Origin of the sequence: Mesorhizobium sp. B2-5-11 (genome assembly GCF_006440835.1) — a bacterium.
Classification (GTDB): domain Bacteria; phylum Pseudomonadota; class Alphaproteobacteria; order Rhizobiales; family Rhizobiaceae; genus Mesorhizobium.
On the sequence record NZ_VFUK01000007.1, the window covers coordinates 285,289 to 334,467 of the forward strand.

Annotated in this window: 44 protein-coding genes (1 of these 44 only partly in view); 6 read left to right on the forward strand and 38 right to left on the reverse strand. The window is 61.5% G+C overall.

Annotated elements, in window-relative coordinates; all coding sequences use genetic code 11:
- Both FJ490_RS22715 and FJ490_RS22720 read right to left on the reverse strand, forming a co-directional pair.
- Positions 1 to 867 carry the 5' portion of a hypothetical protein gene (locus FJ490_RS22715; protein WP_064993453.1) on the reverse strand. It extends 333 nt beyond the left edge of the window, so only the first 867 of its 1,200 coding nucleotides appear in the window; the start codon lies at positions 865 to 867; its stop codon lies off the left edge, out of view.
- A gap of 16 nt (positions 868 to 883) precedes the next feature.
- The gene (locus tag FJ490_RS22720) at positions 884 to 2,998 is read right to left on the reverse strand and encodes a hypothetical protein (protein ID WP_064993452.1); all 2,115 of its coding nucleotides are present in this window, start codon (positions 2,996 to 2,998) and stop codon (positions 884 to 886) included.
- A 1,513-nt stretch (positions 2,999 to 4,511) separates the two neighbouring features.
- On the opposite strand from FJ490_RS22720, the gene FJ490_RS33185 reads away from it, so the two are divergent.
- On the forward strand, positions 4,512 to 4,658 hold the full coding sequence (locus tag FJ490_RS33185; RefSeq protein WP_224655927.1) for a hypothetical protein: 147 nt from the start codon (positions 4,512 to 4,514) through the stop codon (positions 4,656 to 4,658).
- Here FJ490_RS33185 and ubiM read toward each other — a convergent pair.
- From ubiM to FJ490_RS22785, 11 genes are all read right to left on the reverse strand, one after another.
- Positions 4,648 to 5,829 (reverse strand): 5-demethoxyubiquinol-8 5-hydroxylase UbiM, encoded by a 1,182-nt coding sequence (gene ubiM, locus FJ490_RS22735; RefSeq protein WP_064993451.1) that lies wholly within the window; start codon positions 5,827 to 5,829, stop codon positions 4,648 to 4,650. The genes FJ490_RS33185 and ubiM overlap by 11 nt on opposite strands.
- Before the next feature lie 129 nt (positions 5,830 to 5,958).
- The gene (locus tag FJ490_RS22740) at positions 5,959 to 6,249 is read right to left on the reverse strand and encodes a hypothetical protein (RefSeq protein ID WP_084015713.1); all 291 of its coding nucleotides are present in this window, start codon (positions 6,247 to 6,249) and stop codon (positions 5,959 to 5,961) included.
- A 727-nt stretch (positions 6,250 to 6,976) separates the two neighbouring features.
- Positions 6,977 to 7,132, reverse strand: a complete 156-nt coding sequence (gene ccoS / locus FJ490_RS22745; protein WP_064993450.1) for a cbb3-type cytochrome oxidase assembly protein CcoS — start codon at positions 7,130 to 7,132, stop codon at positions 6,977 to 6,979.
- Positions 7,132 to 9,417: a cation-translocating P-type ATPase gene (locus FJ490_RS22750; RefSeq protein ID WP_064993449.1), complete on the reverse strand. Its 2,286-nt coding sequence runs from the start codon at positions 9,415 to 9,417 to the stop codon at positions 7,132 to 7,134. The genes ccoS and FJ490_RS22750 overlap by 1 nt, the downstream gene beginning before the upstream one ends.
- Positions 9,414 to 9,911, reverse strand: a complete 498-nt coding sequence (locus FJ490_RS22755) for a FixH family protein (protein ID WP_064993448.1) — start codon at positions 9,909 to 9,911, stop codon at positions 9,414 to 9,416. Before FJ490_RS22755 ends, FJ490_RS22750 begins: the two co-directional genes overlap by 4 nt.
- Positions 9,908 to 11,467 carry a cytochrome c oxidase accessory protein CcoG gene (gene ccoG / locus FJ490_RS22760; RefSeq protein WP_064993447.1) on the reverse strand — a complete coding sequence of 520 codons (1,560 nt, stop codon included), beginning with the start codon at positions 11,465 to 11,467 and terminating at the stop codon, positions 9,908 to 9,910. Before ccoG ends, FJ490_RS22755 begins: the two co-directional genes overlap by 4 nt.
- A gap of 139 nt (positions 11,468 to 11,606) precedes the next feature.
- Positions 11,607 to 12,470: a cytochrome-c oxidase, cbb3-type subunit III gene (gene ccoP / locus FJ490_RS22765; RefSeq protein ID WP_064993446.1), complete on the reverse strand. Its 864-nt coding sequence runs from the start codon at positions 12,468 to 12,470 to the stop codon at positions 11,607 to 11,609.
- A gap of 2 nt (positions 12,471 to 12,472) precedes the next feature.
- The gene (locus tag FJ490_RS22770; RefSeq protein ID WP_013533256.1) at positions 12,473 to 12,622 is read right to left on the reverse strand and encodes a CcoQ/FixQ family Cbb3-type cytochrome c oxidase assembly chaperone; all 150 of its coding nucleotides are present in this window, start codon (positions 12,620 to 12,622) and stop codon (positions 12,473 to 12,475) included.
- A 10-nt stretch (positions 12,623 to 12,632) separates the two neighbouring features.
- Positions 12,633 to 13,364 (reverse strand): cytochrome-c oxidase, cbb3-type subunit II, encoded by a 732-nt coding sequence (gene ccoO / locus FJ490_RS22775; protein WP_064993445.1) that lies wholly within the window; start codon positions 13,362 to 13,364, stop codon positions 12,633 to 12,635.
- A complete protein-coding gene (ccoN, locus tag FJ490_RS22780) occupies positions 13,355 to 14,983 on the reverse strand; it encodes a cytochrome-c oxidase, cbb3-type subunit I (RefSeq protein ID WP_064993444.1) in 1,629 nt (542 codons plus the stop codon). The genes ccoO and ccoN overlap by 10 nt, the downstream gene beginning before the upstream one ends.
- A gap of 336 nt (positions 14,984 to 15,319) precedes the next feature.
- Positions 15,320 to 16,069, reverse strand: a complete 750-nt coding sequence (locus FJ490_RS22785) for a Crp/Fnr family transcriptional regulator (protein ID WP_064993443.1) — start codon at positions 16,067 to 16,069, stop codon at positions 15,320 to 15,322.
- 178 nt (positions 16,070 to 16,247) lie between these two features.
- On the opposite strand from FJ490_RS22785, the gene hemN reads away from it, so the two are divergent.
- Positions 16,248 to 17,570 (forward strand): oxygen-independent coproporphyrinogen III oxidase, encoded by a 1,323-nt coding sequence (gene hemN, locus FJ490_RS22790; protein WP_064993442.1) that lies wholly within the window; start codon positions 16,248 to 16,250, stop codon positions 17,568 to 17,570.
- Between the two features lie 132 nt (positions 17,571 to 17,702).
- On the opposite strand, the gene FJ490_RS22795 is transcribed toward hemN, so the two are convergent.
- The 23 genes from FJ490_RS22795 to FJ490_RS22915 all read right to left on the reverse strand — a co-directional run bounded on the left by FJ490_RS22795 (position 17,703) and on the right by FJ490_RS22915 (position 43,781).
- The gene (locus FJ490_RS22795; RefSeq protein WP_064993441.1) at positions 17,703 to 17,975 is read right to left on the reverse strand and encodes a DUF2274 domain-containing protein; all 273 of its coding nucleotides are present in this window, start codon (positions 17,973 to 17,975) and stop codon (positions 17,703 to 17,705) included.
- Positions 17,976 to 17,977: 2 nt separating this feature from the next.
- Positions 17,978 to 19,198, reverse strand: a complete 1,221-nt coding sequence (locus tag FJ490_RS22800; RefSeq protein WP_064993440.1) for a TrbI/VirB10 family protein — start codon at positions 19,196 to 19,198, stop codon at positions 17,978 to 17,980.
- A gap of 13 nt (positions 19,199 to 19,211) precedes the next feature.
- On the reverse strand, positions 19,212 to 20,240 hold the full coding sequence (gene trbG, locus FJ490_RS22805; RefSeq protein ID WP_064993439.1) for a P-type conjugative transfer protein TrbG: 1,029 nt from the start codon (positions 20,238 to 20,240) through the stop codon (positions 19,212 to 19,214).
- On the reverse strand, positions 20,230 to 20,961 hold the full coding sequence (trbF, locus tag FJ490_RS22810; RefSeq protein ID WP_064993438.1) for a conjugal transfer protein TrbF: 732 nt from the start codon (positions 20,959 to 20,961) through the stop codon (positions 20,230 to 20,232). Before trbF ends, trbG begins: the two co-directional genes overlap by 11 nt.
- Positions 20,962 to 22,284 (reverse strand): P-type conjugative transfer protein TrbL, encoded by a 1,323-nt coding sequence (gene trbL / locus FJ490_RS22815; RefSeq protein WP_064993437.1) that lies wholly within the window; start codon positions 22,282 to 22,284, stop codon positions 20,962 to 20,964.
- 28 nt (positions 22,285 to 22,312) lie between these two features.
- Positions 22,313 to 23,038 carry a P-type conjugative transfer protein TrbJ gene (trbJ, locus tag FJ490_RS22820; RefSeq protein ID WP_064993436.1) on the reverse strand — a complete coding sequence of 242 codons (726 nt, stop codon included), beginning with the start codon at positions 23,036 to 23,038 and terminating at the stop codon, positions 22,313 to 22,315.
- Between the two features lie 5 nt (positions 23,039 to 23,043).
- Positions 23,044 to 25,485 (reverse strand): conjugal transfer protein TrbE, encoded by a 2,442-nt coding sequence (gene trbE, locus FJ490_RS22825; protein ID WP_064993435.1) that lies wholly within the window; start codon positions 25,483 to 25,485, stop codon positions 23,044 to 23,046.
- Entirely contained in the window at positions 25,479 to 25,751 is a 273-nt protein-coding gene (locus FJ490_RS22830; protein WP_064993434.1) for a VirB3 family type IV secretion system protein, read from the reverse strand. Before FJ490_RS22830 ends, trbE begins: the two co-directional genes overlap by 7 nt.
- On the reverse strand, positions 25,751 to 26,059 hold the full coding sequence (locus FJ490_RS22835) for a TrbC/VirB2 family protein (protein WP_064993433.1): 309 nt from the start codon (positions 26,057 to 26,059) through the stop codon (positions 25,751 to 25,753). Before FJ490_RS22835 ends, FJ490_RS22830 begins: the two co-directional genes overlap by 1 nt.
- 11 nt (positions 26,060 to 26,070) lie before the next feature.
- Positions 26,071 to 27,039, reverse strand: a complete 969-nt coding sequence (trbB, locus tag FJ490_RS22840; protein ID WP_013533270.1) for a P-type conjugative transfer ATPase TrbB — start codon at positions 27,037 to 27,039, stop codon at positions 26,071 to 26,073.
- Positions 27,036 to 27,449, reverse strand: a complete 414-nt coding sequence (locus FJ490_RS22845; RefSeq protein WP_064993432.1) for a CopG family transcriptional regulator — start codon at positions 27,447 to 27,449, stop codon at positions 27,036 to 27,038. Before FJ490_RS22845 ends, trbB begins: the two co-directional genes overlap by 4 nt.
- A gap of 116 nt (positions 27,450 to 27,565) precedes the next feature.
- Entirely contained in the window at positions 27,566 to 29,596 is a 2,031-nt protein-coding gene (locus tag FJ490_RS22850) for a conjugal transfer protein TraG (protein ID WP_064993431.1), read from the reverse strand.
- Positions 29,597 to 29,796: 200 nt separating this feature from the next.
- Entirely contained in the window at positions 29,797 to 31,620 is a 1,824-nt protein-coding gene (gene glmS / locus FJ490_RS22855; protein ID WP_064993430.1) for a glutamine--fructose-6-phosphate transaminase (isomerizing), read from the reverse strand.
- 730 nt (positions 31,621 to 32,350) lie between these two features.
- A complete protein-coding gene (gene rlxS, locus FJ490_RS22865; protein WP_064993429.1) occupies positions 32,351 to 34,321 on the reverse strand; it encodes a relaxase/mobilization nuclease RlxS in 1,971 nt (656 codons plus the stop codon).
- A 179-nt stretch (positions 34,322 to 34,500) separates the two neighbouring features.
- Positions 34,501 to 35,184 carry a lytic transglycosylase domain-containing protein gene (locus FJ490_RS22870; RefSeq protein WP_064993427.1) on the reverse strand — a complete coding sequence of 228 codons (684 nt, stop codon included), beginning with the start codon at positions 35,182 to 35,184 and terminating at the stop codon, positions 34,501 to 34,503.
- Positions 35,172 to 35,720: a S26 family signal peptidase gene (locus FJ490_RS22875; RefSeq protein ID WP_064993426.1), complete on the reverse strand. Its 549-nt coding sequence runs from the start codon at positions 35,718 to 35,720 to the stop codon at positions 35,172 to 35,174. The genes FJ490_RS22870 and FJ490_RS22875 overlap by 13 nt, the downstream gene beginning before the upstream one ends.
- A complete protein-coding gene (locus FJ490_RS22880; RefSeq protein WP_064993425.1) occupies positions 35,717 to 35,956 on the reverse strand; it encodes a helix-turn-helix domain-containing protein in 240 nt (79 codons plus the stop codon). Before FJ490_RS22880 ends, FJ490_RS22875 begins: the two co-directional genes overlap by 4 nt.
- 144 nt (positions 35,957 to 36,100) lie before the next feature.
- Positions 36,101 to 36,424: a DUF736 domain-containing protein gene (locus tag FJ490_RS22885; protein ID WP_013533279.1), complete on the reverse strand. Its 324-nt coding sequence runs from the start codon at positions 36,422 to 36,424 to the stop codon at positions 36,101 to 36,103.
- Positions 36,425 to 36,958: 534 nt separating this feature from the next.
- Positions 36,959 to 38,686 (reverse strand): ParB/RepB/Spo0J family partition protein, encoded by a 1,728-nt coding sequence (locus FJ490_RS22890; protein WP_064993423.1) that lies wholly within the window; start codon positions 38,684 to 38,686, stop codon positions 36,959 to 36,961.
- Between the two features lie 83 nt (positions 38,687 to 38,769).
- Complete coding sequence (locus FJ490_RS22895) at positions 38,770 to 39,180, reverse strand: DUF2958 domain-containing protein (protein WP_064993422.1); 411 nt, start codon at positions 39,178 to 39,180, stop codon at positions 38,770 to 38,772.
- 132 nt (positions 39,181 to 39,312) lie between these two features.
- Positions 39,313 to 40,275 (reverse strand): zincin-like metallopeptidase domain-containing protein, encoded by a 963-nt coding sequence (locus FJ490_RS22900; protein WP_064993421.1) that lies wholly within the window; start codon positions 40,273 to 40,275, stop codon positions 39,313 to 39,315.
- Positions 40,276 to 40,988: 713 nt separating this feature from the next.
- A complete protein-coding gene (locus tag FJ490_RS22905; protein ID WP_064993420.1) occupies positions 40,989 to 41,663 on the reverse strand; it encodes a DsbA family protein in 675 nt (224 codons plus the stop codon).
- A gap of 1,083 nt (positions 41,664 to 42,746) precedes the next feature.
- Positions 42,747 to 43,781 (reverse strand): hypothetical protein, encoded by a 1,035-nt coding sequence (locus tag FJ490_RS22915; protein WP_064993418.1) that lies wholly within the window; start codon positions 43,779 to 43,781, stop codon positions 42,747 to 42,749.
- 286 nt (positions 43,782 to 44,067) lie between these two features.
- Here FJ490_RS22915 and FJ490_RS33190 point away from each other — a divergent pair, with 286 nt between their 5' ends.
- Complete coding sequence (locus FJ490_RS33190) at positions 44,068 to 44,277, forward strand: hypothetical protein (protein WP_224655926.1); 210 nt, start codon at positions 44,068 to 44,070, stop codon at positions 44,275 to 44,277.
- Positions 44,278 to 44,311: 34 nt separating this feature from the next.
- Here FJ490_RS33190 and FJ490_RS22925 read toward each other — a convergent pair whose 3' ends face one another.
- Together FJ490_RS22925 and FJ490_RS22930 are read right to left on the reverse strand one after the other, a co-directional pair.
- Positions 44,312 to 45,571: a hypothetical protein gene (locus tag FJ490_RS22925; protein ID WP_064993416.1), complete on the reverse strand. Its 1,260-nt coding sequence runs from the start codon at positions 45,569 to 45,571 to the stop codon at positions 44,312 to 44,314.
- Positions 45,572 to 45,816: 245 nt separating this feature from the next.
- Positions 45,817 to 46,569, reverse strand: a complete 753-nt coding sequence (locus FJ490_RS22930; protein ID WP_064993415.1) for a hypothetical protein — start codon at positions 46,567 to 46,569, stop codon at positions 45,817 to 45,819.
- Positions 46,570 to 46,697: 128 nt separating this feature from the next.
- Between FJ490_RS22930 and FJ490_RS22935 the strand changes: the two genes are divergently transcribed.
- The 3 genes from FJ490_RS22935 (at position 46,698) to FJ490_RS22945 (ending at position 49,096) form a co-directional block, all read left to right on the forward strand.
- The gene (locus FJ490_RS22935) at positions 46,698 to 47,141 is read left to right on the forward strand and encodes a transposase (protein WP_064993414.1); all 444 of its coding nucleotides are present in this window, start codon (positions 46,698 to 46,700) and stop codon (positions 47,139 to 47,141) included.
- Entirely contained in the window at positions 47,138 to 47,494 is a 357-nt protein-coding gene (gene tnpB, locus FJ490_RS22940) for an IS66 family insertion sequence element accessory protein TnpB (RefSeq protein WP_064993413.1), read from the forward strand. The genes FJ490_RS22935 and tnpB overlap by 4 nt, the downstream gene beginning before the upstream one ends.
- A gap of 69 nt (positions 47,495 to 47,563) precedes the next feature.
- Positions 47,564 to 49,096 carry an IS66 family transposase gene (locus FJ490_RS22945; RefSeq protein ID WP_064993412.1) on the forward strand — a complete coding sequence of 511 codons (1,533 nt, stop codon included), beginning with the start codon at positions 47,564 to 47,566 and terminating at the stop codon, positions 49,094 to 49,096.
- The last annotated feature ends 83 nt before the right edge of the window (positions 49,097 to 49,179 follow it).

The window sequence follows — 49,179 nt, forward strand, 5'->3', positions numbered from 1 at the left end:
GTACACGGAATAATCGTACCGGAACTTCCCACCGGCGAGGGGCTGGGCCTTGGAGCCTACTAGGATATACGTCTTCACCCCGTTCTCATCAAGATCGACCTCGGAGAGCTGCGCCCCGTACTCTTTCCAGGCGAACAGAGCCGGCTGCATCCGCACCTCCGGGCTTTCGTTTCGCAACACCCACGCTCCAGATCTTAAGATCGGTTTGACTTCCCTATAGGTCACATTGTTACGTGCGTTACCGGCTGTCGCATCGTCGGCGGTGATGTACTGGGCCTCCACGAAATACCGCGCGCCTGGCGTGAGCAGGTCAGCTTCGTCGACGAGCAAGATCCGTTCCGCTGGATCGCTTGGGGGATAGCCGGTCAGATCTTGTGCTTTGGATCCGTCAAATTCAACTTTTGCAGAATTGGTTATTCTGCTCCGAGGCCCAAGATTACGGGGATCTGAATTGAGATCCTCAGTATACAGGTCGGAGCAACCGGGACGCAACTGGCTTCCCCCGGCCCCAGCCTGGCAGGTGCGATGCATTTCCGGTATGCCACCGCAATCGTTCTGATTCGTCGCGTAGAATCCGTGCTTGACCCAAGATTTCGCCAATTGCTCCATCCTTCCATCTGCCAAGCGATAAAAGTTGAGGGTGATGGCTGGATGATGTGTGTCCGGAAGGCGCTGCCAATTGAGTGGCGAATCCCCAATATTGCAGGAATTGGTTGAAGCCGTGAGACCGATCTTCGATCCGAGCCGGCTGTCTTCCCGAGCGTCGTCGATGAATCCCACGATCACATCCGGCCCTGTCGCGGCCGCTTTGAGGTTGCTCGACAGCAGCGAAACGACGACAACCGCGATCCCATATGCTATACGCATGACTTACTCCCGTGGGCTATTTAATATCGACTTTTAGCAGATGGTCAGCGGCGCTGACGCGCTCCCCGCCCTGATCGAAACCAAATCGCTTGGCAGCGACACGAATGAGGTACCGCTTGTTCAGCGATGCCGGAAAATACAATCTGTATTGCCTTGGTGTCAGCGTAGGGGCGGGGTTGATCCAGCGCATATGCCCCTGGAAAGACATGTCGCGGAGTACGAATATTGTCCCATCCGTGAAGACACCCCCTCCCAGGTCGCTAAACCCTAACGCCTTGGTCTGCTCGATGCTTGGAAAGTCACCACTAGCCGGCTCCGCACCATCAGAGGGTATACCGACCTCGTGTATCGCTACGTTAAAGCGTACATCATCGCGCTCAGGGACTCCGCCGAATGAATTGATATACGTCCAGTCAAGCCGGATGCGCTTTGGCGACAATTCCGAGGAACCGTCGGGATTGTCTTCAATGCCCACTGCGAAATTTTGAGGACCTGATGGATCTCCGATCCTCGTCGCCTCATCCATCGTGGACTCGGGAGTTGGAGCATCGGTGTAGGTTTTGAGGGAGCGCGAATCTCCATCAGCGTTCTCGATAACCGCGCGAAGCTTATCCCAATCAGCATCCGAGATGGGAGCAGGTTGAGGGTCGGAAACGTCATTGCCTTGCGGTTCCGCGTACATCCACGGATGAATTTTACCTGCGCCGGTCCGAAGTGCCCAGTCGGTGCGGAAACTGTTTTCCAACCCGCTGTCTCCGGCAATAGAACCGAGGCGTCCTACTGCATCCGATGCAAAGCGTCCGGTGCCGTTGTTGGTGAGTCCATGGCATGAGGTACAATTTCGTGCTGGATCTACAATCGTGAGGTCGCCATCGAGCGTGCCCCTGTGAGCTGCGGTATAGTCCGTCCCAACCACTCGGTAGGGGGTCTTCGAGTTCCGGGTACGCTCGGGGAGCAGATCGCCAAGGCTGAACGCCGCGGCCTCATCTTTGTCGCGATAACCCACGCGCGCTTGCTTGATATAGGGGGTAATGATCCTGGGTTCTTTGTTATCGTGGCACGCGGCGCAGTCGACCCTGAAAGTCGCGTCGTATGTCTTGGATGCCAGAGTCCGACCAGCAGTGTCGTTGTATCCGCCTCCTCCTGGTGCCACAGTAGGCGTACTCCAATCGAACTTTATTCCTTCATAGCTTCCGTCGAAGAACGCCAATTCCCCGCTCACCTGGTTGAAGCCGATGTAACCAAGCAGCGCATAGGAGTTGTCGTTCTCACTCCAATATTTCTCTGGTCTTAGAATCTCCGGGCCGTGGGTTTTCCTCGCAAGTGCGATCCATTCGACGTTTCCTTTTTCGATCCTAGAGAGTCTCGAAGCGGTACCGCATGGTGTTACACCGCCTGCCAGAGACGGCTTGTCGCATTTGTCGATGGTCGCCGTCCAATTTACAAACACACCGTTCTTGTCGCGATGCTCGTATTCGAGCGGAGAGCCAGATTTGGAACTGTTCGGCTTTAGTTCCGCTCGATTGCCGTCCACCTCCACATACGTGGCCCGCGTTTCGATAACTGACCCGTCAGAGCGGACAAATCGGCCAAGCGTGGTAACGTCGAACGGCGGGATCGGTCCGAAGACAGCTCTGACTTCATCGGCGTAGCGGAGGTTAATGTCTGTTTCTTTCGAAGCAGGTGCCCAAAAGATATTGCCGTTCCACCGATTAACCTTGGATGAGAAGTAGTCTCCTCTGCCCAAAAAATCCGGCGCCGCGTTGAGAGGTCGACTTGACGACCCTACCGCTAAGCGAAATTGATCAGTTATTTGTCCAAGTTTTTGATGTTGTTCCAGGAAAATTGAAAGCTGGTTGACGTACTCTAAGGTGCGAGAATCTCCCTCTGGCAACTGCGACATCGGTCTAGCAAACGGATATCGGGGCGCCTTTAAAAGTTCCCCCTCATTGATGAGAGCTTGGCTATTGGTCCGTTCGAGCGCGGCGGCGTCGAGATGTCGGATCAGATCGGGCGCGGTTTGCCGGACAAAATCGGCGAACGACTTCGGCCGCATCAGTTTCGCGTCTTGGGCCAGGGCACAGGAACCCGCCGCTGCAAAGGCAATCAGACTGCAAAGCAAGAGGCGCATGAACTCGACCCCCCCGATCGCGTCATGTATAATTGCACGAGTATACCTGGTTTAGCAATCAGAGATATGCATCCTCCCGGTCAATGTCCTGTAGCAGTGCTGGACGAGATACTTACGCGCTGTTTTTAGTGCACAAGAGCGGCTGCGCCGGGAAGGTAAGTCCAAATGCTATCTGGGCCCGCGGGATCGGCTGCAGGCACGTGAAAAAAAGCCGGCAGGCAGGAAATGGCCTGAGCACTGCGCTGCGGTTCACCGTTCGGCAGGATTGGTTTTGCGCTGGTGGTCACCCGGAATCTCGGAGCTGCCCGACGTGCTGAGCGCGGAGGAAGCGGCGCGGGTGCTCGAGCCGGCGCCAGGCATCAAGTACATGGCTGCGCTCGGTGTCGCGTATGGCCCAGATCTACACGGTCGGAGGTCACGCGTCTGAATAGGTCAGCGGCATCAATTCGAAACGCATGTTGGTCCGTGTCGAACAGGAGCATGATCGGTTCGATAAGAGTGCGGTCTAAGAGGCTGGACTTTCAGTGGGAGTTCACCTCGGAAGAACATCGAGGCTTTGATCGCGGCAGCACGAATGCGGCCCGCACCTTGCTCGTTGAGCAGAAAGCCGATTGCAGGCGATCTCTCAGGTGGTCGACTGAACCTTGTCGACCTGATGAGGTTGGTCTGCCTCCTCGATGCTGGGGGAGGCGAATTCTCGACGCATGGCTCGCATGAGGCTGTGTAATTGAGGCCTCAGTTCCGCGTTTTCCCCGAGCCGGCCGAAGGGATTGAGGGCGTCTGCATGGTTTCGGAAGTCCCTTCCGCAGTCCGCACAGTCGGGACAATCGTGTCGTTGCCTCTTGCTGATGCATGAAAATGACCACGTACCGGTGGAGGAAACCATAAAGAGCTTGCTGCACCTAGGCGCGCGTCACCAGCGGATCACGACGACTTTTTCAGTTCCATTGGCGAGTTCGACAGCCTCGGTGCCATCTTGCTTGCGGCTCTGGATTTCGCGCTCTCAACGGCTTCAACCCCGGCGGCAACGGCCGCAATGCTTCATCGACCTCGGCGACACAGACCAATGTTTCTTCCGGGAGGTCCTTGATTTGGTTTCAGCAACTGGCGAACGTTCATGGCAAATCTCCTTGGCGCTGCGGGGAGCAGATACCTGCTTTCGCCGGCGCGAACCATGGTTCGTGAGAAAAGTTCCGTTCGCCAGCGCACTGATCAAAATGCGGCGCGAGAGTATCGGCCTAGGTTAAGTTTGCTCCTCCAACCCATGCCAGTTCGCCGGCGCTTCGTGCTCGAACTCAAGGAGATCGGTAGCAGCCTTCCCCCGCCCAGAACATTCTGCTGGACGGCATCGAAGGAGATGTGCGCCGCCCACCTCCAAGTGCTCGGGTACTGCTTCGGATCTTTTCCAGTCGCAGTGGCCTGGAATCACGCGCAGTAATTTTCCAGTAAACTCAGCCTTTCGGAATACCATCCGAACCCACACCGTTAGGTCATTCAGCTCGCAGTACGGCCGATGATCCGCGCCGAAATGTCACCGTCACCGACCGAACAGGCGTTCGCCGAAGCGGTGGCAGTGATGATTTGGAGCGATGCCACTCTTGCCGAGCGGTCGTCGCAACAAGTCCACGAATTCCAGAGCTGCTGGTGCTTCACCGTTTGAGCATGGCCGAGATGCCATGCCGGATAAGAGGAACGTGTTGGGCGAACCGAAGCCCCGCATGGCGTGCAAGCCGTGCCGCCGGTCGCTCGCTTGAGTAGAGTCGGACGAGTATATTCGTAGCATGGTAGAGCGGCGCCGCCGACAGGCGCAGCCGCCTTTCGTATCTGTGCAGCATGTCGGGATCGGCAATGTCACGGCGGTCGCGACTTGCAGTCAGGATTGCATCGGCGAGTTGCTTTTGGCTGCTGAGACCGATGTTGAAGCCATGCGCTGTCACCGGGTGCATTCCAATAGCAGCGTCACCGATGAGTGCGGCACTCGGAGCCCTGAGTTCGTGCGCCCACGTGGTGACCAGCGGAAAGGCGTGGCGGCTGCTTGCCAATGTCATTTCCCCGAGACGGCCTTGACACCGCTTCGTCAATTCCCTGAGGAACAAATCGTCGTTGGAGGCAAGCAGTCTGCCGACCTCGCTTGAGGGCAGAGTGAGCAGCAACGAGGAGACCCCCTCCCCCAGAGGCAACATCGCTATCGTTTGATGGTGATCGAACCATTCGGTTGCCACATGGTGATGGGCGCGTTCATGCCGCACCCGACAGATCAGCATCGAGTGGCCAAGCCGATTGATGTCGGCGCCGATGCCGAGCAGATCACGCGTGGGAGACAGGCGCGAATCTGCGGCAACAACAAGCCTGGCGCTCAACTGCATGCCGTCAGAAAGCGTAACCACTGCTCCTTTGTGGCTGGTCCTTGCATGGACGACCGAGTGGCCGCACCGCAGCTCTGGCTGATCACGCAGCCGAACGATTTTGAACAGCGCATCGCGAATGCGGCAGTTCGGGACCAAAATTCCGAGGGGCTCTCCACACGCTCTTGGAGCATTAAAACGCAGAGCGAAAGCGCTCGATCCGTTGAGGACGCGTGCGCCTTGAAGTGGTGATTTGTCCGAAGCGGGAATGATATCCCAGGCGCCGAGCTCCCGAAGGATTCTGATCGAGGCATGAGTCAGCGCGATCTCGCGACCGTCGAACGCCGGATTCGCGAGCCTTTCCCGGGCCTGCGCTTCAACAAGTGCCACTTTGAGTTTGCTCTGGGCAAGCGAGGCGGCGAAGGAAAGTCCGACCGGCCCCGCGCCAACGACAATGATGTCGAAGCTGTTATCGGAGACGGCCATCAGCGTGGCGCCATCGGGTCGGCTCTCCAGTGTTCAGGCACGAATTGCGAAATCAAAAACGCCTTTGATGCTAGTTTAAGCACGACGCGCGCAAGCTATGGCCGCCTAAATAAGTGGCAAGCCGCCTTATCAGCGGCAGATGCTCACAAAGCCGTTGCTTGACCGCTGATGCTGGCAAGTAAGCGGTCGATCGGGCCGTTGCTGCGGCGCGATCTCGCGATCCTGGCCACGGAAGTGCTGCTGCTGCTGCTGATATTGCTGCCGCCGCAGCCTGTTCTCCAGCATCAGTAATTGGTTCTGCTCGACCAGCGCATTGCGATTGGCGGAGTTGAGGACTGGTGCCGAGGCGACTTGATCCGGCAACGTCGCCGTTCCCAGCATTCCCGACATGAAGATCGTCAATAGGCGAAATCGCGACATCTATACACTCCTGCAAACAAAACTTTGGCATACGCAGTTGCCCGGTGATGCCACCATGCCCGCAGGACCAGCGAACATGGCCAGCGTCTGACGCCGCTCTGCTGCCGTCCCGCGATGTCTTGAGCACGCGGTCAGCAGCCTCGCGTCCGAGCGCCTTGGGTTCACATCGACGGTTGTCAGTTGCGGACGCGCCGCAAGCTCCACAACGTTCTCAAAACTAGCGAGGGCTACATCGGCATGTATTAGCGAGCCATCTCGCAGAGCGGGTCGCACGCACCCTGGGCGATCTGATCGTTGCCGCCGGAGGTCGCGTTCAGCCTTTGCTCACAAGAATCCGGCCGCCGCCTTGCGCAGCCACGCTTCGGCCCACTTTTGGCTTTGGCCGTTCTTCGTGTGGGTCTTGATTCAAACCGATCGCCGAGGCGTTCGGCGGCGCGATTCGTCGACGTAGGCATGGATTCTCTCCCTGAAGGACTGGCCGATGAAACCACGCCGATGAGTAGATAACCCTGATCTAGGTCAAGCGGTGTGAGTAATCCGGCGACCGCGGTTCGACGATCACCCGCCTGCATATTGGGCGGAATGGGCGACGTAATCTTTCGAGCGACACAGGCTTTTCACAGATCAGCGTCAACCGGCGGCAGGTGAAGCTGCCTATGCAACCTCAGCAGTAGTTCCACTCGGCTTATCACCGGCATCCCAACAGTCGTCTGCAGAGCGGCTTGAATCAGCGTTCTGGCTTGTCTTCCTGGTCGACAAGGATACGCTCTGCTGCCCCGTCGAGATCTTCGTACTGACCGCTTTTCAATGCCCATAGGAAGCCAGACAGCCCAAGCCCGCCGAGGAGCAGGGTCCCAGGTATCAAATAGGCAAGCGTCCTCATTACAACTGTACCCGTCCGCCATTGTTGGAGTGTCTATCATTGGCAACAGTTTCCGCTGGTGCGTGCCGAACAAAGCCTTCCAGGCGCAATGCATTCCCGATCACCAGCAGTGATGACGCAGACATAGCAATCGCCGCGATAAGCGGAGTGGCGTGCCCTAGAATAGCGATTGGTACAGCGATGGTATTGTAGAGAGTCGCGACGGCGATGTTTTGGCGGATCAGGCTTCCTGCCTTGCGCGAGACGTCCAGCGCGAGCGGCACCGCCAGGAGGCTTTCGCGCAGGAAGACGAAATCCGCGGCGTTGCGGCCAACATCGGCGGCGGTGGCCGGTGCGATCGAGACATGCGCTGCGCTCAGCGCCGGCGTATCATTGAGGCCGTCGCCAACCATCAGAACCCTGTGCCCCACTTTCGCGAGGGTCTCGATGCGTTCGAGCTTGCCGGATGGCAGCAGGCAGGGAACGAAGTTGTCGATTCCGAGTGACTTCGCAACCTCGGCACAGGCCGCCGCGGTATCGCCTGACAGCATTTCCACGGGAACCCTGGCGTCGCTCAATTGATCGATGGCCGCTCTGGCGTCGACCCGCAACGCATCCTCGAAAGCGAAGGAAGCGACAATCATCCCGTTCTTCGTGAGAACGGTTCCGCCGTAGCCATGTTTGGCTTCGCCGCCGGTTCGAGCCTTCCATCCAGCCCATCCGCGTCGGCCCAGTCGCCAGGTGCTTCCCGCATCAGTGGCCTCGATTCCGAATCCCGGATGCTCGGTGACGGCATCGAATTTGAGCTGCCCGCCAGGAATGGCAAAGCCGGCTATGGCCTTTGAAAACGGATGACGCGAGTGCGCCGCCAGGTCGGCTGCGACTGCCAGCATGGCCGGATCGATCGACGGCGCGTTAACGAGCCGGGGCTGGCCAAGCGTCAGCGTTCCGGTCTTGTCGAACACGGCAATGTCGACAATTGCCAGGCGTTCCATGGCGGAGCCGTCCTTGACCATAATGCCGTTCTCAAACAGGCGCCGCGCGGCGACCACCTGCACGATCGGCACGGCGAGGCCAAGCGCGCAGGGGCACGTGATGATGAGAACGGCGATGGCGATCGTCATCGCCCGGTGCCAGTCGCCGGTCGCCACTATCCAGCCCAGGAATGTCACGAAGGCGGTGAGATGAACCATGGGCGCGTAGAGCGCCGAAACGCGGTCGGCGATACGGCGATATTGCGCGCGGCCGCCCTCGGCGGCCTCCATCAACCGGACCATTTCCGCCAGGAATGAATCTTTTGCGGCGGCTGTCGCCTCAATCGTCAGCGGGCCGGTAAGATTGAGCACGCCGGCCTGTACCGCTTCGCCCGGCGCTACGTTTTTCGGCGTGCTTTCGCCTGAGGCCAGCGAGCAGTCGAGATCCGACGTTCCCTGGATGATCTTGCCGTCGACGGGGATCCTCTCACCGGCCGCGATCAACATCCGCATGCCTGGTTCGATCTCGCCGACCGGCAGATAGTCGCGCGCGCCATCGCCGCGCAGCACCATGGCGCCACGCGCGGCCAGCTGAGACAGGCCTTTCACGGCAGTTCGGGCACGCTCCCGCATCACATGATCCAGCGTGCGTCCGATCAAAAGGAAGAACAGCAGCGATACCGACGCGTCGAAATAGGCGTGGTCGCCATGATTGATCGTCTCATAGAGGCTCATGGCGTAGGCGAGCGAAACACCGACCGCGATGGGCACGTCCATATTCATGCGGCCATGACGCAAGGCGTTCCAGGCCGACCGGAAGAAGATGCCGCCGGCGAAGGCGAGGGCAGGAATGGCGATCAGCGCCGAGACCCAGTGAAACAGGTCGCGGGTAGCACCTTCGGCGCCGGACCAGACAGAGACCGAAAGCAGCATGATGTTGCCCGCCGCAAAACCGGCAACAGCGACGGCGCGGATCAGTTCGGCAAGCGTCTTGTCCTTGTCGTCGATCTCGGGTGCGAACAGATGCGCCTCGTAGCCAAGCCTGCCAAGCGCGGCGACGAACGGTGGCACCTCGTCTCCACGCCACCGGACCGCGACCCGTTTCGTCGACAGGTTGACGCGCGCGCTTTCGACGTGATCGAGCTTTCCAAGTGCCGCCTCGATCGTCTGGATGCAGGCGGCGCAATGAACCGTCGGCACTGAAAGGTCGGTCTGCCGAAGATCGTCGCCAAGCGATCGGCTCGCCAACCTGATTTCCTGGCTGGATGGCAGGACCCATGTGGCGCCGTTCAGATCCAGCGCCGTTTCAGCGCCCGGTGCACAACAGCTCATTGCAGAGCCCCATGAGAGATCATGATCCTGCTGACGTCGCGATAGGGTCGTGCCAGGCCGGCATCGGCGTCGACTTCGACGATCCAGACGCCGTCCTTCGGCATCTGCTGCGCTGCGAATTCCTTGCCTGAGGCGAGGGCGAGCGTGACGGACTTGTCGTCTTTCTCGTAGGCGGGATGACGAAACAGCACCTTGACGCCGTGCAGAGGAACCGGCTTGCCGGCCGCGTCGGAGAGGCTGTAGCGGACTTCGCCCCATGCGATGGTCAGCTTGCCGGTCCAACCGAGCGCGGCTTGGGCGCGGCCGGCCTCGGCCTCCTTGTTGAATTGCTGGCTCGCCACATATGTGTTCTCGACGACAAGGCCGGTCCAACTGGTGTTGGCGAGCGTGGCCATCGTCAGATTGACCGCGATGACCACGCCGAAGAAGGTGAGAATGATGGCCAGCATGTGCCTGCCGGTGAATTCGCGAGGCTTTTGGGCATTGGCGGTCATTTGGCGGCCTCTGGCGCGTTGAATGTTGCGGTGTACTCGTTCGACTCGGAGCTCGCTCTGTCCTCGACACGGAACTTGAAGGTCTGTGCCGGAGCGTGGATCTGGTCCGCCGGCTGGCGAACGAAGACCTTCAACGTTTTCAGGCGATCGGGCTCGACCGGGATGGCAAACGAGCGGCCCGCCTTGATGTCGTCCCCGACCACGCTCATTTCGCCTCCTTGCAAGCCCTGCATGGTGACAACAATGATCCGCGGCTCGGGGATCATGTTGAGCAGTTTGACGGTGTAGCCGTTGCGGATCGAGCCGTCGGACAACGTTACGAATTGCGGATTGCGATCGTGCAGCACATTGACTTCGAGCCTGTCGCGCGTCAGCAGCGAATAGAGCAGACCCAGGCCGATCAGCGACCACAGACCCATGTAGACGTAGGTGCGTGGCCGGAAGATCTTGCTGACATGGAAATGCGCCACCTTGTCGGAGAACAGGCCATCAGCGGTCCTGACCAGCGACGGGTTGACTGAACTGGAGCCGCCCGCGGTCGCCAACATCATGTTGGCGTTGTAATCGGAGAGCGTTGCGTAGGAAATCAGTCCGCGCTCTTTGCCGAGCTTGTCCATGACGCCGTCGCAGGCGTCGATACACAGCGCGCAGGTGATGCATTCGAGCTGCTGGCCGTCGCGAATGTCGATCCCCATCGGGCAGACCGCGACACAGGCATTGCAGTCGACGCAGTCGCCGACGGACTGCCCTGTCGCTTGCACCTTCTTGGCGTGACGCGAGCGCGGTTCGCCGCGCCAGTCATTGTAGGTGACGGTAAGCGAATTCTCGTCGAGCATGGCTGCCTGGATGCGCGGCCATGGGCACATATAGGTGCAGATCTGTTCGCGCATCAGGCCACCGAACGTGTAGGTGGTCGCCGTCAACACGGCGATGGTGATGTAGGCGACAGGCGCGGCGGTACCGGTGAAAAGTTCGCGAGCCAAACTAGGCGCATCGGCGAAATAGAAGATCCAAGCACCGCCGGTGGCCGCGCCGATGACCAGCCAGATCGTGTGCTTCGATAGGCGCAGCACCAGCTTGCGGGCGGTCCAGGGACCAGCGTCAAGCTTCATGCGGGCGTTACGGTCCCCCTCGACCGCACGTTCGACGACAAGAAACAGGTCGACCCATACGGTCTGCGGACATGCATAGCCGCACCAGGCACGGCCGACAGTCGAGGTAATCAGGAAAAGCCCAACGCCGGCCATGACCAGGAGGCCGGCCACATAGAAGAATTCCTGGGGCCATATCTCGATGAAAAAGAAGTAGAAGCGCCGGTTGGCGAGGTCGAGCAGCACGGCCTGATCCGGAGCAAATGGACCGCGATCCCAACGCAGCCAAGGCGTCAGGTAGTAGATGCCGAGCGTGATCGCCATCACCAGCCATTTGAAGCGGCGAAAGTTGCCCGAGACGCGCTTTGGGAAGACTTTCTTGCGTCTGGCATAATGCGGCTGGCGGGTATTCGAGGAATTTGGGGCCGAGCCTTCGAGCCGTTCAGTTCGCGTATCATTGCGCACGTGCGTACCACTCCCATCCGAAGTCAGAAGGGGATTTCGTGCCGCATCGACGAGCGGCGCAGCCGAAATGGTGTCGAGGCCCGGCTTGCGCCGGGCCCCGTCGCTTGGCAGGGGGAGGCCGAGAATAGGCCTTGCCTTCCTATTCTCCGCCGCCAAGCGAATGGACATAAACCGCAAGCTCCTTGACTTTGATCTCGCCGAGACGGCCGAGCCAGGCCGGCATGACACCTTCCTTTGGCGCGCGGACCTGGGCTGCGACCGCTGCCTCGCCGGCCCCGTGCAGCCAAATGGCGTCGGTGAGGTTGGGGCCCCCAAATTCCCTGTTCCCTTCCGCGTTCTCACCATGACAGGCGACGCAATTGTCGGAAAAGACTTTGGCACCGGATTGGATCAGACTTGCATCGGCGACCTTGCCAGAGAGGCTGACGACATATGCGCTAACCTGCTTGATCTCGTCGGCGGTGATGATGTCCCCGAACGCCGGCATTTCCGACAGGCGCGTGTCCGGATCCGAAGCGAAGCGGATGCCATGGGTGATCGTCTGCTGGATCTGCTCGGCCTTGCCGCCCCACAGCCAGTCGTCGTCGTTTAGGTTGGGAAAGCCCTTGGAACCTTGGGCGCCGGAGCCGTGGCACTGCGTGCAGTTGACCTTGAATGCGGCGCCGCCGGCGGCGATGGCGAATTCGCGCAAGGCATCGTCCGCAGCGATCTCCGAGACACTTTTCGACTTCACCGCCGCGAGGTATTTGCTCTTCGCTGCTTCCGCATCCGCCAGTTCGTTCTTGACGTCATTGCGGCTCGAATAGCCGAGAACACCCGTCGTCGCCGAATGCAGCAGTGGCCATGCGGGATAGGCGATTGTGTAGCCGATCGCCCACACGATGGTGACGTAGAAGATGGTGATCCACCAACGCGGAAGCGGGTTGTTCAGCTCGCGGATGCCATCCCATTCGTGGCCGGTGGTCGAGACCCCAGAGACTTCATCGATGTGCTCCTCGCTCATGATCACTCGTCCTGAAGCGGAATTCGGGCAGCTTCGTCCGCCAACTTACGGCTGCCGGGACGCAGGACGAAGACACTTGCCCCCGCAAAGAAAAGCGCCATGGCAACCAGACCCCAGCTGTCGGCAAACTCCCGCATAAGATTGTAATTCATGGAAAACTCCTCAGCGGTAACCGGCGCCTTCGTCGTAGTTCTTAAAATCGACCAGCGTGCCGAGCATCTGCAGATACGCAACGAGCGCATCCATTTCGGTGACCTGTTGCGGGTTGCCGTCGAAGTCGCCGATCTTGGCCTTGGGATAACGGGCCTCAAGACCTGATGTGTCGGCGTTGGGATCAGCCTGCGCCATCAGATCGGCGTTGGCGTTGGCGACCATGTCATCGTTGTAGGGAACGCCGACCCGCCGGTTGGCGACCAGATGCGTCGAGAAGTCCTTCACCTCGATCGGCGCGTCCTTCAGGAAGGCGTAGCTGGGCATGATGGATTCCGGCACAACGGAACGCGGATCCGAAAGATGGGCGACATGCCAGGCGTTCGAGTAGCGGTCACCGACCCGGGCCAGATCCGGCCCCGTCCGCTTCGATCCCCATTGGAAGGGGTGATCGTACATTGACTCGGCGGCCAGGCTGTAGTGGCCGTAGCGCTCGACCTCGTCGCGGAACGGCCTGATCATCTGGCTGTGGCAGAGGTAGCAGCCCTCGCGCACATAGATGTTGCGCCCGACGAGCTCGAGCGGCGAGTACGGACGCATGCCTTCCACCTTCTCGATCGTGTTGTCGAGATAGAAGAGCGGCGCGATTTCGACGATACCGCCGACAGTCACGACAAGAAGGGAGCCTACGAGAAGAAGCGTGGCGTTCTTCTCGATAATGGCATGTTTGTCGATCAAGCCCATTGGTTTGGCTCCCTGGCAGGCTGAATGACAGGCGCGGCACCCGACATCGGCCTCTCCTCGCGTTGACGGCCGAGGATTGTCATCGCGATGTTCCAGGCCATGATCAGGGCGCCCGAGAGATACATGGCGCCGCCTATGGCGCGCATGACGTAGTAGGGGCGCATGGCAGCGACGGTCTCGGCGAAGGAGTAGACCAGGAAGCCCTGCCCGTCGTATTCGCGCCACATCAGGCCCTGCGTGATGCCGGACACCCACATGGCGGCGGCGTAGACGACGATGCCGAGCGTCGCCAGCCAGAAGTGCCAGGTAACCAGCCGCAGCGAATAGAGCCGGTTACGGTTCCAGAGCTTCGGTACCATGTAGTAGATCGCGCCGAACGAGATCATGCCGACCCAGCCGAGTGCACCGGAGTGCACGTGACCAATTGTCCAGTCGGTATAATGGGACAGCGAGTTGACCGCCTTGATAGCCATCACCGGGCCTTCGAAGGTCGACATGCCGTAGAAGGCGACGGCCATCACCATCATGCGGATGATCGGGTCGGTGCGCAACTTGTCCCAGGCTCCGGACAGCGTCATCAAGCCGTTGATCATGCCGCCCCAGGACGGCATCCACAGCATGATCGAGAACACCATGCCGAGCGTCTGTGCCCAGTCGGGCAGAGCGGTGAAATGCAGGTGGTGCGGCCCGGCCCAGATGTACAGGAAGATCAGTGCCCAGAAATGGATGATCGAGAGCCGGTAGGAATAGACTGGCCGGTTCGCCTGCTTGGGCACGAAATAATACATCATGCCGAGGAAGCCGGCGGTGAGGAAGAAGCCGACGGCGTTGTGGCCGTACCACCACTGCGTCAGCGCGTCCTGGACGCCGGAAAAGGCGGAGTAACTCTTGGAACCGAGGAAAGAGACCGGCATCGACAGGTTGTTGACCACATGCAGCATCGCGATGGTCACGATGAAGGAGAGGTAGAACCAGTTGGCGACGTAGATGTGCGGTTCCTTGCGCTTCAGGATCGTGCCGAGGAACAGGATGAGGTAGGCGACCCAGACGATGGTCAGCCAGACGTCGACATACCATTCCGGTTCGGCGTATTCGCGGCTCTCGGTGATGCCGAGCAGGTAGCCTGTCGCGGCCATGACAATGAAAAGCTGGTAGCCCCAAAAGACGAACCAGGCGAGATCGCCGCCGAACAGGCGAGCGCGGCAAGTGCGTTGCACGACGTACAATGACGTGCACAGCAGCGCGTTGCCGCCGAAGGCGAAGACGACCCCGGACGTGTGCAGCGGCCGCAAGCGGCCGAAATTGAACCAAGGCTGAACGTTGAGATCGGGGTAGGCCAGCTGCAGCGCGATAACGACGCCGACCAGCATGCCGACGACGCCCCAGAACATCGTGGCGATGGCGCCGTAGCGGATCGGACCGTCCATATAGGCGGACGGGTCGATCGGAGCGGCCGGCTTGAACTCCGAGTTGCGCAACAAGATCCCGATAAAGGCAATAAGGGCAAAAGACAGCACCCCCATATGCTGGCGGAAAGGTCCATCAATGCCGAAGCCAGCAGCCACCAGGGCTGCAAAGGCAAAAAAGCCCACCACGACGATCGCTGTGCCGAATTTCATCGCAAATCCTGATCCCGAATCGGGCGCACGCCAAATCCGCTCGGCATCAATTGCGCAGCTGCCCTCTGCCCGCCCTGATCCATGTCAGGTGCCAGGTTTGTTTGGTAGAATCGAGTTTGCGCAAATCAGAGCGGACGTTGGGGCGGGCGGGTATGTCGAAGCGCGGCCGGCGAGCTTTGCGGAACTCTTGCCGGCTGCCTTGCTATCCGACAAGGGTCGCTGATGCTCTTGGGTCTATGCTACCGGGGTTCTCGAGGCTACAGCAATACATTGTGCTCGAACGCAGCATGTCCTGCCGCGGATTCGAGTTGGCGGCGCAGAGCCCGCCGCTTGGGCTTATCCAAACTGCCGCGGCCTTCGGCCGCCGCAACGCTGCTCCAGCCGGCCGACGCTCTCCACCCTCACATGGCGCTTGTTGTCGATCCGGATCACGCCTTCAGCTCGCAATCGAGTCAGCTGGCGGCTCACGGTCTCATTCGTCAGGCCAAGGAAATCAGAGATGTCGGCACGAGTCAGTGGCAGATCGAAGGACGCCGAGATAGCGGCCGGATCAACACTGGAATCCATGTTCAGGGCGAGCATGACAAGAAAACTCGCCACCTTTTCCGATGCCGTCTTGCGCCCGAGCGTCACCATCCATTCGCGTGCTGCGTCAAGTTCGTCCAGCGCCTGCTTGAGCAGGCGATGCTCGAGTTCCGGTGATTCCTTCACCATCCGTTCGAGGGCTGCCTTGGGGAACGAACACAGCGTGACAACGGTTGCCGCTTCCGCACTGATCTCGCTTTCGACCTTGAAGGGTCGCCCCAGAAAATCCGGTGCAAACTGGAGCCCTACGATCTGCTGGCGCCCATCCGAAAGGCTCTTCGTCAGCTTGACCACGCCTGAAAGCACATTCGAATAGCTGTTGACGGCCTCGCAGTCGCCGACCAGTTCGACTCCTGGCTCGATCTTGTGCCGCGATGAACTCCTGGCAAGCGCAGCCAAACGGTCTGGATCGAGCGCGCCGCAAATACCGCGACGCCTTCCCTCGCAAGAGCGGCAAAGAACGGGAATGCCGGCACTGTGAATGCCCTGCCGTAATGTCATGCGCTCGCTCTATCCTCTTCCAAGCACCGACAGGGTAGCAATCCAGGGTAGAAAAATCCTTGCGGCAGTTTGTCCGAGCTGCACTTGATCGAAATCAGGGCGTTGGCCGGCCAACCAGTCAAGAGTTCCAGCGGTGCACATGGTGACCACGACATGCAGTCGAAAGTAGCTTGCTCGGATTGTCGAAAACGTCCCTCGCTATACCAGCTATCCGACCGCACCGCATTTCCACGTGGGCGTCGATGCTGCGGCTTATCGTGGCTGGCTGGAGGCGCTCGGCGAGGACGATGAGATATCGCTCTACGTGCACATCCCTTTCTGCGCCAAGCTTTGCTGGTTCTGCGCGTGCCACACCAAGCAGACACGCCACTATGAACCGGTCACCAAATATCTGAGATCGCTGCATGCGGAGATCGCCACCGTCTCATGTCTCGCCGGAGGCAAGGGCCGGGTGCGTGCCGTCCATTTCGGTGGCGGCTCACCGACGATGCTCAAACCACAGGACATGGTGGCGCTCGGAGCCGTTCTGCGCAACAGCTTCTCATTTCTTCCCGGCGCCAAGATCAGCGGCGAAATCGAACCCAACGATATGGACGAAGCGCGCCTCGACGCACTTGCCGAAATCGGCATGACGAGGGCCAGCCTCGGGGTCCAGGATTTCGATCCGAAGGTGCAGAAGGCCATCAATCGCGAACAGATCTTCTTGCAGACCAAGACAGTCGTCGACGGCGTTCGGGCACGCGGCGTCGAGTCGGTTAACCTGGACCTGCTCTACGGCTTGCCGCACCAGACCAGGGAGAGCGTCTTGTCCACCGTCAGGCAGGCGCTGACGCTCGAGCCCGACCGGATCGCCCTCTTTGGCTATGCGCATGTGCCATGGTTCAAGAAACATCAGACAATGATCGACGAGGCCTGGTTGCCAGGCCCGGAGGAGCGGTTTGCCCAATCGCAACTGGCAGCTCGCGCCATACTCGACCAAGGATACGAAGCAATCGGGCTCGACCATTTCGCCAAACCGGGGGATGCGCTGGCGCTTGCCGCGCATGCGGGGATGTTGCGTCGCAACTTTCAGGGCTACACCGAGGATCGCTGCGAAACCTTGATCGGCCTCGGCCCGTCATCCATCAGCCAATTCCGACAAGGCTATGTACAGAACATGCCTTCGACCGCCGAGTATGGCCGCATGGTGGATGACGGTGGGTTGGCTTCGGTCCGCGGAATTGCTTTTTCCGACGACGACCGCGCTCGCGGTTGGATCATCGAGCGCCTGATGTGCGATTTCGGCTTCTCGGCAGTCGATTTGGTGGAACGCTTCGGCAAAGCCGGCCAGAAGCTCCTTCTTCGGTCGAGTACCGTGGCCCTCGACAAGTCGGTCCGACTTGAACTCGACGGCGATCGTTTCGTCGTACCGCTGGAAAGTCGTCCCTTTGTCAGATGCGTCGCTGCGAAGTTCGACAAATATCTCAAAACGGGAAAGGCCAGGCACTCCGTGGCAGTTTGAGCCAGCGAGTGCGTCGCGGTCCGCGCAGGGCCCATCATCGGTGACCTATTTGCCAGACGATGTTGCCCGCGCACACCCTTGTTTGACAGGCACGGTGCGCCACAATTGCACTTGACTGACTCTCTGCTTCGGTCATTCGGAATCTGAGGCTTTCAAAGACCGCGATTCGTCTGAGATGCTGGCCGTCGCCAGACCTTCTTTTCTGGCCTTGGCAAACGCTCGGTCGCCGTCCAGAAATCCCGCCAGCATAAAAGGAATGAGTTCCGCGACTGTTTCAGACTCGCCGTAAGTCTGACGATAGAGCGCAGCATAGGCGTTGAGTTCTTGGCTCAAGTCCGCGCTGACGGTGATGGTAATCTTCAAGGGCGTTCGGTCTGGAAGCTTGCCAAGTTTCAAGTTGGCCATAATCACTCCCGTTCAATCTTGTATGGCCGCAGCAAGAGATCCTTGTGCACGATGACGCGCAGTGGCCAGCCTGGTCGGATCGTTATGGTGGGCTGAACGTTGAGATTTTTCTCAGTTATGCGCTGGCCGGCTCGACTGACGTTCTGCTGGGCGGATTCGCGGATCGCCTTGACCAGATCGCTTTCATTGTCTCCGAGGCTCAATTCGGTGCCCACGCCAAGCAAGGTCGCGAGCGCAACCCCCTTGATCAGCTGCCAGGTGTGGAAATCCACCTTGTCCTCAAGCCCCGCATATCCGGCGGTGTCTGTCGCCGGCAGATTATCGATCTCGATCGAGGACCCGTCCGGCAGGATTATTCGCTGCCAGACCAGCAATGCGCGCTTTTGCCCAAACGCCACCACGCTGTCATAGGTGCCGATCAGCCGGGAACCTTGTGGAATGAGCAAGATGCTGCCAGTGACTGTGTCTTGCACATTCTCTGTGACCTGCGCGACGACGAGGCCGGGTAGGTCGGAATTGATCCCGGTAATGAGGCTTGCCGCGATTACGCTGCCAGCCATCAGTTGGTAGGGCGAGGCAGACGTCTGCAGCGCATGCGGATTGTAGATTCCGCTTGTGCTCCGCTGACTGACAAAATCCAGTTTGCGCTGTTGGTTGTTCTGATCGCCCTCGGCTGGTGCAACGGAAGCCGACCCGGCTGTCGCTCCGGATTGCGGCGCTTCAGGCCGCTGCTGTAGACTCTCCTCGCCGCCAGCGAGATCTGTCGGTTTGGGCCGATTGTCGATCCGGAACAACACTTGCGACTCGCGCGCTTCGATCGCCTGCTGGGCAAGGCGTTGATCCTCGGCGGAGACCTCCTGTCCCGGCGCAATTCCGAGTTGGCGCTGCCGCTCGAGGATGGGGCGGCCGAGATCACCGGGTAGCGGCGGTCCGAGCACCGGGGCCTTCGGCTTGACGCCGGAATAGTCCCTGGGCAGGCTGTCGAGCCCCTCGGCGGTGGGCTTGTGGTCAGGATGGTAGAGGTCTTCCGCCTGCTCTTTGAATCGCAATGCCGGCCCCTGAAGCGCAATGATCATGACGCCCAGAATGGCACCACATCCGGCGGCAGAGATCGCGACAATCACCCCCCGCCTGAAGCGCACAGCACCGCGGGGTGAGGCGCGCAGCTGCAGCTGGTCGGGATCGAGTTTCGGCGGCGCATTGGAGTGGGACGTATAGGTCATGAGCCTTTTCCCCTCACCTGCCGAAACCGGCAAAGAGTGGCATCCGACGCGGCAATTGCCGGCCGTCCATCCTTGAGATGCGCACGACCTGCTGCGGCTTGGCGCCGAGGCGCAGTTCGGCCGCGGCGAACAGGCGATCGACGATGTAGTAGTTGCCGCGCATGCGGTAGTTGACCAACTGATTGCCGCCGTCAGCACCGACGATGAAGAGCGGCGGCGCCTCGCCCTGATCGATGCGGCGCGGGAATTCGATATAGACTTTGCTGCCGTCGTCAAAGGCCCGTGTCGGTCTCCAGGGCGGTGTGTCGCCGGCGATCGAATAGCGGAAGCGGATATTTTCGAGCGCAACATTCGATGCGACCGGCGTTGCAGCGTCGGCCTGAACGTTTCGCCGGGAGAGCGCAAGGATCTGGTCTTCGCTGTAGGTCCAAGAGATGGCCGCCATTGCGGTCTTCTCCGTGCTTTGGAGCTGCAAGTGATAGGTGCGTCGATCCGTGGTGATCACCAGATTTGTGGTAAGCTCGGGCGCGAACGGCTTCACCAAAACATGGGTGCGCTGACCGTCACCGGTGCCACTGACGGTGTCGCCGATGACCCAGCGGATCGTGTCCCCGGCGGACACAGCCGTCAGCTTCTCGCCCGGCTGCAGAGCGATGTCGGTGACGCGCTCCGGCGCTGCAAAGAGCTGATAAAGCGCGCCATCGGTGAAGGGATAGACCTGGACCGCGTTGACATAGCCATACCTGGTTGGCTGCCGAGTTGCGGCCCTATTGGCATCGGCAACGCGTTCTTCAGGAGAGCGCTTGTCCTCGGCGAACTTGACTGGGTCAGGCTGCAACTGGCCGGGAAGCGGTAGCGGCTTTGGCACCTCGACGATTTTAACCGGTTTCTCTGGCGGCTTCTCGATCGACGCTGCTTTGAAGTCGGCAGCGTCATAGGCAATCTCGGGCGGCGGCACCGGCTTGGATGCGCAGGCGGACAGCACCGCTGCCGAGGCCGACAGGATCAGCGCGGCACGGAGCGATGGGGCTTTATTTGTCATTGGCGGGCTCCTTGGGGGAAACGGAGGTCGGCGCGGCACTGTCGAGCTCGCGCGACCAATCGATGGCGTTGATGAAGAGGCCGAGCGGATTCTTGCGCAGTTGGTCTGTATTGCTTGGCGGCCGGATCATAATGGTGAGGATCGCCGTCCAGCGGGTCGTGCTGGCAAGGCTGCCGCGCTCAAAGACCTGCTCGGTCCATTTGACCTGGAACGAGCTACCGGAGGCCCGCACCACGCTGGTCACCTGGACGGACACGCTTCGCGTTCCGATCTGACCGAAAGGATCGCTCGCCTTGGCATATTCGTTGAGGAAGAGCGCGGCGCGGTCGCTGGCAAAGTCATAGGCGGCCAACCAGTTCTGCCGCACCAACACCGGATCGGTGGAAACGGAACGGATATTCTGAATGAAACGGCCAAGATGCCAGGCGATCTGGGCGTCCGTCGGCTCGTAGTCCCGGATTGCCGAGGCTACGGCGCGCGCCTCGCCGAAGCGGTCGACCTCGACGACGTAGGGCACAACCCGGCTTTGCATTGACTGCCAAACGAGCCCGCCGGAGAGCCCGGTTGCCAATGCCAGGCAGCCAAGAGCCATCAGCCGCCAGTTGCGGGCCTGCACCCGCGATGAGCCGATGCGCTCATCCCACAGCTGGCCCGCCTTCTGGTACGGTGTGATGGGCTCGGGTGTCTTGCCGTAGCGTTGAACGGATCGCTTGAAGAGCATCTAGTCGTCCTTGTCGTTGAGAGAGGGATTGGCGCTACCGCCCGGTCTGTCACCATCGCGCACCGCCTGCATGGTGGCGTGGCGGTGGGCTCGCGCAGACTGCTGGGAACGCAGGCGCCTGGCCCAGCTAGGGGCAGCATCGGTGGTCGGACCCGCAGGAGTTTCGGTCATCGAGGCGATGGGAGACCCGCCGGTCGCGGTCCATGCGGCCTGGCGCCCGGCATCAGCGCTGCGCCCGAAGGTTTCCGCGGCAGATCGTGCCGCTCGCACAGCGGCGCCACTGGCGGCACCTGCCACGCCCTGCATCCCGGCAGCCACACCGGACAGGCCGGAGTCAGGCGAGGTTGCGCGCCCTAATTGCCAGGCAGAGGAAGCTGCCGAACCGATCGTGGTGCCGGCGCGAATTGCGGCAAGCCCGCCATCAGCTGCCATGCGCACCCCGGCGATCGCAGCGCCTCCGGCAACGAGTGACGCACCGGCGGCGGCCGCGGCCGTACCCAGTGCAGCGCCCGCACCAAGCTGCGGGGCACCCGAGACGAGACCGGACGCTATTCCAGGCCCGAAAACACCTAGCCCAAGCAGCGCCAGCGCCCCCAACACCTGTGACATGGCGGCGGCCAAATCCGGCTCCTTGCCTTGCAGCGCCGAAGCGAACTCGCCGAACAGCGTGGACCCGACACCGACAATGACCGCAAGCACCATCACCTTGATGCCCGACGAGATCACGTTGCCGAGCACGCGCTCGGCCAGGAACGCCGACCGGTTCCAGACTGCGAAGGGCACCAGAACGAAGCCGGCGAGAGTGGTGAGCTTGAACTCCAGAATGGTGATGAAGAGCTGGATGGAAAGAATGAAGAAGGCAATGATGACCAGGAACCAGGCCACGAGCAGCACGAAAATGGTGAGCGCGTTGCCGAAGATTTCGGGAAAGCCAAGAAGCTGGCTCGCCTGATCCAGCAGCGGCCACGCGCCCTCGAAGCCTGTGGCGGCAATACGTCCGGGCCGCAGGAGACTGTCGGGCGACAGATTGGCGGCCGAAGCGTTGAAGCCCAGCCCTGCGAAGGAGCGGTATATAATGTCGGCGAGATTCTTGAAATTGTTCAGGATGAAAGCGAAGACGCCGACATAGAGCACCTTGCGGATGAAGCGGCCGAGAATGTTGGGCTCGCCGGCGAATGCCCAGGCGAGCCCGGCTAACGTGATGTCGATGCCGATCAGGGTCGTGGTGAGGAAGGCGACATCGCCCGACAGCAGACCAAACCCGCTGTCAATATAGCGGATGAAAGTCTCCATGAAGCGATCGATGACCCCGAGGTCGTTCATTGCGCCTTCCTCGTGACAGATATGGTGATCAGTTGCCGGGATAGGCCGTGCCGGTGCCGAGGAAACGCTTTGTCGTCTGGCGTGCGGCTTCTTCGGACTGCGCCTTGCGAGCCGCATCCTCCGCCTCCGCGCGAAACTGCGTCGCGAGCAGCGTCTGGATCTGCATCTGCTGCTTGGTTGACAGCGCGATCAGTTGGTTGGTGGCCTGGCTTGCCTCAAGCGCACCGGCAGCACCCTGGCTGCGGTTGACGAGATCAGCAAGCAGGTCGCGATCGCCCCGGACGTTCTCGAGGATCTGCGACTGGACACCCATCGTCTGCCGGAACGCCTGCATGGCGCTCTGCCAGCGCTCGCGCGCTGCGCTTGCCACATCGCTGACCTTGATCGTGGCGTCGTAGCTTTCGGGATATTGATTGCGCCACTGGTCCTGCAGCTTGTCCAGATCAAAACTCAGGCCACTCGCCTGGTCCATGAGCCCGTCGATCCGCTGCAGCGAACCGGTGAGCTGGCCTACCGAAGAAAAATCCAGCCTCTGAAGGTTGCGCGCCATGTTCTGCAGCATGGTCGCCTGGTTCTGGAGCGACTGTATCTGGTTGTTGATCTGCTCCAGTGAGCGTGCCGCCGTCAGCACATTCTGGGTGTAGTTCGAGGGATCGAAGACAATGAGCGCGTAGGCTGGCTGGACATAGTCGGCCATCGGTTTGGCCATCAGGGAAAGGGTGATCAGGCCGGAAAGGAAACGGCGCCGCATCATGACGATTACTCCATGTCTGGTTGAGGGAATTGGCGGAGAAGCTCGGCGGCCCAATCGAGCCCGCGGGCATTCAGGAAATAAAAGGCAAAGCCGTCCTGTCCGCGTTCCGACAGGATCTTGTCGATCAGGGTCTGGCTGGCCGGATCGGAGGCGCCGCATAGCGCAAGCGCAATTGGACCCAAGCCCAGCTGAAACAGCCGGTTGCCGCGGCGCGATTGCAGATAATATTGCCGCTTCGGCGTGGCGCGCGCGACCAGTTCGATCTGCCGCTCGTTCAGGCCGAAACGCTCGTAGGCTTCCCGTGCCTGTGGTTCCACGGCACGGTCATTTGGAAGAAAAATGCGCTGTGGGCAGCTCTCGATGATGGCCGGTGCGATTGCAGAGCCAGCGATGTCGGCCAGTGACTGCGTGGCGAAAATGACAGAGACGTTCTTCTTGCGCAGCACCTTCAGCCATTCGCGTATACGCCCCGCAAAGAGCGGATTGTCGAGATAGAGCCAGGCCTCGTCGAGCATGAGCAATGTCGGTCGTCCATCGAACCGCGCCTCGAGGCGATGGAAAAGATAGGTGAGCACCGGCAGCACAGCGCCTTGGCTGTGCATCAGCTCTTCGGTCTCGAAGCACTGCACATCCGACAAGGCCAGCCGATCGTCGTCCGCGTCCAGCAACCGGCCGAAGGGCCCGTCGAGCGTGTAGGGCATCAAAGCGGACTTCAGCGCGTTGGACTGAAGCAAGACCGACAGGCCGGTGAGTGTGCGTTCCTGCGCTGGCGCCGTTGCAAGACTGGTGAGTGCCGACCAGATTGCCTCTTTCGCCTCCGGGGTGACGGTGACGTTCTCATGGGCGAACAGCCCGGCGATCCATTCGGCTGCCCAGCTGCGGATCGCCGGATCGTCAATCTTGCGCAGCGGCTGGAAGGCAAGCGCACCGTGGGCGCGCAGCGCGTGATGCTCGCCACCCATGGCAAGAATTGCGGCCCGGGCTGAATTGCCTTTGTCGAAGACATACACCTGCGCGCCGGCATAGCGTCGGAACTGCAGAGCGAAGAGGGCAACGAGAACCGATTTGCCGGCGCCGGTCGGTCCGACGATCAGCATGTGGCCGACATCGTCGACGTGGGTGGAAAGCCGGAACGGTGTCGACCCGCTGGTTGAGGCGAAGAGAAGCGGCGGGGCCTCTGCCTGTGTAACTTTGGCGAGATGCTCGTTCGCCGCCGGGCCGGCCCACACCGAGGAAAGCGGCATCAAGTGGGCGAGATTCAATGTGTGAACGAGCGGCTGACGGACATTGGCATAGACATGGCCGGGCAACGAGCCGAGCCAGGCCTCGACCGCATTCACGCCTTCACGGATCGTGGCGAAGCCGAGGCCATTGACGACGCGCTCGACCGCGCGGAGTTTCTCCGCAGCGGCTTGATGGTCCTCGTCCCAAACCGTTACCGTCGTCGTCAGATAGCCGAACCCGACATGATCGCCGCCTAACGCCTGGATTGCGGCGTCGGCATCGAGCGCCTTGTTTTCGGCGTCGGTGTCAACGAGCGGGACGGGTTCGCTGGTCACCACCTCGCGCAGGATGGCCACGATCGATTTGCGCTTGGCAAACCACTGCCGCCGCAACCGCGTGAGCGTCCTGGTGGCCTCGGTCTTATCCAGCGGAATGAAGCGCGTCATCCAGCGGTAGGGGAAATCCTGATTGTTGAGCGCATCGAGAATTCCGGGCCGTGTGACATTCGGAAAACCGAGGATGGTGAGCGTGCGCAGATGGTGGTTGCCAAGCATCGGCTCCAATCCGCCAGTAAGCGGCGCATCGACCAGGATGCCGTCGAGATACATGGGTGTTTTTGGCGCGGCGACTGGATGGCGGCGGGTGGAGATCGTGCCGTGGAGGTAAGTCAGCGTCCCGGCATCATCGAGTGCGCGTATTTCGGGCATGAAGCCCGACAGGAGATCCAGCACGCGGCCGGTCTCGTCCCGGAACCGCGTCAGTTCCTGGCGCCACTCTCTCTCGCCTCCTGAATGATGCGAGTCGACCAGAGCGCTTTGCGCCCGCGCCTGGCTGTCTGGCGGCGGGATGAACGTCAGCGTTAGGTGATAGCGGCTCTCGTAGTGCGCGACCTTGCCTTGAAAGGCCGCGCGCCGTTCTTCATCCACCAGCCATGACGCAGCGTCGGGGAAACGCGAGCTTGGGTAGCCCAGCGCCTCGATGCGCTCGGCGTCGAAGAACAATGCCCAGCCGGAGCCGAGCCGTCTGAGCGCATTGTTGGCCCGCGCGCAGATGCCGATGAGTTCGGCTTCTGTTGCACTCTCGAGATCAGGCCCGCGAAATCCAAATGAGCGCTGGAAACTTCCGTCCTTGTTGAGCACGATGCCCGGTGCCACCAGTGCGGCCCAAGGCAGATGATCGGCAAGTCGGTCGGCCTTGCCCCGATATTCGGAAAGATTCAGCATGCGAGCCACCCCTTCAGGCGAAGATGGCGGACGAGCACGCTGGCGAAATCCGGGTCGCGGCGGGCCGCGAAGACAGCCACCGTGTGCGCGCAGATCCACAGCACCAATCCGGCAATCCACTGCTGCAAGCCAAGCCCGACGGCCGCGGCAACGGTGCCACTGAAGATGGCCACCGCTCGCGGCGCGCCGCCGAGCAGGATCGGTTCGGTCAGTGCGCGGTGAACCGGAACCTCAAAGCCCTCGATATGGTGCTCTCCGGCCAACATCAGACGAGTGCCCCGCCGCCAAAGGAGAAGAAGGAGAGGAAGAAGCTCGATGCGGCAAAGGCGATCGACAGGCCGAAGACAATCTGGATGAGCCGACGGAACCCACCTGCCGTGTCGCCGAAGGCGAGTGTCAGGCCGGTGGTAATGATGATGATGACCGCGATGATCTTGGCGACCGGCCCCTGCACAGATTCCAAGATCTGCTGCAGCGGCTGCTCCCAGGGCATTCCGGAGCCGGCGGCGTATGCCGGAAACGTGAGAAGAAACGCGAGCGTGGTGGCCCAGAGAAAGCGAAGCTTCTTGCGCATGAAGTGACCTTTCAGAGTTGCTGGAGTTGCGGAAGCGTGAGCTGGGTGACGGCGTAGTCGCCACTGCCGTCGAGGCCAGTGACCTCGGCGATCGTCTCGATGCGGCGCGAGGATCCGCGGCCGGCGATGAAGACGATCAGGTCTATCGCCTCGGCGATGAGCCGGCGGGGAACGGTGACCACGGCTTCCTGTGCGAGCTGCTCGATGCGGTAGAGGGCGGACCGCGCCGAGTTCGCGTGAACGGTGGCGATGCCGCCTGGGTGACCAGTGTTCCATGCCTTCAGCATGTCGAGCGCTTCCGCGCCTCTGATCTCGCCGACGATGATGCGATCGGGTCTGAGGCGCAGTGTCGAACGCACGAGATCGGCGAGCGTGACAGAACCACGCCTGGTCCTCAGCGCAACGCAGTCTTTTGCTGCGCATTGAAGTTCGCGCGTATCCTCGATCAGGATCACCCGCTCGTGGCAGTCGGCGACCACGGCCAGCAGCGCATTGGCAAGGGTTGTCTTGCCCGATGAAGTGCCGCCCGCGACCAGGATGTTGCGCTGCTCGCGGACGGCTTTCTTCAACGCATCAGCCTGCAGCGGCAGCATGACCCCGTCGGCGACATAATCGGCTAGGCTGTAGAGCTTTGCGGCGGGCTTGCGAATGGCAAAGCATGGCGCCAACACCACAGGTGGCAGGAGGCCTTCGAACCGCTCGCCCGAGGGCAGTTCGGCGCTTACGATCGGATTATCCGCATGCGCTTCGGCGCGCACGTGGGAAGCGACGAGGCGGACAATGCGCTCCGCCTCGGTAGGATGGATGTGCACGCCTGTGTCGACCAAGCCTTCCCCGAGCCGATCGATGCGCAGTGCTCCGTCGGGATTGACCATCACCTCGATGATCGATGGGTCTGAAAGCGCTTTGGTGATCGCCGGGCCCATGGCGGTGCGCAGCATGGCGCGGCGGCGATGATCGGCTTCCGGATGAGAGTTCACCCTTCCTCTCCCCCGCCATTGTCTTTGCCAAGCGACCGCTTCCCGGAAGCGATCTGCCGGCCGACCTGCTCGACAAATTTGTCGAAGCGCTCCTGGCCGATGGCCTGCGTTACCCTGTCCGGGGCCGGCGTGTGGGCGTGAAGCGTGATCGAGAAGCGGATGAAGAGCGCCAGGCTCTCCATCGTCATCTCGGCGTCGCGCCTGACATGAGCGAGGTCGCGAGAAAGACGGTCGAGCCTTACCCCGTAGCGTTGGTCGAGCTCGTTCTTGCCACGCCGCTCGATGAAGGCTTCTACTGCCTTGGCGACGATCGCCGATTTGGTGGTCGAAGGATCACGACTGAGTTTGTCCAGCTTCTCGCTTAACTCAAACTCAAGCAGAAACTGGTGACGAATGCGGCGGGGCTTCATGTGGCTTGTTCCAACAGCCAGCGCTACGCGCCGGCGACGGGAACAAGCATCCTCCAGATGCCCAAAAACGCTTATCGCCCTTACCTACGCTGAGGTACGCCGTCAGGAAGCAGCGTTCAGAAGCCGGGCACGATGTCCTTGTCGTCGCCCCTTCCTTCATTGAGGCCGTAGACCCGGGCCGCCGTCGAAGTCCGATCCATGACACGTTTGTCGGCGACCGGCTCGCTATCATCGTCAACAGACTTGAAGAGATCGTCCTGCTCAGCTTCTTGAGAAAGCACGATTTGATGTTCCGGTAGAGCTGGATGGCGCTGCTGCTGGACGCCGCCCTCGTCCCCGATCGCCGCGTCGGCAATTTCGTCGCCTGCAGCCAGACGACCGTCAACGCTGCGCACCCGTCCAGTCCAGTCGTCCGTGCGGGAAGCCGGACGGTCTGCGTAAGGGCTGTCCCGCAGCACCGGGGAAGGTAGCACGCGTTCGGTAAAATTCCGGTCCTCATAATAGCGCAGCTTCTGGACGCGCAACGGCGGCAGCCCTGAAATCAGCACCAGCTCGTCGGTTTGGGGCAGCTGCATCACCTCGCCAGGAGTGAGCAGCGGTCGGGCCGTTTCCTGCCGGCTGACCATGACGTGCGACAGCCAGGGCGCCAGCCGGTGGCCGGCATAGTTGCGCATCGATCTAAGCTCCGTTGCGGTGCCGAGCGCATCCGAAATGCGCTTGGCGGTGCGTTCGTCATTGGAGGAAAAGGCAATACGCACGTGGCAGTTGTCGAGAATGGCACTGTTCTCGCCATAGGCCTTGGATATCTGGTTCAATGATTGCGCGATCAGGTATGCGCGAATGCCATAGCCGGCCATGAAGGCGAGCGCGGTCTCGAAGAAATCTAACCGCCCGAGCGCCGGGAATTCGTCGAGCATCATGAGGAGTCGATGTTTGCGACTCCTGCTTGGATCGCCCTCAAGGCGCTCGGTCAGGCGTCTGCCGATCTGGTTCAGGATCAGGCGCACCAAGGGCTTGGTGCGCGAGATGTCCGACGGCGGCACGACCAGGTAGAGCGATATCGGTCGCTCGGCATCCATGAGATCGACAATGCGCCAGTCGCAGGTCGATGTTGCCGCCGCGACCGTCGGGTCGCGATAGAGCCCGAGAAATGACATGGCGGTCGACAAAACACCAGAACGCTCGTTTTCCGATTTGTTCAGCAGCTCACGTGCCGCCGAGGCCACGACCGGATGGACCTCAGGCTTGTCGGGCGTGCCCAGGTGGTTGGTGGTCATCATCTGCTGCAGCGTCGCGGAAAAGGAACGTTGCGGGTCCGACAGGAAAGTGGCGACGCGGGCAAGCGTCTTCTCCTCTTCGGCATAGAGCACGTGCAAAACGGCGCCGACGAGGAGGGAATGACTTGTCTTTTCCCAGTGATTCCGGCGGTCCAGCGCGCCTTCCGGATCTACCAGGATGTCGGCGATGTTCTGAACATCGCGGACCTCTTGTGGACCCTTTCGTACCTCAAGCAGCGGGTTATAGCGCGCCGACCTAGGATCAGTTGGATTGAATAGAAGGCAATAGGAGAATTTCGACCGCCAGCCGGAGGTCAACTGCCAATTCTCGCCCTTAATATCATGAATGACCGCCGAACCGGTCCAGGACAGAAGAGTTGGAACAACCAGTCCGACGCCCTTGCCTGAACGTGTTGGGGCAAAGGCCATGACGTGCTCGGGCCCGTCATGTCGCAGATAGCGATCCTTCAGCTTGCCTAGGAAAACCCCGGCCGGCCGAAACAGCCCTGCCGTCACGATCTCCTGAGTCGTTGCCCACCTTGACGAGCCATAGGTCGTCACCGATCCGAGCTGTCGCGCGCGCCACAGCGAACCGCCGATGGCGGCGGCACAGCCCACGAACCCACTCGCGCCGGCGAGCGCACCGGCCTTATCGAAGACCTCGGGCGCATAGGCGTCAAAATGGTACCACCATTCAAACAGTTTCCACGGCTTGTAGATCGGCCAGCCAGCCGCAACAAACCACGGCGCGCCGAGTGGCGGCTGATGGCCCAGCATGTGCGCGCACCACTGCGTGGCCGTCCACACGCCGAGCATGACGATTGCGAATACGACGACGATCTGCCCAATCAGCAACTTCGTGGGCGTCATTGGCTTGCTCCGCTGTTTCGAACACCGGGGCAAGCATCGCGCGCCGCGATGTGAACTGAAATGCACACTACGCACGACCAGGTGCGATGAGGAGCAGCGCCGGGCTCGTCACAAGGATTAGCCGGAGCTATTAAGGCCTCGACGATAACGTCCGACTGCTCGTTCAGCCGAAGTGCATTTCTATCGAAGGGCCGTGACCATCATTCGACGGTAACCGATTTTGCGAGATTGCGCGGCTGGTCGACATCTTTGCCCATCAAGACCGCCGTGTGATACGCAAGAAGCTGTATCGGCAGCGCAAAGATCATTGGCGCGATAATCTCGTCGACTACCGGCAGCACGATCGTGTGCATCGTGTCGAGTTTCGAAGCAGCGGCCCCTTTCTCATCCGTGATGAGGATAATCCGACCGCCTCTGGCGGCCGCTTCCTGCATGTTCGAGACGGTCTTGTCGAAAAAGCGATCATGTGGCGCGATGACGATCACTGGCATGTTTTCGTCGACCAGTGCGAGCGGACCATGCTTCAATTCACCAGCCGCATATCCCTCGGCATGGATGTAGGATATCTCCTTGAGCTTCAGCGCACCTTCCATTGCCAGCGGGAAACTGGTGCCGCGGCCGATATACAGGACGTCATGAAATTTTGACAGTTCGCGCGATAGGAGCTCGACATCTGGCTTGATGCTGTTCAGGACCCGGCCCATGACGCCCGGCATTTCGGCAAGACTCGTGACGAGCGCCTTTGCCTCATCTTGCGTTGCCGTTCCACGGGCCCTGGCAGCGCCAATGGCGAGTGTGGCTAGAGCCACAAGCTGGCAGGTGAACGCCTTGGTGGAGGCAACGCCGATCTCCGGGCCGGCGAAGATCGGGAAGACGGCGTCGGCCTCCCGCGCGATGCTCGATTCCCGGCTGTTGACGACAGCGCCGGTCTTCAGCCCACGCGCCTTGCAGTATCTCAGGGATGCGAGCGTGTCGGCGGTTTCACCGGACTGCGAAATGAAGAGAGCCGCCGACTGCGGCGGCAACGGGATCTCCCGGTAGCGGAATTCGGACGCGACGTCGATTTCGACCGGCAGGCGCGCATAGCGCTCGAACCAGTATTTTGCGATAAGTCCAGCCAGATAGGCGGTGCCGCAAGCCGAGATCGCCAGGCTCGGGATGCCGGCGAAATCTATGCAAGACGTCGTGTCGGCGCGATTCCCTTCGAAGCTGGTGTGATAACCGAGCGCACGGGCGACAACCTCGGGCTGCTCATGAATTTCCTTCTCCATGAAATGGCGATACTTGCCCTTATCAGCCAGATATGCCCCGGCAAGGGAAGTCTGGCGCGGACGCTCGACGGGATGGCCATCGAAATTGAAGATGTCGACTCCTGTCTTGCCGATAACGGCCCAGTCGCCGTCGACGAGATACGTGACCGCATTTGTGAAGGGAGCAAGCGCGATCGCGTCGGAGCCCAGGAACATCTCGCCGACGCCATGACCGATCGCCAATGGGGGTCCATTGCGCGCCGCCATGATGGTGGACGGATCATCCTCAAAGAGAACAGCAAGCGCATAGGCACCCCTGACGCGCTTCAGCATGGCATGCATTGCCTCACCCCTCCCCATGCCCTCACGGCGGTATCGTGCCAAGAGATGTACGACAACCTCGGTGTCGGTATCGGTCTGGAACTCGGCGCCCGCCGCCGCGAGTTCATCCTTCAACTCGGCGAAATTCTCGATGATGCCGTTGTGAACCACGGCCACACCCTCCGCAATGTGCGGGTGCGCGTTGCGCTCGGTGGGTGCGCCGTGGGTCGCCCAACGCGTGTGTGCGATGCCGACGATCCCACTCAGCGGCTCTTCCTTCAACCTTCTCTCGAGGTTGACAAGCTTGCCCTTCGCGCGCCGGGAGTGCAGCGAGCCCTCGCAAATGGTGGCAAGGCCGGCTGAGTCATAGCCGCGATATTCGAGCCGCTTCAACGCGTCGACCAACCGCTCCGACACCGGCTGATGCCCGACAATGCCAACAATCCCGCACATGACTTCGTCTCCGAATTCTTCCCGGTAGCCTCAGTCGGCTCGAAGGGAACGCGCCAAGCGCTCAGCCTCCGTAGTAGAATTCTGCAAAACAGGTAAAATCGATTTTTGGGATAGCTGCCATCCAGCCAGCGGATAGGCGAGCATGTCTTTTGACATCCGGCGAGACGGATCGTTGATCTCGGCTCTGCAGGTCTCCTGACCTCAACTCACCCGTCTCGGAGAGTTAGTAAGCTGTCAAATTCGTCAGCGATTGGCGCAATTTGCGGCCATGTTCAGTGCTTTTTCGACCTTCGCGGCCGCGCAGATTGTCCCTGCAAGCTGTCCATCATGGGGACCGCCGCGTGTCGCGGAGAGGATGGCCCGGTGGCCGACTTAGTCGCGGAGTGTTCGGCGGTGCGGAGTTTCGGCCGCTGAAATTCAGCCGTGGCAACGTCGCCGAGTCGCCGACGCTGCCGCCGCAACCGCGCTGTGTCGATCTTAGACAAGGCCGAATGCCAGGCTCTGCCGATGGCCCTAAGGATCATTTGCATTGCTACCTTCCTCTGCTGCCCAGCGCATTCCCGTCGTCTGCGTCAGTCGATTTGGGATCGTGCATCAAAGATCGATGCCGATGCGAATCGGGTGGCTATCAGCCCCATTTTTCGCTGCCGATGCAAGCAGGCTCGGAGCACCTTGTCGAAGTCTTGCCCGGGCCGATCGAAGGCAGACCGCGTTCGTATAGCTGCGCAGGTCACGAGACGTTGGGCCCACTCCTTTGCCGACCGATGTTCCAAGAGATGCCCTCGCGCTGCACCAGGCCGGAAACCTCTTTGCCGACATGCCGCTCGAGAACCGGCCGCCATGGTACGAGCGTGAACTCTCGCGATTTCTCGATAACGGCGTATTTGCCGCTGGCGAGTTCAACTGACCGGCGGAGCGTGCCCTCTACGCGATGACCGGGCCGCGTTTCGGCATAGGACAGGCCAAGCTCTTCCGACAGTTGACCGGCAACACGGTTCAACTCCCGCTGGCGGAGGATCGAAACCATGTTGGCGCGATAGATGATCCGATCCTGCTCCTCATGAGCAAGGCCCTGCGCGATCAGCCACTGCTGCCGGCGGCTCCGCGCCTCCTGCACTTCACGGCCGAAGCCCGAATTGCGCAACCTCTCTGATGCCTCGGAGACAAGCTGGCTGTCGATCCAGGTCGCGCCGTCAAAGCCAACCTGCCGCTCCAGCGGCATCGATGAGAGCTTGTCGACCGTGACCGGCTGGGTCCTGGCCTGCTGGCGCTCGTAGGCGACGACACGATCGAGATGATCCGGCGCGATGATCCAGGTGCCGTCGGGCTCGCGCTCCACGCCCCCGATAGCGCGCCGGATTGCCTCCAGCCGGCGGACATGCGTATCGGCGAAGCGGTCGGTGGCGGCCGGATCGTGCTTCAGATGAATGTCGATGTTGTAGCGGCCGTCATGGGCAGCCGCGATTTCGACCACTGTGCGGTCAACCAGCCTGGGCTGTGTGTTCCTCGGCGTGACACGCACGATGCAGCCGTCGGGCGTCGGCTCTGTCGCCTCGCCCTTGCCGATGTCGATGTATCGGGTTTTGCCATCCACACCGTCGACGATGAGGTAATGCCGGTCGCTGAGCTCGTCGGCCAGCCCGCGCGCGACAACGCGGCCGACGACAGGGGCGGCCTGCTCGCCGGATCCATCGTGGATCACGCAGTCGGCGGCACTGCGGGCGATCCCCCTGCCCGTCAGTTCGCGATGCAAGGTCTTGATGATGTCGCCGCGTTCGCCGATGCGGCGCAGCGTCGCTTCAAGCCCGTCGTCGAGCCGCCAGCGGCGCGGGGCGATCTCTTCCGCCAGATGCATCCGCTCGAGCTTGCGCAGGCGCCCCTGGTGCAAGGTCTGTCGAAACGCGTCGCGGCTATCCAGCGAAACCAGCCCACTGTCGTCACGCAGCTGCAGCAGGCGGCGGTCGATGCTGGTGAAGCGTTCCTGCTGCATTTCCTGGCGCAGGCGATGCTCGATCTCGTGGTCGGTGCGCGGACCGAGATCGAGGCTGACCAGCTCGGCGGCGCGCTCGCGGATGCCGCTCGAGATGTATTCTCGCGCTATAACAAGATTCTCGCCGCGATCGTCCTTGCCACGCACGATGATGTGGGTGTGCGGATGGCCGGTATTGAAATGGTCCACGGCAACCCAGTCGAGCTTCGTGCCGAGATCCTCCTCCATCTGTGCCATGAGCCGCCGCGTCAGTGGCTTGAGGTCGTCAAATTCGATGCCGTCCTCGGGTGCGACGATGAAGCGGAATTGATGGCGATCGCCATCGGCACGATCGAGGAAGTCCTTGCCAGCGACGCAATCGCTGTCGGCGCCGTAGAGCTGGCCAGGCGCGCCGTCCCGGGTGACGCCGTCGCGCTGGATGTAGCGCAGATGCGCACGCGCCCCGTCCGCGCTCTTGCCGGCCAGCTTGACGACACGCGCCTTGACGACGACCCGGCGCTGGCGGAAGGCTGCATGGCGATCGCGTGATTTCAGCAGCGCGGCCGTCGCCCCACCCCGGCCTATCCTGCTGCCCGCGAAGCGCCCACCACGCTGGGGCCGGCCACCAGCTCGGTTGATCGCCGCCCGCACCTGGCCGGCAAAGCGTTTGCCGGCCTTCGAACCACGGGAGCCAATCTTCCCGAGCTTCGGTCTGAACTCGTCATCCCTCATGCTTGGCCTGCGCCTGGAACAGAGTCGAATCAGCCATTTGCGCTCCGAAGTTCTCCTGACGCTGGAGGGTGCCTCCGGCAAAAATGATGTGCAGACAGACACTTCGCCGGCCCTGGGAGGCGGTGCCTTTATCTTGCCTTCCGCGCCCCACCCCTTTGGACGCGTCCGGCCCCCCATTGCTAGCGTTCCGGCTCTTTGACATGTGCGACATCCCTCCCCAGCGGCACGAAGAGATCGCCGTTTCGCGCAAAAGCGCGACCACCATTTTGCGGGAAAAACAGCGAGCGCCCCGAGGGTGCATCTTGCCTGTCCGGAGCGACAGATTTGCCCTTGAACTGCTCGATGTCGGTTCGCGAAACTCCGGCAGCCCGGAGCTGCTTGAGGTAGTCGACGGTCTCTTTCGGCAGCGGCGTGCCGCGCTTCAGATGCGCCTGGTAGCGCTCGGGTCCGGCGTTGTAAGCGGCAAACAGCCCGGGGAACCCGAAGCGGTCATACATGGCGCGGAGATAGGCAGTGCCGGCCAGAATGTTGTCGTGCGGATCGTGGGGATCGGCGCCCAGTCCGTATTGCGCGCGCATGTCCTGATAGGTTTCCGGCATCACCTGCATGAGGCCCATGGCACCGGCGCGCGAGGTGATCGGCCGGCCGTGGAGCATCGTCTTGCCGCCGCTTTCGGCATCGATCACCGCGTAGATCCAGGCCTCGGGAACACGGAAACGCTTGCTTGCTTCGGCAACGAAGTGCCGCCATTTTCCAAGCTGCGGACTATGGGAGATGGCGACCGGCTCAGCGCCGGTCGAGGCGGAACAGGCGCATGGCGCGACAGCGATCATGCCAAGCATCAGGAGGGCTACTCGGTCCATAGCGGCGCGAGCCTCCCGATGATGTTGGTGGCTCGGACCGGCCCGAAATAGCGGCTGTCGAAAGAGCGCGGTGCCTCGCCGTTCAGCACGAAGAATTCGTCGTCAGCGAGCGCGCGGCAGCCGCTCCACCAGGGCAGCGGACGGCCTTGGGTGTCGGTAACTAGCCGACGTGCGACGATCTTGCCGCCGATGATGATCGCCTCGTTGAAGGCGCAGACACGTTCGTGCGGCAGCGCGGCAATGTGCTTTACAAGGGGAACGCCGTTCGGGAGATAGCCGCGTTCGGCAGCGAGGCCGGCAATGGCATCCGGTGCGCCGGCGAGCACCAGGTCGCCGCGTGCTGGCGCTCCCGCCACGACGCGATAGAGGCCAACCGGCGCGCTCGCCGAGGCGTTCCAGATCAAGAAGGGCGATGGGTTTGCAAGGGGGCCGAAGGCAACCAGGCCAAGGGCAATCGCGGTCGCGGCGATCGCCTTTGTCGCCCGAGCACGGCGCAGGCGGCTGCCGGTCAGACCGATGGAAGGAGGCCGGCTCATGAACGGCCTCCATCGTTGGAATGGGTCTGGTTATGGCGGCCTTTCGACCAGTCGTCGAGCTCGTCGATGTGGTAGCGGACGTAGCGGCCATGCTTGCGGAATTTCGGGCCGCCGCCCTTGAGCCGCATCTTTTCCAGCGTGCGCTGGGAGAGCCCTATGTAGAAGGCGGCTTGGGCTGTGTTGAGAAACGGACTGCCCTTTTTGGCGCGGGCGGCGCGTTCGTTTTCGTTGTCCATGATGATCCTCGTTTGGCTTGCGAGCGAGACGAGGATGGGGGGGCGAGGTCGTCTTGGGGACGGGCGAAGAGTTGGGGGCGAGTTTTCGCCGCTCTGTGGCAAGAGCCCCGCGCCGGCTGCGGCGCGGGGCTCCGATGAGCCCGATCAGTCGGCCGGGTTCCAGATGATGGCGTAGGTGTCGTCATCGTCCTGGCCGGCGGCGCGGCCCAGATTGGCGTAGAGCTTGCGCGGTCCGAACTCCGGCGCGGCAATCGACAGGCTCACATAATCCTTGCCGGAGGTCTCGCCGGTGCGGATCCAGCCGGCGCCAACTTCGACCCCTTGCGTCAGCACCCTGTAGTCGGGATGGTTGTCGGCGCTCTTGGCCTGGTTGGGGATGATGTCGATGTCGGCGCGGACGCTGAGGGTCTTGAGCTGGCCCTTGTAGGCGCCGTTTTCCTGCTTGTTGACGTAACCGATCGCGGTCATTTCGAAGTCTCCTTTTGCTGTCGCCGGGGACCATCCCCTGCGATGGCGGACCGTGATGGATGCGTCCGGAGCGCCTGAACCTGACAGGGCCGCAGCGCCAGCGGAGGACCCGAGCAGGCGGCTTTTTTGAAGCGGAGCGGCGCGAGGAAGCCGCCGCAGGCGGCGGGGAAAAAAGCTGCTGGCGAGGGTTTCGGGCGGCCGGACCCGTCCATAGGTCGACAAGCCAGCCGCAGGGGATGGTCCTGGCAGGGAGCATGGAGATCGTGGCGAGCGCGGTCGCTGCAGCCAAGCCAAGCAGGAGAGGATTGCGGGACTGCGGCTGATGCCGCGCCATGCCGATCGAGATCGTGCCCCACGGGTCGGGCGCCAGGGCAGGCATCCGACGGGCTGAACGACCTGCGGGACCAAGGTGGTTTGCCGGGCTGGATTGTGCCGCTGGAAACGGGGGGCAAAGGTCACGAACATGCGGCCATTGCGACCGGGGTGCGATGCCGAGCGGCGGCCATCCTGGCAGCCGCCGCCCAGCTTGACGGGCTATTGGCAGTCGAACAGGGAGCGGACCCGTGCCCATTGATCGGCGGTGCGCAAGCCGCCTCGATCCGTGTAGCTTTCGACCGGGAATTTCATCCAGCGCGGCAGCCAGGCCTCGACCTTTTGCCTGCCGTTTTCGCCGGACAGAAAGTCGCGGATGATTGTCTTTTGCGTCTTCACCTTCTCAGCGACATTGCCGTCCGCGACATGCTTGCCGCCGATTTCGGCAAGCATCGAATTGGCAATTTCCCTGTCGCGCAACAGGTCGAAGAAGGCGTCGTCCGGTTGCCAGCAAGCGGCGGTGTCGACATTGAGATGATTGCCGAGCGCCTCGATGACGGCACTGCCGGCCTCAAGCGTCTCGGCCATGACGATGCCGAGAACGCGCATCACATCATCGTCGGACAGCGTCAGCAAATGCGCAAACAGGCTTGCCGTGCCGAAGTCGCCGCCATTGCGGCCAGCGACCGCGCCACCCTCGTCCGGTTCTCCAAGCAGCGCCAGGACCTCGCGCCGCTTATCCGTGAAGGCGGTTTCGGCCTTGCAGGCTGAAAGGCTTGCCGCCACGATTTCGTTGGCGGCGCGCTGCGGCTCGGTACGCACCTGCCACAGGCTTGAGCCGGCAATCGCATGTGCCACCATCAGGCGAAGGGCTGCGGCCGGACGGTCAAGGAGCGCCAAGCGCACGATGGCATGACGGTGCAGATCGACATAATTCTGCATCGGTCCAGTGACTTCGGGCCGCGAGGGTTTGTCCGGGGTCTCGGCCTCTGCGGCCTCGCCATTGGCTCGGGCGCGGCGGGCTTGCTTGTGCGACAGCCAGCCCTCGTGACACGCGACCTCGCCGCGATGCGAGACTGATATAAAGACCTTGCCGCCCTTCTTCTTCGGCGTCTTTTCGTGGTCCCATGCGTGAAAATGTTGACTCGGTTCGAGCACGATCACTTCGCTCCATCCGGCCTCAAGAAAGGCGTTGCGCGTGGCGGCTATCGCCTCATTCTGCTTGAGCCAGAACAGGTCGGCGTCGGCAAAATAGCTTTCCTCGCCGAACAGATCGGAGACGATCAGGCCGGGATAGTCCTCGATGGCGAACAGCGCCACCTTGGTCGAGATCGACTGGCCGCCGAACAGCCATTGCTTCAATTGCCAGCCGCGCGGCGCGCGGTTGTCGGGATCGGCAAAGAGCGCCAGCCAGTCCTTCTGCTGCGCCTTCGAGGCCATGGTGAGATGGCGCACCGTCTCGGCGTCGATTTCCTCGCGGCGATAGGCTTCGCGAATCCTGGGCAGAAGCTCGCCGAGCGCCAGAATCCGCTTCACCTGATGCTCGGTGAGGCCGAACGTGGCCGCGATATCGGCGATTGTGCGACCTTCCCTGATGAGGCGGGAAAAGGTTTCCCATTGCGAGACCTCGTCGGGATCGAGGCGGGCGATATTTTCAATCAGGGAGGCTTCGAGCGCGTCGGCGTCGTCGCCATCCTCCATGATGGCGCATGGCAGCGGCGCGGCCTTGCCGCGCTCGTCGGCAACGGTCTTGGCCGCGAAATAGCGTCGGCGCCCGGCGACGATCTCGAAGGTGTCGGGCGAGCCGTTGGGCCGCACCAGAAGCGGAACAAGGACGCCGCGCGCCCGCACCGAGGGCAGGATGTCGGCGATGTCGGGCGCGCGTTTGGAATGCCGCATGTTGGCGGCGGCGATGCTCAATTGGTCGATGGAAACGTGGGCAAGCTGCATGGTCTTTCTCCTTTGCTATGGCCGAAATTGCCTGACCGCGAGGCCGCTGGCCGAGCGGCGCGACGGTTTTGCGCCGGAGGGCGCTATTGTTCCGCCCGGTCGGACGGAAGCTCGGGAAGGGAAAGCGAGAGGGCGGCGGCGGCCTGCCGCAAGAGCCCTTCGGCCTCGGTGATGTGGCCGCATAGGCGAGCGGCTTCGGCATAGACCGAGAGCGGAAACCGCGCCTTGAAATAAAGGTCGCGCTCGATGCCGAGGCCAAGCGGTCCCTTCACGGTTTGGAGCTCGGCAAGGCTGACGCTGCCGAGTTCGGGGAAGCCCAATCCGAGATCACAGAGGCCGAAGAGTGTATCGCCATCAGCATCGAGCTCGCTCAGGAGCCAGGTGGCGGCGCCCAGCGGATTGAACAGTTTCACGACCGGAACATGGTCGGCTTCGGTCTCGGCAGCGCCATTGGCGAGCAGAAGAAGGCGCAGTTCGTCAGTGATGAGGATCATTGCGGCGTTCCTTCAAAACGGTTCGTGATTGACGGCGGGTTGACCAACAGGCCGGTATTCAAGGGGTTTCCGCGCGGCCGCATCGCGCGCCGTCAGAAGCGCAAGGCTCTCGCGTAGGGCGACGAAGCGCGCTCATGCGGCGATCTCGGCATCCGCCTCGCCTTCCACGTCGGCATTGAAGCCGAGCAGGAGATCGGCGGCTTTCGAGGCATGGCTGGCGGCGCGGAAGATGGCGCGATTGTCCTCGCGCAGCACGCTCAGCCATGAGCCGATATAATCGGCATGGCGCACGGTCGGCTCGATGCCCATAGTGCTGCAGACGAAGGCTGCGCAGATTTCAGCGACCAGTTCCTCGCGCGCATAGGCCTTGGAGCCGAACGAGCCGGAGAGGTCGCGCGCAAGGCGCGTCGGGTGGCCGGTCCAGTGGCCAAGCTCGTGAAAGCAGGTCCGGTAATAGTTGATCTGCTGAAAGAAGGCCGGTTGCGGCGGCACCTGAATGAAGTCGCAGTCCGGCATGTAGAAAGCGCGATCGCCGCCGATGCGGACATCAGCGCCGGTTGCACGAATGAGCGCCTCGGCCTGCGGGATGATCTGGCGCTGCGGCAGCGGTTCGGCGGCGGCATGGAGATGTCCGGGCAGGTTCTCGCACTGCGCGACGTTGAAGACGGTGAAGCGCTTCAGGAAGGGCACCGCCTGTGGTTCGTCGCCATCGACCTTGGCGCGTTCCTTTTCGTTTTGCGGAACAAAGCGGTCGGCGTGAACGATGGTCGTGCCGCGCTCGCCTTTCCTGACATTGCCGCCAAGGGCAAGCGCCTGCCGGAAGGTCAGCCAGTTCTGGCAGGCATAGCTGCGCTCGATGACCGCGCCCCACAGGATCAGGATATTGATGCCGGAATAGCGGCGCTCGGTGGCCGCATTCCTGGGCAGGCCGAGGCCTGCCTTTGCGTTTCCCCAGGGCTTGACCCATGGCACGATGCCGCGCTCGAGCTCGGCAATGATGCGGTCCGTGATCTCTTGATAAAGGCTGGCGCCTGCGCGCCCGCCCCTGCTTGCGCCAGCCTTTCGGCTGCCGGAACGTTTGTTGGTTGAACGCATGCCCTGGTCCTCCGCTCGCCAAATCGCGCCCTCCCCCGGAAGCGGGGTGGGCGGCGAAAACGACCGGAAAGGCCCGCCGTGAAAGGCGGACCGCATCCGAAGGACCGGAACGCAGAGGAGGACCCGAAGCGCAGCGAAGGGTTGCGGGATGCCGCGGCGGGCCTAGAAGGGAGAGCCGCCCACCGCGCGCACCCGGGGACGGCCTAAAAGACAGACCACGCCGGCCGATCGGCCGGCGGCCGTGCGCAGCCGAAAGGCGGCCCAAGCCAGGGGGCGAAGCCGGATGGCCGAGACCGCCTGAGCCTTGCGAAGAAAAGCGGGCTCGGTGCACGAGCACCCGGCGCGCGCCTTCAGGCGCGCGGGATTCAGGACTGGTGGTCGGCACCGCAGCTGATGTGATACCATCGATCCTTGCGCCTGGACGCGTGGATATGGTCGACGCCGCAGAGCCGTGAATTTCCACCTCTCGGCGCCCCTTGCCGCGTAACGGGGAGAGCGTCCAGGAGCGAGATCGCGGCCGCCGGAATCTTGGGTGATAGCCGCACGCCGGGAGACGGCGCCATGTCCGGCGTCGCGCTCGCGCCCCGCGTTCCGGTCTGGTCAAGAAGCCAACCGCGAAGAAGGCGCTCAGGAGCACATCAAAACCCCAGCTCCCAAAGACGATCCCGAGACCCTCGGTCAGAACGGCACTTTTGCAGCTGTCGAAGATTTGCCTAGGCGCGGGCATCAGCAATGGAGCGTTGCAGTCGGGCCATCCCCACTTCCCCTGGGATTACTTCGTCGCCGACCACCAACGCCGGTGTGCCCTCGATATACAGATCTTTGGCGAGTGCGAAATTGCGTGTGATGGCATTTGCGATGGCTGGGTCTTGCATGTCCCGCTTCAGCTGCTCGAGATCGAGGCCCACCCGCTCTGCAACGGCTAAGGTGGTGCGCTGGTTGAGGAAGCCGGGGAAAGCCATGAGGGCGAGATGGAACGCCTGATACTTCCCCTGTTTGTACGACGCGAGCGCTGCGCGCGCTGCAAATTTGGATGCTGGCCCCAGGACTGGGAGTTCCTTGAACACAAGCTTCACATTGGGATCATTGCTGAGGGCCTCCTGTAGATCGAGAGCTGCCGCCCGGCAAACGCCGCAGTTGTAGTCGAAGAACGAGACCACAGCGATATCGCCATCCGGATTGCCCGCAATTGGCGAGGCTGGGTCGTTGAGGAGGGCGTCGCGCCGCTGTGGAATGCGTATGCGCAAGTCAGCCGCTATCAGGCGTTGGTCCTCCACACATTGCAGGTCCTCGGCCGTATCCAGATGTTGTTTCAGCGCTCCCAGCGCGAACAAAGCTAGGGCCAACAAAGCGATTACTGTGACAAGGGCGGCATTCAGCCTGGACATGGGTGGGCTCCAATCAAACATGAACGGCAGGACGCCCGCGGCGCCGGCACCCCCGGCACGTTGCGGCGCTTCTCCCGTCGCGGCTCTCCGGTCAAGCGCCGCACCCCCCGTGCCGCAATTCCCGTGCCATCGCCGCCCGCAGCAGGAGCTCACGCAGCGCTGCGCCGCGGAAAGCGTGGGCCATCGTGCATTGAAGATCACTGTGGCTCACAGCTGACTTCGTAGGCTGGGTGGCCTCGCTCGACGGGCGCACCATAAGATGGCGCAACCGGCGGCGGTTTCGCGACATAAGGTCGGGAACCGTTCAAACAACTGGCGGGGATTTGTCGGCGCTTCCTGTGCACTTTGCAGAAAATAGGTCTGTGAAATTTCACAGAGCGCGGCCACAAAACTCGAACTGTAGCCGAGTCCTCCACTGTGGCTCGCTTTGCAAGCGCTAGTTCATCTCCGGCCCGGGGAGCCACTTAATCCAGAAATGTCTTGAAACCCAAGGATTGCCCGGGTTTCCGCTTCCCCAGAGATACACCGCGCGATACACTGCGGGGTAACCGCCCGCATTGCGTACCATGCGAAGGCAGACCTTCAACACATCTGGGCAATCCTCGCTGGTACCGGATGCCGCCTCGCCGAGGTCTCAGGTCTTCGCGTTGCGGACGTGCATGTTGACCACGTCGTCCCGCACATCACGGTTGAGTGGCACGATGACCGCCGCATTAAGAATGCCGTATCGCGGCGGAATGTGCCGTTGAGAGGTCGCGCGCTGGAGGCCGCAAAGGAAGCCGTCAAGGCTGCCGGCAGCGCAACGATGCTCTTTCCGACCTACGGGCGTCCCAAAGGCGCCTCCTCAGCATCTGCTGCCTTGGGCAAGCACGTTCGGGCCTGCGTGACGGACCCAAAGGCTACCACCCACTCGCTTCGCCACCTCATGAAAGACCGACTACGCTTGGCCGGCGTCACAAAGTCGGACCAAGACATTGTTCTGGGTCACTCATCGGGCAGCGTTGGTGAGGACTTATGGGGCGACGAGGCGCGGCTTGAGGTTGCGAGACGGGCGCTTGAGAAGGCACTAATCTGACGGAACTTTCAGCGCATGACTTTGCTGGTCTCAGCGATGATTTTGGGGTTCTGCCCAATCGCAATCGTGTAACTGAAGCGCGCCACACCTTTTGCCTGCTTGTGCCTTGGCAGGCTGCGGACGACCCAGTCATAAGTGCCCGACACCATGCATCGCTCATTGGCACAGGTGACTATGACGCTCTCGTCGTGGAGATTGTATCCCCGTTCCGGCCATCGTTGGAAATAGCTTCTCTTGTCGGCGATGATCGAGCTTAGGTCCGTTGGCTTTCCGTAATAATCGACGATGCCAGCATACGAATTTTGAACCTGAGCGATCGCCAAATCTGCGTTGTCGCCATGGTGCTCGATGAGCCCCTTGATAAATGCTACCGCCGCGCTCTCTAGCTGCCGCTCGTCTGCGCTGGCTTCAGCGGGGGCCGGACTGGGCGTTGGCGACACACGCGACGTGTCAACGGACGGCGGCGTGGTAGAAACGTTGGTTACGCGCAGTTCAGCCATCTCACTGGCGGAGAGATATCGCATATCAAACCTGTCGTAACTCAATGCTACGGCCATCAACTTGGGGTCAACGCCCATCTCGGACATGTAGGACATGATATCGGCAGTTACGGCTTGAACGTTGGCCACAGCCTCGTCGGTAGACATTCCGTTCTCTGGGGCGAAGGATGAGCGATGAACACCAATAGAGCCCGGGTCGGCAACACGGCGAACGCCACCCATGTAAGCTAACGAGCAAGCCGACGCGCACTGCAACTGTCGGACTTGAAGCGTATCAAGGCCGGCTGCCCGGATCAAACGTCCAAGCTGCATTGCACTTCCGATACTGCCGCCCGGCGAGTCGAATACGACCACCCTAGCCCCACTGCTTGTGACAGCGTGGCTAAACTCATTCAGAGGTTCGTTGACCCCAAATTCACCAGAGACGATGAGAAACGGAAGCTCGCCCGGCGACGATACCGGCTTGTATTCCAGAGCCTTAGCTGAACTTGATGTGGCGACAATAACTGACGCGACAGCGAGAAACTTCACAACCGAACGCATAACCCAACATCCAAACCCACCAACCTCAACTAAGAGCCACTTAAAGATCTATTTCAAGGGGCAACTGGACCGGGGCAACTGGCGATGAGAGAACTGGTTGAAATTCAATGTCTGTTGGGAACATTAAAACGATGTGTAACCTCTACAACCTCACCACTTCGCAAGAGGCCATCCGCCAGTGGACCGGTACCTTGCGGAACATCTTGGGCAACCTTGAGCCGTCCATTGACATCTATCCCAACTGGCCCGGCCCCGTGGTCCGAAACGCTCTCGAAGGGGGCGAGAGTTGGCCTATCTCCTGAGGGGAATGCCGTCACCTTCGGAGCGAGTGACAGGCAAAGCCGATTACGGGACCACCAACATTCGCAAGACCAACTACTTTCATTGGCAGCCGTATCCGGCACCGGACGACGCTTTGGTGATTGTCGAGAAGCCCGCCACGCAGATCAAGTTTCCGCTGGGCTCGACACCCGGTGACCAACTACGTTTGCTCTAGACAGTGCGGACGCCCAACCGATGAACAGCAGCCCTCAATCCTCGGAGTCGGCGATGCGCTTCCATTCGCCGTCGCCGGTCATAAATTGGCTAAGGCGGCTGATAATGCAAATCAGCTCGACGAGACGCACCGCATCGACATCGCGCGTATGCATCGTCGGACGGCGAGTGGCGATAAGCGCCTGTAGGTCAAGCCGCAGCCTTTGTTCGTTTGGAAAGACGTACCCGAACGCTTGATTCCAGTTATCCGCGCGAAGCACGATCGCCATCAGGTCGCCAAGATCGAGATAAGAAAGCAACGCTTCATCCCGCTCGCCATTCGCCATCGCCGCCGCGCGAAGATCACGCGCCTTGTTACGGATTTCGCCCCCAACCCTCTGCTTGAACCACTGCGGTCCGCCCACCGCTTCCATCTTCTTCGAGATGAAGGACCGCAACGCGCGCTCAAAGAAGCCTATCGCGCTGAAGGCATCATTTCTGGGATTGGCCGACCGTATCTGAACGGACAGCCCCGCAACGTCCAGCAGCGCGACGGACCTACCAGCTTCCGAAGCGCCGGCCGCGAAACCGCTCTCTATGACAACCTCGATCGCACCAGTTGACGTGGTCTCGATCAGACCCGGGTCAACCTTGGCTTCGCGGTAGTGTCGTTGGCGCATTTCTGGATCGCTCCAGAAGCGGTTTGGCAGATCAGACCGCGTGTGCCAGTTGCCGAATAGCTCCTCATAGGCTGTGAAGCTTGATCTCGCCGCGAAGCCAAGCACGTCTCCAGCACCAGCCAGTGCGGAGAGCTTCAACCGGGTTGTCTGCAGCCCAGCGGACAGAGTTTCCGCTCCCAGAGCGCTCAGACGCAAGCGGCCTACCTCAGCCGAGAGGCTCAAGACGCCAGTAGCGGCCCGCTGGATTAGCTCGATTTCTTTGTTTGGCGTGCCAGTCGGCATGTGCACCGCGAGCGTACCCGTGCTAGCGAGTTGGCTTGCCCACTGGGTGGCGCGCGCAATCAATGCCATGCCAGGCGATGCCTGAAGCTCGGCAATGGTCGGCGATAGGGTCGATCCCCTTGCCTGCAGCTCGGCGAAGGTCTGCGATAGGGCCGATCCCTTTGCCTGAAGCTCGGCAATGGTCGGCGAGAACGGCGACACCTCCAGCCCGCTGATCGCCTTCGACAGGGTCGATTCCGGAAGGTTGCTGATGGCCGTTGAGAGGGTCGACAGCTCTAGCCCGCGACTCAGTCGATCGAGCGGCCCATCACTTTGGCCCGTGGCGATGTCGGATAAGCTCTTGAATTTGTCCATCGTCTTCACGCTAACGGTTGTTTGGTTCCGGCAAGTCTTTGAGCTGACCCAACGTATCATAGCGCCGTATGCGCTGAGTCGACAGTTCCCTTTGCATGAGGTCACGAGGCAGCGGGTTCACCGCTCATCCCTCCAGATGACTCGGCGCACCACTCTGATGCGGAGCGCCAAATTTCTGACGGAAAAATGTGAGCCCAGCATCGACCTGATGCAGTCTTTGGGTTTCCCTGGCGGGGTGGTCGGATCTATATGTACTTGGACGTAATGATCCGCCAGAGCATTGCTGTTGTCAGCCTCTTCGATCTTGCGCGCCGCGTTCTCACCGCTTTCTTGGTTGTCGGCACGTTCCGCTTATCGTCGTAAAAGACGATATTTCGGTCAAAGAAGGGCTTCAACATCGGATCGGCTCTGATAGCGCCAGTGATGTCTGCCAGCCAACCATGCCGAACTCCTTCGTAGGCGAGCAACCAGTCGGGACCGTCGGCTGATACGGCCTTCACCCGGCGCTCCCAATCCCGGATTGGAGCCTCCGGAGCAAGTCCGCGAGATGCCATGTCGAGAATGAGCAAGCAGATCGCTGGACATTCGATCTTCGCAAGAAGAGCAGCTTGGGCGCCCAACTGCAGCGGCAGTGCCAAGCCCTTCATGAGGAAGATCGCCCATGCAACTTCATAGTGCTCGCCGCGCTCCAAGCCGCCTTTTATAATCGACGTCAAGCGCTTGGTGATGAGACTTTCGTGTATCGTCCGCCCCTCATGGCGCATGTTGATCAGAAGCGCTGACACTAGGTCGATGTTTCTCGGATCGACCATCAGGGCTCGCATCAGGAAACTTTGCAGGTATAACGCGTCGGGCACCTTGATTTCAGAACCCTGTATCAACGACAGCGCGTAGCGAAGAGGTCGATCTACAGGGTTTTGTTTTTGTAGATCGAGAGCGACCTCACAGAAGTTTTGCAAAGCAATGCCGGACAGCTCGGGGCCTATTCGCGCCGCCACCTGGAGGGTGTGAACCCAAGGTGTTCCAACGTTGTCGACTATCCCGATAACTGTAAGCGCTGTTCTGGTGGCACCTTTCGCGCGTGGTCGTGAGGAACGATGTTCGGAGCCTTTGAGGGCTTCGACACATGACGATTTCAGAGCTTACGCTTAAATCCAGCAATCTTGAGCCCGCGCGCCGTTTCGAGGTGTTCACGGGTTCCGGTCGGCGGCGCGAATGGCTGCCGGAAGAGAAAGCCCGGATCGTGGCTGAAAGTTACGATGCCGGCGAGACCGTGAGTGCCGTGGCCCGGCGGTATGCATTGTCCCCGCAGCAGTTGTTCGCCTGGCGTCGGGCTGCTCGTGTGCCGTTGGCGGAAGCGCTGGCACCGGAACCGTTGTTCGTGCCGGCAGTGGTGCCGGCTCCGAAGCCGGAACCGACGGGGAAACAACAGCCACAACGCAAACGGAAAGCTGCCCGCGACGCCGGCGTTATCGAGTTGGAGATCGACGGCGTCGCCATGCGGGTCGGCCGTGGCGCCGACGCCAAGACGGTGGCGGCGGTGATCCGCGCGCTGAAGGCGACGTCGTGATCGGGCCGACGGGTGCGGTCAAGGTCATGGTGGCGACGAAGCCGGTCGACTTCCGCAAGGGTGCGGAGGGATTGGCGGCGCTGGTGCGAGAGACGATGGGGGCCGATCCGTTCAGCGGGGCCGTTTACGTCTTCCGGGCGAAGCGGACTGACCGGATCAAGCTGATCTTCTGGGACGGCACCGGCGTCTGCCTCTATGCCAAGCGCTTGGAGGACGGGGAGTTCCGCTGGCCAAAGGTTCAGGATGGCGTGATGCAGCTGACGGCGGCGCAGTTCTCGGCGCTGCTCGAAGGACTCGACTGGCGGCGCGTCCACGAGGCGCGCCGGACCCGTGTTCCAGCCCAGGCGGGCTGACCCGCGACCAAGTGAATCAGCCTGGATTCCGCTGTCGCGGGCTGTCGACGAATATGGTCTGATCCACTCATGGCGATGACGGCGGACCAGCTTCCCGACGATCCGGATGCGCTGAAGGCGATGGTGCTGGCGCGCGACGTCGAGAACGCCCGGTTGATCCAGATCATCAAGGAATTGCAGCGCCACCGCTTCGGCCGTCGTGCTGAGACGCTGCCGGAAGACCAGCTGCTGCTGGGACTTGAAGAAGCCGAGCAGATCGAGGCGGCCGGCGAGGAGGAGAACGAACAGGCTGCTCCCATGGAGCGTCAGGCGCGTGTCACCAAGCGTCGGGCGAACCGCGGTGCGTTGCCACCCCATCTGCCACGCACGGATATGGTGGTCGACATCGAGGACCATGCCTGCCCGTGCTGCCGCAATGACTTGCATCGGATCGGCGAGGACGTAAGCGAGCGGCTCGACATCGTTCCGGCGCAGCTGCGTGTGATCGTCGTGCGCCGACCCAAATATGCCTGCCGAGCCTGCGAAGACGTGATCGTTCAGGCTCCCGCGCCCGCCCGGCTGATCGAAGGCGGCCTGCCGACCGAGGCGACGGTTGCCCAGGTTCTGGTCTCCAAATATGCCGACCACCTGCCGCTGTATCGCCAGGCGCAGATCTACGCCCGGCAGGGCATCAATCTCGACCGCTCGACACTCGCCGACTGGGTTGGCCGTGCCGCCTGGCACCTGCGTCCGGTTCACGAACGGCTGCTGGCGAAGCTGAAGTCCTCGCCAAAGCTCTTCGCCGACGAGACCACGGCGCCGGTGCTCGATCCCGGTCGCGGCAAAACGAAGACCGGCCAGCTCTGGGCCTATGCCCGCGATGATCGGCCATGGGACGGAGCCGATCCGCGCGGCGTCGCCTATGTCTACGCGCCCGACCGCAAAGCTGAGCGTCCGATCGCTCATCTCGCGGGCTTCACAGGAATCCTGCAGGTGGACGGCTATGGCGGCTATCGCGTGCTCGCCGACAAGAGCGGCGTGACGCTCGCCTTCTGCTGGGCGCACGTGCGCCGGCGCTTCTACGAACTCGCCGCGGCCGGTCCCGCGCCAATCGCCTGCGAGGCGCTGAGACAGATCGCCGAACTTTATCGCATCGAAGACGACATCCGTGGACGATCGGCGGAGCAGCGTCGTGCCGTGCGCCAGGAAAAGAGCCTGCCGATCACCGTCGCTCTCGAGCCCTGGCTGCGCGAGAAGCTCGGGCTGATCAGCCAGAAGACCAAGCTCGCCGAGGCAATCCGCTACACGCTGTCGCGTTGGGAAGGCCTCTCGCGCTTCCTCGATGATGGCCGCATCGAGATCGATAGCAACACTGTTGAACGCTCGATCCGTCCTATCGCGCTAAACCGCAAGAATGCACTCTTTGCCGGATCGGACGGCGGCGCCGAGCACTGGGCCGTCGTCGCTTCGCTAATCGAAACCTGCAAACTCAACGGCGTCGAGCCCCTCGGCTATCTCGCCGATGTCCTCACCAGGATCGTCAATGGCCACCCGAACAGCCAGATCGACGACCTCTTGCCATGGGCCTACATCCAGGCTCACGAACTCAGCGCAGTGGCCTGAGAACATCGCTCTGATGTCCGCTGTCAAGGTTTGGAACGCAGAAGGTCGCCCGATCCGAGGAACGGCTGCTCATTCTGATGAGC

Excerpts from the sequence above, each read along its gene's own strand:
- trbJ (WP_064993436.1), bottom strand. The coding sequence starts at position 23,038 with ATGATGCGGCGCCGTTTCCTTTCCGGCCTGATCACCCTTTCCCTGATG.
- FJ490_RS22795 (WP_064993441.1), bottom strand. The coding sequence starts at position 17,975 with ATGGCCAACTTGAAACTTGGCAAGCTTCCAGACCGAACGCCCTTGAAG.
- FJ490_RS22740 (WP_084015713.1), bottom strand. The coding sequence starts at position 6,249 with ATGTCGCGATTTCGCCTATTGACGATCTTCATGTCGGGAATGCTGGGA.
- FJ490_RS22830 (WP_064993434.1), bottom strand. The coding sequence starts at position 25,751 with ATGTTGGCCGGAGAGCACCATATCGAGGGCTTTGAGGTTCCGGTTCAC.
- FJ490_RS22915 (WP_064993418.1), bottom strand. The coding sequence starts at position 43,781 with ATGCGTTCGGTTGTGAAGTTTCTCGCTGTCGCGTCAGTTATTGTCGCC.
- FJ490_RS22895 (WP_064993422.1), bottom strand. The coding sequence starts at position 39,180 with ATGATCCTCATCACTGACGAACTGCGCCTTCTTCTGCTCGCCAATGGC.
- ccoP (WP_064993446.1), bottom strand. The coding sequence starts at position 12,470 with ATGAGCGAGGAGCACATCGATGAAGTCTCTGGGGTCTCGACCACCGGC.
- FJ490_RS22770 (WP_013533256.1), bottom strand. The coding sequence starts at position 12,622 with ATGAATTACAATCTTATGCGGGAGTTTGCCGACAGCTGGGGTCTGGTT.
- FJ490_RS22850 (WP_064993431.1), bottom strand. The coding sequence starts at position 29,596 with ATGACGCCCACGAAGTTGCTGATTGGGCAGATCGTCGTCGTATTCGCA.
- FJ490_RS22870 (WP_064993427.1), bottom strand. The coding sequence starts at position 35,184 with ATGGACCGAGTAGCCCTCCTGATGCTTGGCATGATCGCTGTCGCGCCA.
- FJ490_RS22755 (WP_064993448.1), bottom strand. The coding sequence starts at position 9,911 with ATGACCGCCAATGCCCAAAAGCCTCGCGAATTCACCGGCAGGCACATG.
- trbG (WP_064993439.1), bottom strand. The coding sequence starts at position 20,240 with ATGACAAATAAAGCCCCATCGCTCCGTGCCGCGCTGATCCTGTCGGCC.
- FJ490_RS22800 (WP_064993440.1), bottom strand. The coding sequence starts at position 19,198 with ATGACCTATACGTCCCACTCCAATGCGCCGCCGAAACTCGATCCCGAC.
- FJ490_RS22935 (WP_064993414.1), top strand. The coding sequence starts at position 46,698 with ATGACGATTTCAGAGCTTACGCTTAAATCCAGCAATCTTGAGCCCGCG.
- ubiM (WP_064993451.1), bottom strand. The coding sequence starts at position 5,829 with ATGGCCGTCTCCGATAACAGCTTCGACATCATTGTCGTTGGCGCGGGG.
- FJ490_RS22835 (WP_064993433.1), bottom strand. The coding sequence starts at position 26,059 with ATGCGCAAGAAGCTTCGCTTTCTCTGGGCCACCACGCTCGCGTTTCTT.
- FJ490_RS22785 (WP_064993443.1), bottom strand. The coding sequence starts at position 16,069 with ATGACATTACGGCAGGGCATTCACAGTGCCGGCATTCCCGTTCTTTGC.
- trbF (WP_064993438.1), bottom strand. The coding sequence starts at position 20,961 with ATGCTCTTCAAGCGATCCGTTCAACGCTACGGCAAGACACCCGAGCCC.
- FJ490_RS22875 (WP_064993426.1), bottom strand. The coding sequence starts at position 35,720 with ATGAGCCGGCCTCCTTCCATCGGTCTGACCGGCAGCCGCCTGCGCCGT.
- ccoS (WP_064993450.1), bottom strand. The coding sequence starts at position 7,132 with ATGAGGACGCTTGCCTATTTGATACCTGGGACCCTGCTCCTCGGCGGG.
- FJ490_RS22750 (WP_064993449.1), bottom strand. The coding sequence starts at position 9,417 with ATGAGCTGTTGTGCACCGGGCGCTGAAACGGCGCTGGATCTGAACGGC.
- FJ490_RS22845 (WP_064993432.1), bottom strand. The coding sequence starts at position 27,449 with ATGAAGCCCCGCCGCATTCGTCACCAGTTTCTGCTTGAGTTTGAGTTA.
- FJ490_RS33185 (WP_224655927.1), top strand. The coding sequence starts at position 4,512 with ATGATCCGCGCCGAAATGTCACCGTCACCGACCGAACAGGCGTTCGCC.
- FJ490_RS22945 (WP_064993412.1), top strand. The coding sequence starts at position 47,564 with ATGGCGATGACGGCGGACCAGCTTCCCGACGATCCGGATGCGCTGAAG.
- rlxS (WP_064993429.1), bottom strand. The coding sequence starts at position 34,321 with ATGAGGGATGACGAGTTCAGACCGAAGCTCGGGAAGATTGGCTCCCGT.
- FJ490_RS22890 (WP_064993423.1), bottom strand. The coding sequence starts at position 38,686 with ATGCAGCTTGCCCACGTTTCCATCGACCAATTGAGCATCGCCGCCGCC.
- FJ490_RS22885 (WP_013533279.1), bottom strand. The coding sequence starts at position 36,424 with ATGACCGCGATCGGTTACGTCAACAAGCAGGAAAACGGCGCCTACAAG.
- FJ490_RS22900 (WP_064993421.1), bottom strand. The coding sequence starts at position 40,275 with ATGCGTTCAACCAACAAACGTTCCGGCAGCCGAAAGGCTGGCGCAAGC.
- ccoN (WP_064993444.1), bottom strand. The coding sequence starts at position 14,983 with ATGAAATTCGGCACAGCGATCGTCGTGGTGGGCTTTTTTGCCTTTGCA.
- trbE (WP_064993435.1), bottom strand. The coding sequence starts at position 25,485 with ATGCTGAATCTTTCCGAATATCGGGGCAAGGCCGACCGACTTGCCGAT.
- FJ490_RS22720 (WP_064993452.1), bottom strand. The coding sequence starts at position 2,998 with ATGCGCCTCTTGCTTTGCAGTCTGATTGCCTTTGCAGCGGCGGGTTCC.
- FJ490_RS22880 (WP_064993425.1), bottom strand. The coding sequence starts at position 35,956 with ATGGACAACGAAAACGAACGCGCCGCCCGCGCCAAAAAGGGCAGTCCG.
- trbL (WP_064993437.1), bottom strand. The coding sequence starts at position 22,284 with ATGAACGACCTCGGGGTCATCGATCGCTTCATGGAGACTTTCATCCGC.
- FJ490_RS22925 (WP_064993416.1), bottom strand. The coding sequence starts at position 45,571 with ATGGACAAATTCAAGAGCTTATCCGACATCGCCACGGGCCAAAGTGAT.
- glmS (WP_064993430.1), bottom strand. The coding sequence starts at position 31,620 with ATGTGCGGGATTGTTGGCATTGTCGGGCATCAGCCGGTGTCGGAGCGG.
- FJ490_RS22905 (WP_064993420.1), bottom strand. The coding sequence starts at position 41,663 with ATGTCCAGGCTGAATGCCGCCCTTGTCACAGTAATCGCTTTGTTGGCC.
- ccoO (WP_064993445.1), bottom strand. The coding sequence starts at position 13,364 with ATGGGCTTGATCGACAAACATGCCATTATCGAGAAGAACGCCACGCTT.